This is a genomic window from Salmonella sp. NW884, assembly GCF_051700745.1.
In the GTDB taxonomy this organism is placed as follows: Bacteria; Pseudomonadota; Gammaproteobacteria; order Enterobacterales; family Enterobacteriaceae; genus Salmonella; species Salmonella enterica.
The window spans coordinates 171,660-228,223 of sequence record NZ_JAMMDE010000006.1; the positions used below are offsets into that span (position 1 = coordinate 171,660).

Below are 56,564 nucleotides of genomic sequence, written 5' to 3' on the forward strand. Positions count from 1 at the left end.
GCCGAGCGATTTCGACATCTTGGCGCTGCCGTCAATGCCGGGCAGACGACCCGTATCGCTCAGGAGCGCCTGACAGGGTCGCAATACCGGCGAGGAGAAAAGACTATTCATCTTATGAACGATCTCATTCGTTTGCTCAATCATGGGCAATTGGTCGTCGCCAACCGGTACCATTTCGGCCTTAAAGGCGGTGATATCTGCCGCCTGGCTAATGGGATACGCCATGAACCCGACCGGCAGGGAACGGGTAAAGCCTTTTTGGGCAATCTCATTTTTTACCGTAGGATTACGCTCCACCCGGGCGACGGTAACAATATTCATATACAGCACCGTTAATTCAGCGAGGGCGGGTAACGCGGATTGCAGGCAGATCGTCGTTAGCGCGGGATCGATGCCGACGGCCAGATAGTCAGCTAACACTTGCGGAATATTATCGCGGATTTTTTGCGGATTACTGCCGTTATCGGTGAGTCCCTGCAGGTCGGCAATCAGGACATACTGTTGGTGATCCTGCTGTAGCGCGACGCGCTGGCGCAGTGAACCGACATAATGGCCGAGGTGCAACGAGCCGGTGGGGCGATCGCCAGTCAGAATGATGGGAAGGGTGCTCATTAAGGACTCCTTTATGCTTACTGTAAAGCCGAAAGACGTCCCGAAACGCAGTAGCCGCCTTTCGGCGGCTACTTAAAAAGGGATAGTGATCCGTGCCGCCTTCAGGAAGGCAGCCACCAGCGGAGATGACGTTGCGTAGCGTTGGATCGTTTCGTGTTCATGTGATCTAACGTATCACGACTAAACGTAAGGGTAAAGCGGCTGGCGTGTCGTCCGGGCATAAAGTCATATCGCCTGAACAGAGAACATGTTACTGACTTTGAAACGCGATTTTATAATTTGCTGCCCAAAAATACGTGGCGCTGAAAGGCGCATTTTTGATGCAAATCATTTATTACTGTGATAACACTGTGCGCGATAAAAACATTAAATATATTCACATAGTAAATATGTTCTATTGGAATGGTTGTTTTCGATATGACAAAAGTCTAAAAAACCCATTGATGTGAAAAGGAATAAGAATTGTCTATATTCCGATTCTGTGGAATTAAGTAATTTCTCGGATAAAAATAAGAAATGATATTGATATTTCTTTTTTGATATGGTTCTTATAGCGGCTATGGTTATTCAGGAAACGATGCTTGAATGCCAGGCGTAATAGATTTCAGGTCAGTAGCGCTATTGTAAAATGGATTGTTGATGGCAGAAGGTATTTAGCAAGAATCCAGTTATAGCAGATTGTCGGTATTTAATCTGGTATACAGAGACACCAACGAAATGGCTGGAAAATGGAACGTTCTTTCATTGTTGGCGTTCCGTCCTTGTCAGCCTGCTTTGCCGCATGATAATCACGGAGGGGGGATGGACGCCATCTATTTAAAACTGGACGGTATTGAAGGCGAAAGCCGGATCAAAGGTTTTGAAAACCAAATAAAACTTATTGCTTACAACCACAACCCGACGAAACGGGAGTCCGGCGAAGCGAGAGGGACATATATTGGAGGATTGACGCTGACAAAGCCTGTCGATCTTGCTACGCCTGGCCTCTATGAGCACTATTGTAACGGGAAAACGGTGAAAGAAGGCGTGCTGACATTATGCCGTCGTGATAAGGGCGCAATGCTGCCATTTATTATTTATACGCTCACTAATGTGCGAATTTCACGCATGAGCAATCATGGCGACGCCGAAGGCAGCGCCACGGAGACCGTGGATTTGGTTTATAGCCATATTCGCTGGGATATTCCCGCATTAGCGTCGAAAAGCAAAACACGGCGGCCCCTTCACCGACAGGCGCTGTGGCGATGAGGACAAAACAAGTTTGCGGACTCGCAGTGGGCGATGCTGTATAGCGAAATGGCATTTAGCGGCTTGCGAAGGTCGATGAGCGCTCATGTAACCAATCGATTGCCTGAAAAGGCGATAACGCGTGGCCCTTACACCCGTTATGATTTTTACGCATAGCCGCTAATAAAACGGCATTTTTTATATACACATCAAGTTGATAGTGTGTTTCTGACCTTGACGTAAATAAGCGGGAAAAGCGATGAAACACACCATTGGGATACTGGGGGGGATGGGACCTGCGGCAACGGCGGATATGTTGGAAAAATTTGTTGAATTGCGACATGCCAGTTGTGATCAACAACACATCCCGCTCATTGTCAGCTCTATCCCTGATATTCCCGATCGTACAGCATGTCTGTTATCCGGCGGGCCTTCGCCATACCGTTATCTGGAGCGTTATCTGCATATGCTGGAAGACGCCGGGGCAGAGTGTATCGTTATCCCATGCAACACTGCGCATTATTGGTTTGATGATTTACAGAACGTCGCGAAAGCGCGAATGATCAGCATCCTGGACGCTACCCTGGGGGATATTCCGCCATCGGCGCGGCACGTTGGTCTGCTGGCGACCAATGCGACGCTGGCGACCGGGTTATATCAAAAGAAAGCGCTGGCGCGGGGGCTGACGTTAATTCAGCCAGAAGACGCGGGGCAGGCGTTGGTAATGCAGGCTATTTATACGCTTAAACGTGGTGATAAAACTGCGGCGCAAGCGCTGCTGCTGCCGCAAATCGATAGCCTTATTGCCCGTGGCGCTCAGGCAATTATTATGGGGTGTACCGAAATTCCGCTTATTGTGGCCGGACATGAACGCGCGATAGCGTGCCCGATGATTGATTCCACAGCGTCGCTGGTGCGCGCGGCGATTCGTTGGTATGAGTCCTGGCCAGACACCCGCGCCTCTTTGACCGGGGAACAACGCCTTACCGCCTGATGTGTTTACAGCGCGGCCTGAAGCCCACGCAGGTTGCGCCAAAATGTTTCGGCTACCTGACTCATGCGGGTATTCATGCGATAAGCATAAGCCTGGATCGGGATAACCAGTTCGTCGGCATCAAGCACTATCAGGCGCCCGTCGGTAATCTCCTGACGGATAGCATACTCGGGCAACCAGGCGATTCCGCAGCCGTCCATCGCAACCTGTTTTAACAATTCACTCATCGAAGAGACGAAAAATGTACTGAAACTCAGTTCAGCATGGCGAGTCAGGGTACGATTTATCAGCCGGCCCATATAGGAGTTCTGACTGTAATTAAGCAGGGGAAAGTGCGGCTGCTCAAGCGTATAGCGCGGCTCGCCCCGGCCATTGTTGGCGCAAACCGGAAACAGTTTCGACTCAAACAGGCGGATGTTATCAAACGGCGCTTGTTGCAGGTTTTCATCGTGATAAGAAAAGATAAAATCGCTTTGCCCCTCACGTAACATATCCACCGCCTGGTCGACATCTATCGCCTCAACGGCGTAGGTAAACTGCGTCGGCATCTGCTTAACGATGGTCGGCAACAGGCCGAGGGAGAGCGAGTGGGCGGCGGCAATCTTGATTTTACGCAGCGTATAATCGCTGCCGCCGCGCAGTTCGGTCAGATTACTTTCCAGCTGCTGTAACAGGTGGCGAACCTGGGAGTGAAAGATTTTACCCTGTTCGGAAAGCTGTAGCGGCGAGACCTGTCGGTTAAACAGTTCAACGCCCACGGCATGTTCCAGGGCGCGAATCCGCCGGCTAAAAGCGGGTTGCGATACGTTGCGGATAATGGCGGCCTGAGAGAAATTGCGGCACTTTTCCAGCGTCAGAAAATCATACAGCCATTTTGTCTCAATATTGTGCAAACCTGCTCCAGTTACATCCATTTACCGTTATCCTGTCAGCCGCCCGAAGGGGCATTCTACGTCCATTCGGGCGGCTGACAACCGCTTATCCCGTCCTCTTTCAGAATGCCGTGATGGGGCAGCCTGAAACTAGCGGGAATTACGCCGGTTCAAAGGTACCTTTTACGCAGGCTTTCCCCTCATTGACCATGCGTTTGCCGCGCGCATACACCTGCTCAATGCGTAAATCTGCGCTAAAGACGAGCAGATCCGCATCGTTACCGGGACGGATTTCGCCTTTGCCGTCCAGACTGAGGAAGGCGGCTACGCTGGTCGTCAGCGGACGCAGAGCATCGGTCAGGCTGAATCCGTAGTGATTAACCAGCGTCTGCAACGTCTCCAGCAAACTTTCGAAGCCCGCGACGCCGATGCCCGTCAGATTTCCGGCAGCGTCAAATAGCGGCTGGCTGCCGTTACCGTCTGAACTGAGCGTCACCCGGGAAAGCGGGACGCCGGCTTTTACCGCTCTGGCAATGCCCTCCGCCGGCGCGACGGGATCCGGGATACTGGTGGTAATGTCGATCACGCCGCCTTTAAGCGCAAACGCCAGCGCCTGCTCGAAAAGCGATTCGCTACGGTTGACGTGGGTAGGCAGCAGTTTACCGATCGGCACGTCGCTGTTTTCCAGGATGTCATACAGCGGCTGTAACCCTTTTTTGCTGCTGCCCATATGAAAAACGCTGACACCGGGTTTACCGCCCAGCAGGCCGCCAACGCGTGATTCAGCGGCCATGCTGGCGAGTTGATTCCCGCCGGGCGCGGCGGAACGGTGGTCGGAGACTGCGCATTTCACGCCAATGACGCGGTCGATCAGCGCGACGTCTTTTTCTACCGAGCCAGTAATGGTCGGCGACGGAACGTGATAAGCGCCCGTGAGCATCCAGGCGGTGATCCCCTCCTCATTTAGCGCTCGCGTTTTGGCTAACAGCGACGCGGGATGACGGCTGACGGAGTCGGTGCCAAGCAGGCCGACGACCGTTGTTATCCCGGCTTCCGTCAGGCGGCTCAGGGAGACTTCCGGCGTCCGCGTCGTCGGCCCCGCTTCGCCGCCGCCGCCGATCAGATGAACGTGTTGGTCGATAAAGCCCGGGCACAGCATACGACCGCTAAGATTAATCACCGTACAGTCCGGTACGATATCGCCGGGGATGTCAGCGCCGACGGCAATAATTTTGCCATTCGCGAGCAGAACATCGCAGATGCCCCGGTCTTCTGGCGCAAACAGGTGCGCACCCTGTAATAAGGTAAACTCCGCGGCGGATAAATCAGGCATGATAACTCCTTATTAAACAATAAGCTGCATGACCCAGATCGACAGCAGCGCATTGATGGCGCAGACTGCGATAATATGCGGGTAATATTTGGCGTTGACTTCGGCAGTACCGAGACAGCGGCCGACATTCTGTACCGGGTTTCCCATCAGGTAAATGGCTGGCAGTAGTACGGTAACATCGTGGCCGCTTAGCGCGCCGGCGGTAGCCAGACTGGCCGCCACGCCAACGGCGCCGCCCATACTCATCAGCGAAGCCAGAAGCACCGTAGCCGCTTCGCCGGGAAGCCCCCACAACGCCATCACGGGCTGGCAGATATGGCCTACCCAGTCGAGCAGACCGGTAATTTTCAGCGCCTGAATAATGACAAATGCCATGACCACATTGGGTAACAGGTTGGTCGTGGCGATGGTAAAACCGCGGCGTGCGCCATCGATAAACATATCCATGACATTCTTACGTACCTGAGTCGTCATGATTGGGCTCCTTGCGCAGGGTGACGGCGTTCTTCGATGTTAATCCAGACGCGCAAAAGGTTTGCGCCGATAAATTTGAATAGCAGAATGACCACCAGCGGAATGATGACTGACGTTCCCAGAAAGGCGAATACCGCAACGCCGGAGGAGAAATAGTTGGTGATAATAGCGCTGCCGCTGGTCTGCCAGGCGGCAAAAATCACTTTATCGCGTTCAGTGATTTCGCCTTCCTGCGCCAGTTCTTTGGTCATACCCGCCGCGGCGTCGGTATTTTGCAGGTTGGCGATCAGCGCCAGTGAGCAAATGCCGGGAATGCCAAGCAATGGTTTCAGGATGGGCGTCATCAATTGCTGTGCCGCCCGCAGACCGCCAAGCCCATCCGTAATCGCGATGATACCCAGAGAAAGGATAACCGACGGCGCCAGCTCCAGCGCAAAAAGGAAGCCATCTTTCGCGCCCGTTCCGCCTGCGCCGCGAAAGGTCTGCGTACCGGTCACATGACCGAATGACCCGTTGAGTACGGTAAAATCAAAAACGCGCCACCAGCCTTCGCTTCCGGAAAATACGCCGGAAAAGAAAATAATGGTGAGAAAAAACGCCAGGTATCCCTTTATCCCGACCTTTTCTGTATCAAGCGGCATGGCCGCCCCGTCCACTTGTTGCGCCATAGCGATCCCCGAATTTTTTTGATGATGTGTTGGTTGTAGCCACAGGCCAAAAAGCCCGAAACAGAAAGACCTTATCAGCCATAAGGGTAAGGACAAAATGCAAGTATGTATCGTGCTATGCGTTTCTTGCATAACAGCGCGAAAAATCACCATCCTCGCTACTGCCGGAGGCGCGGGGAACCGTGGACGGTATAACGCGCGGTAAAAAAGCAAAGAAACAGGTGTTGACGCAGGCCGGAGCCGGGAGCAGGAAAAAGGGGAAATAAATTTGACGTTAGTCAATTTCACGCCACTTAATTATCGTTGTTAAAAAATAGAATTTTTTAACCTAAATTTTACTTTTTTACTGTAATTTTTCGCGCCTTAAGAGGAATTGTCACGGTCAGGTCAGTAGCCGCTGATGGGTCAGCTTGCGCCCTAAGAATCCTACGGGCAGGTAATAAAAAACGAATAATCGAATTAATTTCTTGATGTGATTTATTTGTAATTGTGATGATTTGAGAGGAAGCGATAATCATCATAATGGAATATATAGCCAAAATAATTCGAGTTGCTTAAAGGCGGCAAGGGAGTGAGTCCCCAGGAGCATAGATAACGATGTGACTGGGGTGAGCAACGGCCCGTCAGGGCGAGGCCCATGGATGGGCCGAGTAATCCCGTAGCCAACACATAAGCAACTTGAAGTAGGAAGGGTATATAAAATAATAGGCAGATTGATAACACTAAAAACCATAGAATAAGTATGGTTTTTAGTGGCATCTTTACCGTGAAATAACGTGTTGAGGATGTGCTATTAAAAACAGATCCGCATTGCGCCGCGAATAGCGTTAAAGATACAACCCGGTGCAGATAGCGCGGGTTTACTCTACCGCTTATTCACGTATCACAAACCGTTTTTGTTTTATCTGCTGCGCGGCGCTGATCAGCGCGGCAAAAAAGAGCGCCGCGGCGCCGCAAAGCGTGGCGTTGATAATTGCCGACGCGCCATTGCCTGACAGACTGGCGGCGAGCGGACCGAGAATTTGCCCAATACCATACGTTAGCGTCACCAGGCCTAACAAATTAATATTGCCTGGCGCGCTGAGCTGTCGGGCAAGCGGCATCACCAGCGAGGTTGTGCCCATAAACGTGGCGCCAAAACCAATACTGCTCAGTATTAACAGCAACAACGAGTCGCTGGCGAGAGACAGCAGCACGCAGGCGCTCTGGATCAACAGGTTCGCGGTCAGGCATGGCAGGACGCCCCAATGTTTTGCTGCCCACAGCCAGCCGAAGCAGCCGGGAATGATCGCCAGGCCGACCAACGACCAAAGGTGCGCCGTGAGTAGCGGAGAGCCCGCGCTTTTCGCCATCAGCGGCAAATAGGTAGCGACAATGATGTAGCCGAATCCGGCGAAACCGTACAACAGCGCCAGTTGCCACCAGGGCATAGGCTGATTTTCGATTCTTGCTAAGGGCGCAGGCGGCAGCGCATGAGCGCGGGGGGGAATCAATATTGCCACGATTAATAGCAATATACCGGCGAGCGCCCCGGCCCCCAGCCATAGCGAATGGGCCGAAAGCGCATAATGTAAACCGCCAATGACATATTCGTTACCCAGTGCAATCCCGGCCCCGACGCCGGAAAAGAGCGCGGCGATCACAAACGGATGGCGGGTATGATGCAACACAATCATTGATCCAAAAATCATCATTCCCGCGCTCGCGACACCTGCCAGAAAGCGCACCAACATGACGACCGCGGGCTGAGTAAATATCGCCATAGACAGAATAAGAATACCGGTGGCGACCGCCGAAGCCAGCAGCATGGGGCGTAGACGAGAGGGGAGATGAAAAAGGCCAAAGGAAAACAGTAAGCTTCCCGCCAGGTACCCTGCATAATTGGCGCTGGCAATCCAGGAGAGTTGGTTAAACGTTAGCTGCTTTTCCGCCAGCATTACCGGCAGCATGGGTGTATACAGAAAGCGGCCAACTCCCATCCCCAGCGTCAATACCATCATACCGAAAAGCGCCGTAAAAATGGGATGGCGAGGTGAAGCGCTCTGAGCATGAACCATGGTTTTTCTCTTTGCTAAAGTAAGGCAGGAATGCCGGATTGTTGTTGTAAATGATAATAAAAAGTAAAATTAATGTTTCAAGTTTGCAAGAAAAGAAAGTGAGGCGCAGGCGAATAACGGATTGAGAAGAGGGGCATTGGTGGGAAATGACATTAAATTAATGCCTCCCACGTGCGGGGTTTGGCAGTTAATCTGAACGAGAATTGCGCCTTCCCCTTCTTAGATACTGAGCAGTGCCGGTATTTGCGACAGTAAATATAACACCAGACCGATAGCGCCGCCGACCAGCGTGCCGTTCACGCGGATAAACTGCAAATCTTTACCGATATTAAGCTCAATCTGCTGCGACATATCGCGCGCATCCCAGCCTTTTACGGTATCGCTGATGTGGCGCGTCAGGAAGGCGGCGAATTCCGGCGCGACGCGGTGCGCGGCCTGTTCCAGATGACCGTTAAGCGAAGCGCGTAATGCGTCGTCGGCGATAAGCGTCTCGCCAAACCATTGTCCGGCATGAGCGATGCGCTGCTTCACCTTCGAGTCTTCGGCGTTGATATCTGTTTTTAACCACTGACGTAGATCCGCCCAGATCTCGCCGAGATAACGGTTAAACGCCTCATCTTCCTTCAGGTAACTTTTAATGTTTTCTGCCCGGGCAGCCATTTCCGGATCATGTTTAAGTTTATCGATCAGCCTATACGTCGCGCGATCGAAGGCATGACGAATCTGATGCGCGCGGTCGTGACTGATATCATCCAGCAGAGAATTTACCGCGTCGGAGACCAGTTCAGCGCTGTGTTCTCCCAGCCATTCGGTCGGCAGAATCTTCGCTTTTAACGGATGTTCGGTCTCCAGCCAGCGTATGATCTGTCTGGCGATAAATGTTCGGGAGCTGTCACGCTGTAACAGGGCGATAAGCTGGGCGATCAGCGTATCGAGTAACACCTGGTGACGATCGTTTTTGGTCATGCTTTCCAGCATCAGGGCGCTGGTGCCGGAAAGATCCACTTTATCAATCGCCTTATGTACCGCTCGCTTGAGCAGCCGCTGAATACGGGCGTCATCGGTCAGTTCCAGAAAGCCGCTCATAATTTGCAGCAGATGCTGCCCGACCCGGCTGGCGTTGTCCGGCTGGCTGAACCAGTTTCCGATAAGCAGCGCGGGTTCATGGCGGCGGATTAGCGCGATCAGCGACTGCGTATCAAGGAACTTCTCCTGCACAAATTGCCCAAGATTTTCGCCGATTCGGTCTTTATTACGGGGAATAATCGCCGTATGTCGTGAAATAAACGGAATGGGAATGCGGCGAAACAGCGCCACCACGGCAAACCAGTCCGCCAGCGCGCCAACCATCGCCGCTTCGGCAATAGCTTTTACGCCCAGCACCCAAAAACTGGGCGGCAGGAAAAGCGTGGTCACAAACGTCGCGGCGGCTATCAGCAACAGTGAGAGCGCCAGGCGTTTGGCGCGTTTGAGTTCGGCGATTTTATTCATAGGGTTAAGGATAGAGCCAGACGGCAGGAACGTGCAAAAAACATCAGGTTATCCTGTGCCGGATAAGCCTCTATCCGGCAGAGTGTTTACTTCTCAGCGGCCAGTTCTGCCGCCTCATGCTGGCGCACGCGCTGTAATAGTGTCGCCAGAGTGAAGACCACAATCACCCCGGCCACCGCTGCCAGCAGGTGAAACGGCAGTCTCCCGCCGTGAAACCACAGCCAGCGGCCAACTTCGACCGACACCGCCATCACCGTCAGAATCACCATGTTCAGCGAGGCTGAAACCGTCCCTTTTGGCAAGTTGTTGGAGAAAAGCGTGAAGCGAAACAGCGTCGGGAAAATCATGCCAATGCCGAACGCGTACAGGCTGGTGCCCAGCACAGACCAAAGCCAGACGTGCGGCAGAAGAAGATTACCGAGGAGTAATGTCGCCAGCCCGCTTAACTGGATTGGTACGGCGCGCCAGATAAAACGCGGTCGGGTCGGATCTTTCACCAGGCGCACAACGATCATATTGGCCACGATCACCGCGCCGAATACGGGCACCTGCGCCCAGGCGAATTGCGAAGTACTCATCCCGCCATCATCGATCAGGATCACCGGCGACACCGCCACCCAGCTCATCATCGGGATGTAGCTCAACGACAGCGTCGCCGCCCCGGTGAGAAAAATCGGGTTGCGAAACACATTACGAAAATCGCGCAGTACGCTCACCGCGCTGAACGGCACCGCGCCGCGTTGCACCGTTTCCGGCATCGCCAGCAGCAGGCCGCACAACGCCAACAGTCCCATCACCGCAATAATACCGAACAGCACCTTCCAGTGAACGAAGTGCATCAGCGCGGCGCCGGAGAGCGGGCCGATAACCGGAGCGACCAGCACAATGGAGGTAATAATCGCCATCAGCTTAATGGCTTTGGTTTGACCGAAGGTCTCCTGTACCGTGACGTAGCCGACCGTTGCGATAAAGCAAATGCTGGTGCCCTGCACAAAACGGGCAACCAGAAACTGCGTCATTGAGGTCGTCAACAGCGTTGCCGCGCAGGCGAGAGTAAAAATTAATGCCCCTGCAATCAGCACTGGCCGGCGGCCAATCCTGTCGGATAGCGGCCCCAGAAGCCATTGCAACGCCATTCCGCCCGCCAGATAGAGACTGACCGAGGCCGGCGCAAGACTGACGTCAGCATTAAAATCGCGCACGACGTTAATGATGCCTGGCTGAATCAGATCCGTCGTCAGATAGGCGGCAAAATCGTACAAAATCAGCGCCATCGGGAAAAATAACGTTGTGGCGCGTTGGGAGAAAAACTGAATAATCCGTTGCATAAAAAATGCGCTCCATGTCGGAGAACCCCATGATGGGATAGCGAAACTCAATACCGTCATCGTGACGTCAGGCAGGCGATGGAAACAGCGGCTGCGGATGTACTGAATTTCATGTAATCAAAAACGCTGCCGGTGAAAACACAGACAGGAAGAGACGCGTTCTGAATCTCGTCAGAACGTGTGGCGATTACAGATAACAATCAGCACATCACACCTCGGGAAATTTACGTTGCACGGAAAATATACACATTAAGTGTAATTAAATTTTGATGTTAATCAAAAGAGTTTGTCTGGTTAATAAAGATAAAGGCAGGGCGCGCAGGCTGGTATTTTGCGTGTTCAGTTCCGAAAATGCATGTGCATTACAGATAACAGGATTTATCTTCCGTCGCGCCTCGCAATGCTGAAAAGGTACGGATGAGAAAGGAATTTTCAGGAGGTAGAGTCGCAGCATCCTGGTTTGGGATGACGGAGCGCCATGAAAAAATCGACGACCTCAACACCGCATGATGCGGTGTTTAAAACCTTTTTGCGCCACCCGGAAACCGCCCGCGATTTTATGGAGATTCATCTGCCGGTGTCGTTACGCCAGCGCGACCTGCGGACGCTAAAGCTGGAGCCCGGCAGTTTTATTGAAAAAAATCTGCGAGCCTATTATTCCGATGTGCTTTGGTCGCTGAAAACGCGCGAGGGCGACGGTTATATCTATGTCGTGATTGAACATCAGAGTACGCCGGATGCGCATATGGCGTTTCGGCTGATGCGGTATGCGATGGCGGCAATGCAACAGCATCTGGATGCGGGGCATAAGCATCTTCCGCTGGTGGTGCCGATGCTGTTTTATCACGGTGTTGATAGCCCGTATCCTTTTTCGCTGTGCTGGCTGGATGAGTTTGCGAACCCGGAAGTGGCAAGAAGACTCTATGCCGCTGCCTTTCCGCTGGTCGATATTACGGTGGTATCGGATGATGACATTATGCAGCACCGCCGCATTGCGCTGCTGGAGCTCATCCAAAAACATATCCGCCAGCGGGACCTGCTGGGACTGGTTGAACGGATTGCTTCGCTGTTAGTTACTGGTTGCGCTAATGACAGGCAGCTTAAAGCGCTGTTTAATTATCTTATGATTCAGCACGGACATACGCCTCGTTTCACCACGTTTATTCGTGATGTGGTAGGGCATGTCCCGCACACTAAGGAGAGACTGATGACGCTGATAGAGAGGATCCGCGCAGCGGATCGCAGAAAAGGGGAACGGCAAGGGAGACAGGTCGGTCTGGAGGAAGGATTAGAAAAAGGGCTGGAAAAAGGTCAGCATGTTGCCGCATTGCGTATCGCCAGACAGATGCTGGCGGACGGACTTGACCGCGAGACTATCCAGCGGTTCACCGGCCTTACGGCTGAAGAGCTTTAGGATGTTAGCCACTAACGCGGTTCCAGTCTGAATGTTGCAGGCCCGGTGCCCGCCGGGCGACGCTCTCTATAATTATCGCTGATAACCGCACGAATATACCGAACTTTACCGATAGCGCCAGCCATCTCTACTACCCTTATTGTTCTGAGCGGCATTTACGGCTGCCTTAATGGCGATAACAAGGAGACATGTGATATGGCTTACCAGACAGTGAATCCTGCCAATAATCAGCTCATTAAAGAGTATCCCCCGCACACGGACGCGGATATTGAAGCCGCGCTGCAAAAAGCTGACGCGCTCTATCACTCCGACTGGTCTAAGGGAGAGATTGACCAACGTCTGCCGGTACTGCATAAGCTGGCTGACTTGATCGACAGCCGTGTTGAAGAACTGGCAAAAATCGCCAGCCAGGAGATGGGCAAGCTCATCGAGCAGAGCCGTGGCGAAGTCAAACTGTGCGCGCAGATCGCTCGCTATTATGCGGATAACGCGAAGCAGTTTCTTGCCCCGGTGCCTTATAAAACCGAGTTTGGCGACGCGTGGGTAGAACATCATCCGATTGGCGTCATCATGGCCGTTGAGCCGTGGAACTTCCCGTACTATCAGTTGATGCGTGTGCTGGCGCCGAACCTGGCCGCTGGTAACCCGGTGCTGGCGAAACATGCCAGCATCGTACCGCACTGCGCCGAGACGTTTGCCCATCTGGTGCGTGAAGCCGGCGCGCCGGAAGGCGCATGGACCAACCTGTTTATTTCCTCCGATCAGGTGGCGAACATCATCGCCGACCCGCGCGTGCAGGGCGCGGCGCTAACCGGATCTGAAAAAGCGGGGAGCGCCGTGGCGGCACAGGCGGCGAAGCACATTAAAAAATCGACGCTGGAATTGGGCGGAAACGATGTGTTCGTCGTGCTGGACGATGCCGATCTTGAGAAAGCGGTGAAAATTGGCGTGCAGGCACGGCTCACTAATGCGGGGCAGGTATGTACGGCGGCGAAGCGCTTTATCCTGCATGAGAAAATCGCCGATCAATTCCTCAGCCAGTTCACCGAGGCGTTCAGGAAGGTGAAGGTGGGGGATCAGATGGACGCTTCTACCGAACTGGGGCCGCTGTCGTCGAAAGATGCGCTGGAAACATTGACCAGACAGGTCGAGGAAGCGGTAAAAAATGGCGCGACGCTGCACATTGGCGGCAAGCCGCTGGAAAGCAAAGGCAACTTCTTTGAGCCGACCATTCTGACCAATATTACGCGTGACAACCCGGCGTACTTTGAAGAGTTCTTCGGCCCGGTGGCGCAGATGTATGTGGTGAAAGACGATGATGAGGCGGTAAAACTCGCCAACGATTCCCACTACGGCCTGGGCGGCGCGGTGTTTAGTCAGGATATTGAGCGTGCTAAACGCATGGCCTCCCGGATTGAAACCGGGATGGTTTATATCAACTGGCTGACCGACACCGCAGCGGAGCTGCCGTTCGGCGGCGTTAAGCGTTCGGGCTTCGGACGCGAGCTATCGGATCTGGGGATTAAGGAGTTTGTGAACCAGAAGCTGGTAGTGGTGCGCTGCTAATCCCTGTTGCCCCTCTGAAAACGGGAGGGGCCTGGCTTTTTTGCAGCGAAGGACGCGGATCTTAAATCAGAACGAAATAAGCGAACAAAACACCTTCAATCGCCCTCCTTATTTATCCACGTTGCACTAACCGTGCTTTTTATCCCGATATTGTTTGTACAGACATTCATGATGCCCGCATTTTCTGTTCTATGCGGAGGCCGGTATGGAATTTTACGAGAACCGCCCCAGGCAACCATTTATTGGCTTTGTGCAGCTCAGACGGGCGCTAAAAAGATGGTGGCTGCGTAAGCGGGCCTGTCAGGCGCTGCGACGAATGAGTGACGAGCAGTTAAGGGATATTGGGTTGGAAAGGAAGGATGTGGAATAGTGAATCTATTCAAGGGCAATAGTAATTAAAGGTATATTACTATGCCCTTATGTTATGCGTGCTCACTATTTTATATCATTTATATTAATGTCATTAATCTTTTTCTCAATGTATTTTTCTGGTTTTATTTTGGTTTTTTGCTCAATCGCATGATATTTTTCCTTATCAATGGTTATAGTCATTTTTTCTTTTTTGTTAAATATGCCAGGGATGATAATCGCGGCTGCAATTATCAATAATATTATTATTGCTGCATGAATTTTGTGTTTGGGAAATGCTTTTAATAGAGTACACAGGATTGTTATACCCTTATGTATAAGATAAGGAAAAGATAGAAATAAAACAAATAGGCAAGCAAAATTTATGACATGTTTCCCATAGTAATTATTATTTATTGTTAGCGAACCAATACAGAATGCCATCACACAAAATAGAAATATTCCGAAGCATAAGAAGGATATAATGAAAGAACCTTGCATAATTCTTTTATGCAACTCTTGCAAAATACTATTTGTGATCTTTTCCAGTTTAGTGTTATGACAAATAACTACCAACATCGCAAAAAAAATCTCAGATAAAGCAAGCGAAAATAACGTATTGAAGGCCATGTAGCTCATCAGCGTTTCGAAAAATATACTTTGCTGAAGATAGTATGGCAATAGAGCGTTGACCTCCATAAAAAAAGTACATAGAAATCCAAGGGCGACATAAGCAATTAAACCTTCATTTCTCCAAAGCGTAATGTTTTCTTTTACTTTTAGCCGCATGATTTTCCTTCACTCATTGATATGAATTATAATTAAAGCTGGCAAGGGTTCTTTGCCAGCTTATTTTATGCGTTTACTTAGAACCTGCCATCACGTCGATAAACGCCTGCACCTGCTTTTGCTTACGCGCCGATAGCTTGCTCACCTGGCGCAGCGACTGCATCAACTCGCTTTCTTCTGGTTGCGGCTGCTGTGCCGTGAGCACAATACAGCCGTTCATCACCCTCACATCCACCTCGGTACCGGTGGCGAAACCGGCGGCTTCCAGCCACTGGCCTTTCAGGGTAATGGCGGGAATACGAGTGTATTCTGGATAGCGGCTCGCATAACTCACGGTCAAGCGACGCTTATTTGTCGGGGACACTTCTGGATCGGTGAATTCTGCAATAGAATGCGGGGTAGTCATGGTCTCTATTCCTGATTAATAGTGATTGTGATTAGCGGTGCGGGCGTGTTGGCGCACGCTCGCACCGCGCTAAATACCTGGATATATCATCAGTAAATAAAAGAAAAGTCCAGCTGAAAATAGACTGTAATAGGAGTATTCAGGAAGGAACTGGATATATTTTTGACGGTTATGATTGCGAAAAATAATATACACAAAATCATTCGAGTTGCACCAAGGCGGCAAGAGAGCGAGTCCCCAGGAGCGTATATAAATACGTGACTGGGGTGAGCGAACGCAGCCAACGCCGAGGCAGCTTGAAGGATGAAGTGTAAAAAAGCGCACGGTTCAGGTGCGCTTGAAATAAGCGTCAGGCTTTTTTACGCGAGGTTTTTTTACCGCCGCTGGCGGCGCGTTCGGCCTTAATTTTTTCCAGCAGGGCGGCGGCGCTGTTTTCACCGCTGATAAGACTTGGGTTTTCCGCACGCCACTGGGCGGTCAGCTCGCCGCGGAAGGCCTTCGCCAGGATTGACTGGGTGAGGCTGTTGACGCGGGTCAGAGCGTTGTTGACCTGTTTTTCAATGGTGTCGGCCCAGGCAAAGAGTTGTTCGACGCGGCGGACGATTTCGAGTTGATCATCATGAGGTGGTATAGAACATTTAAAATTTAAAATTTGCTTCCCGCTGATATGCGGAATATCGCTTCCCGTTTGATTAGGTTGGATATAATTTTCAAAATCTAAACCACTCAATGCTATATATAAATACTCTGGTAAAAGATCTCGGTAATCTTTAAATCGAGCGACACGCTGCACGAGAACACATGGTAAATCCGATTTTTTTGCTTTTGCGAGCTTTAATCCACTAGAAATTATAGGACGATCCATTGCTAGGATAATGTCATTCTCATTTATAAATAAATGGCTAAATAGCTCTAGTTTTTCTGCAGGAAATTTTTTTGTATCATCCCATCGCAATGCGCCTGGTTCAATATTCTGTCCTCTCAATAAAGGGATCCCATCTTCACTGAACTCAGCACTCTTGAAAGCATTTCCAATATCAATGGATACATGAGAGCCAATATTTGTAACTAAATTTGTAAAATCTTTATCTATTAGTCTTCCCGTAACTGCTGCACGTAATACAGCCTGACGAAAACGTTTCAGAATTTGTGGGATTAGCTCAAGACGTGCTTTGGTGCTGTCTACCTGCGCCAGCAGCGTATCGAGTTTTTCGGCGATTATTTTTTGCTCCTGAAAAGGAGCTATAGGAACATGGTATGTAGCGACTCTTTTGGGCTGCGCTCTTGTAAGGGAACCACCAACTCCAGAAACATCGGAGCAAAGCAGATCTCTAAAAGATTGTGTTTGTAAAAAATAGGTCAAAAAACCCTCATGAATTAACGGTTGCCTAATTACAATCCATTCTGATGAACCTATTTGAGGGAACTCTGTGTTTTCTTTTACGCACCACACACGATTAATACGAGGATTAATCTTGCATAATAAAATATCTTTAAACTTAATATATTGTTTATTGGAAGCTATATCCTTTCCCAAGAGCACTTCTGGGGAACCAGATGCAAAACTGGGGACACTATACAACTCGAATGTGTCCTCTTGGAACGATTTTGGGTTAAAAGTTAATGAGTTATAATTATTAATATCACCAATTGTACTTACACACCAATTCGTTGGAATATTTTTTAAACTCATGCCTTCACCTCGCCAAACGCCTCATTCAACAACTGACGCTGCGCATCCGCCTCATCGCCCGCGCCCAGCTCGCGCATCAATGCATCCAGCTCGCCTAGCGCCTGTACCAGCTCGCCCATCGCCTCTGCCGCCAGCACGTCCGGTTCCGGCAGGCTGTCGGCGTCGATGCTGTCCTTATCCTTCAGCCAGGAGATATCCAGCGAATCGGATTTTGCCGTTCGGATCCATTCGCGGCTGAACTTGCGCCAACGGCTGGTGGCCTGGTGCTGGTCGGTGTTCTTGTTCTCTTCGCTGTCGGCGACTTCGCTCTCTTCGGCGTTAAAGCTCCACTCGCCTTCGGTACGCGGGCTTAAGCCGTGCGGATCTTCGCCGTAGACGGTTTCAAACGGCTGCAGGTGCTGTTCGGTAAACGGCGTGCGCTTGCCAAAGCTCGGCATATTGGTACGCAGGTCATACACCCACACATCGTTGGTACAGTTTTTATCCTGATGCGGATTGGCGACCGTGCCTTTGGTAAAGAACAGCACGTTGGTTTTGACGCCCTGGGCGTAAAAGATGCCGGTCGGCAGGCGCAGGATGGTGTGCAGATGGCATTTGTCCATCAGGTCGCGACGAATATCGGTGCCCTTGCCGCCTTCAAACAGCACGTTATCCGGCACCACCACCGCCGCGCGGCCGCCGGGGCGCAGGGTTTCAATAATATGCTGCATAAAGCACAGCTGTTTGTTGCTGGTCGGGTGCACGAAGGTGCGGGTAATGTTGGTGCCCGCGGCGCTGCCAAACGGCGGGTTGGTGGCGACGATATCGGCCTGCGGTAAATTCTCGCCGTCGCTGCCCAGCGTGTTGCCCAGACGGATGGCGCCGCCGTGGTCGAGGTTGCCTTCAATATCGTGCAGCAGACAGTTCATCAGCGCCAGACGGCGGGTGCCGGGCACCAGTTCAAGGCCGATAAACGCGCGGTGGATCTGGAAATCCTGAGCGTCGCCATCAAGGTCATCCAGATCGTTAGTCTGCGACTTCACGTAGCGGTCGGCTTCAATCAAAAAGCCTGCGGTCCCGGCGGCCGGGTCTTGTACCACTTCACGCGGCTGCGGCTTCAGCAGATGAATAATGGTTTTGATCAGCGGACGCGGGGTGAAGTACTGGCCCGCGCCGGATTTGGTTTCGTTAGCGTTCTTCTGCAGCAGCCCTTCGTACATATCGCCGAAGTCATCGCGGGACTTGCCGTGAGCGCCGTTGTACCAGTCCAGTGAGTCCATACTGCTCACCAGTTCGGTCAGCTGCTTTGGTTGGGTGATGGTGGTGTTGACGTTCTGGAACACCGCCTGCACCAGCTTTTTCTCGTCCGCGCCCAGATGTACCAGCAGGTTGCGGTAAAACTGCAACTGCTCCTGGCCAATGCGCGATTTCAGGTCATCCCAGCGGTAGCCTTCCGGCAGGTAGTCCGCTTCCTGGCCGGTTTCTTTGCACATTTTCAAAAACAGCAGCGAGGCGAGTTCATTGACGTAGTTTTGATAGGAGACGCCGCCGTCGCGCAGGTTGTCGCACAGTTTCCACAGTTTGGCGACCAGATCGTTATTGTTCATTGAAGATCCCATTTGACATGGCGACCACCATTGTGGGTCGCAAAAGTGATTGAGCATTTCAGATGCCTGATGGCGCTTCGCTTATCAGGCCTACAGGGTTACGTGTAGGCCGGATAAGGCATCGCCGCCATCCGGCGAAAACGGGGATGATACCCTCTTAAGCCAGCTCGTCCCAGATATAATCGCTGAACTTATCCAGCACGCTGTCGAGGTTGTCGTCAAAGGTGCGCTGTAACATGGGTTTACCGCCGCGGCGGTGGAAATTGCCGGTTTTGAAGACATCGTCGTCGAGCACCACTTTCTCTTTCAGCGCCTGCGCTAAACGGTCGAGCCAGCTTAGCTGCTCAGGGCTCCAGTCGTTCTCGCCTTTGATACGCGCCAGCGCGTGATCGACACGCTCGTCGAACGGTTTGAGCGCATCGCCCACCGCCGCACGGCGGATATGGCCGATCAGGCGGGCGGCAATATCTTCATTGCGTGTTTCTTTCCACGCGCTGCGCAGAGAGGACTCTTCAAAATGCTGGCGGTCAAACCACTCCTGCAATTCCACCAGCCCTTTACGGGTGAGGTCACGCGGACGATTGATCACCGCCTGCAGCGCCGGCTGGGCGTTAGGGGCGTGCTGCACCAGCGCATCGAACGCTTCGAGAAAATCCTGCGGCGTATCGTAGTCGCCGTACAGCGATTTGACGCTCACCACCTCATCGTCAATATCGAGGAAGATCGGCGCATCGCGCAGGGCGTTGATATCGGTTTTCAGCCTTTCGAGGCGGGCGATAAAACCAGGAAGCTTATTGAAAATCTCGGCGCTCCAGTGCGGCCCTTTTTCCCGCAGGCGCGAAGCCAGACCACCAAAGTTAACGCCCGCGGCATCCAGGCACAGTTCGTCCAGACGACGTACTTGCTTATCCACCGTTTCGCTGCGGTCACGGTTATAGGTGGCAAGACCGATAATCCGCTGTAGTTTAGCAACCAGCTGTTCATGGCTGTGTTCAGCAAAACTGCGGCCATCCGCTTCGATAGTTTTGTAGGTTTCTGAGTCGGTAATTTCGTTGACCAGCGTTTGCAGCTCCACCTGCGGACGCACGACCACCGGGCGCATGGTATCGACGCTTTCCAGCGAGCTGTAGATATCGACGCAGTCGAAAATCTTAAAGCTGGTTTTCCCTACTGACGGGCACAGACGCGTGGCGCGTCCTTTCATCTGCTCGTAGAGAATGCGGCTTTTGACTTTGCGCAGAAACACGATATTGCAGATAGACGGGATATCCACGCCGGTAGTCAGCAGATCGACGGTGACCACGATATTGGGCAGCCGCTCTTTGTTAAAGCGGACGATCATGCTTTGCACTTTCTTCGCGTCTTTATCGGCATCACCGGTGATCTTGATGATCGCGTCGTGCTCAAGCTGCGGATACTTTTTCTTAAACGCGGTACGCAGTTCGTCGACCACCATATCGGCATGGGCGTTGGTGACGCAGAACACCAGCGTTTTTTGCTGCCCGGTGGGATCCAGATATTTGGTGAGCTCGCCGCATACCGCGCGGTTAAACGCCGGGATCACCAGGCCACGGTTAAAATCGGCGACCTCAAAATCCTGATCGTCGGCCAGCGTGTCGTTGATCAGCTCGCCCTGTGGGTTCAGGCGTTCCACCTGTTCACCCTCGGAAAGATAGACCCCATCCTGTGCGTTGCGGGTGACGATCTGAATAGGGGGATCCTGATCGATCAGGTAACCGTCGATCACCGCCGTACGGTAGGTGTAGCGGTAAACCGGCTCGCCGAAAATATCCACCGTGTGCAGCGCTGGCGTGGCGGTCAGGGCGATTTTTACCGCGTCGAAATGGTCGAGAATGCGACGGTAGGCGGAAACGTAATCCAGCTGGCTGCGGAACTGCAGCTCGCCCTCGGTTTGCTCTTTATCGAGAATGTAGCCGCGGTGTGCTTCATCGACGACGATACAGTCGTAGCGGCCAACCGGCATTGGCTCATCGGATTGCAGCGTACGCTTGACCAGTGACTGCACCGTGGCGACGTGAATTTTGGTGCTGTCTTCCGGGAATTTGTCGGTCAACCCTTTGATATCAAAAATGCTGTTAAAGGTGTCGCCGTTAATGCGCGTGTCTTCAAACGACCCCAGCGCCTGTTCGCCAAGCGAGCGACGGTCGACCAGAAACAGCACGCGCTTGAAACGCTGCGACTGGATCAAGCGGAACATCAGAGCGATGGCGGTACGGGTTTTACCGGTACCGGTCGCCATTGCCAGCAGGATGTGTTGCTGACCGTTAACGATAGCCTGTTCCACCGCGCGGACGGCATCTTCCTGGTAATAGCGCAGGCCGAGTTCGCTCATTCCGGGGTTTTCGGCAAACCACTGATTTTGTTTCTGCGGATCGCTGCCCAGCATGGCGACCAGTTCTTCCGGGCGATGCCATTCCGGCAGCGCTTTCGACATATTGGTGGTGTGGCGGACGTCGCGATACCAGATACCGCTTTTGGTCTTCATCGCCGCGCGGTATTCGCGCCCGTTGGTGGAGTAGCAGAAGGGGATTTTAAAGCGCTGTTTGCCGCTGGTGTCCTGCCAACTGATTTCATACTCCGGCACGGCTTCGTGTACGTCGTCGGGAGCGTAGTGCTCCAGCAGCGTGTCGCGTAAAAACCCGTTATCGAAGTATTTGCTGTAACGGTAAGACTCGTTGAGCTTGCTGGAGACATCGGTATTTTTGCGTTTCGCTTCAACGACGGCGATGGGCTTCAGGCCAACGAACAATACGTAATCGGCAAAGCCTGTTTTTCCCGTTTCATCTGTACCCGTTGGCCATTCGGCAATCGCTTTATTGACGCCGGGTTCCGGGCGAGCGCCTTTGGCAAAGCGCAGCGTTTTACTGTCGGCCTGCCAGCCCGCTTTACGCAACTGGGCGTCGATCAGGAAGCGGCTCTCTTCTTCGCTGAGATTCAGCGTGCGCTTGATAGCCTGATCGGTGATCTCTTTGTGATAGGCCTTACGTTCCTGTTCGGTTTGCTTCGCCAGTTCGGCATCTTTTGCCGCAAGCTGTGCCTCCAGCGCGGCCAGACGTGCTTTGGTCTGGGCTTCGGTTTCCTGCTGTTTGCCCTCAAGGATGGCAATGTAGCCGTTGAGCGCAACCAGTCTTTGCTGCTGAGCTTCCAGCTCGGCCTGACTTTGTACTTTCTCTTGCGCCTGACGTTCCAACTGTTGTTTCAGCGTCAGCACTTCCTGGTGATAAAGATTCTCGCCGTGTTCTGGCAGAACAAACATCGGCACCGGGAAATCGTAATCTTTGGTCACCAGTCGGTAGTACCAGACGCTGAGGCGGAACCCGAGCCGCAGGCACATCTGGGCATCGTCCAGATCGTTATGAAATTCGTGGACGGCCAGGTTACCGATACGGCGCAGCTTATGGAAAACAGAAAGGATGCTGTCATCAATAAACGCAATCTTGCCCAGTTCGCGCAGCAGGTCATGCTGGTTTTCGCAGACGGGTATATCCAGCAACTGGCCGAGATGTTTCGCGGTGGCTTCGCCAAACATGCGCATTTTTATCAGAGTGGTATTAGGATCGTCCGGATAGTTGTTTTCCGCCGCGCAGGCGATGGCGTAAATGAAGTCGTTGACGCCTTTGAGAAAGTCGAAGTTAGATTTGTTCATTTTTATCTATCCGGTTCCTGAGCGGGAAGACGTTATTACCTTGTGCCGTAAAGGGAAAATAACAGACCCATGGTAGACTTCATATTGTGTGTGATCAACGAACAATCAGAGAGTAACTGCTTCTTTCCTAATGTTTTCCTGAAGAGTATCGTTCTCCGGCGGGGTATCTAATCTATATCAATAGCAGGGATGGATTTATGGCTGTTCCAACATATGACAAATTTATTGAACCAGTGTTGCGTTTTCTGGCCACTCGACCCGAGGGCGCTTTGGTCAGAGAAGTGCGTGAAGCTGCAGCCGAAATGCTTGGGTTAAATGAGCAGCAGCGTGCAGAGGTGATTACCAGTGGACAACTGACGTACCAGAACCGCACCGGTTGGGCGCACGATCGTCTCAAACGCGCCGGGTTATCGCAGAGCCTATCTCGGGGAAAATGGTGTTTAACACCAGCGGGAATGAGCTGGGTTGCCTCGCATCCGCAGCCGATGACCGAGCAGGAAGTGAGTCATTTTGCTTGTGATTTTAACGGCGTAAAGCTCAGTAAGCCGGCAGACGCGGTGGCGTTAGATCCACAGCCAGAATCGATTGAGGATGATGAGCTTGCCAGAAGCAGCCCGGACGATCGCCTGGAGCAAGCGCTCAATGAGATTCGTGAATCTGTTGCCGAAGAATTGCTGGAGAACCTGCTTCAGGTTTCGCCGGCGCGTTTTGAAGTGATTGTGTTAGATGTGTTGCACCGCCTGGGATATGGCGGTCATCGCGGTGATTTGCAGCGCGTCGGGGGAACCGGCGATGGCGGCATTGACGGTATTATCTCTCTCGATAAGCTCGGGCTGGAAAAAGTCTACGTTCAGGCCAAACGCTGGAAAGGCACCGTCGGGAGCGCTGAAGTCAGGGGCTTTTATGGTGCATTGCCTGAGCAAAAAGTGAAACGTGGCGTCTTTATTACCACCTCAGGCTTTACGGCGCATGCCAGAGACTATGCTAACAAAGTTGAAGGTCTGGTGCTGGTGGATGGCGACAGGCTGGTGCATCTGATGATTGATAATGATATTGGCGTATCCTCACGTTTACTCAAGTTGCCAAAGCTCGATATGGATTACTTTGAGTAGTGGTAACGCTGGAACCTGATTGCGGGTAATTGAGATGGATCACGTTGTGGGCACCAGTGTTTCCTCTCGCCCAGAAATCACGTGACTTTCTATGGCTGCGTATCAGCCTAAACCCATGCCGGATAGCGGCTGCGCCTTCTGCGGCCTACTCTTCTGGTCAATTTTCTTTTATCTCGAATACGCCAATTGTGAAGCTATTTCCAACAATCCAGGTATAATCGTAAGATAATTGTATATACATTATTGTATATACAATTAGGGAAAACACATGCCGATGGAGTTTGAATGGGATGCGAACAAGGCTAAAAGCAACCTGAGGAAGCACGGTGTCCGCTTTGAGGATGCGGTACTGGTGTTTGACGATCCCCGACACCTGTCACGTCAGGAGCGTTATGAAAATGGAGAATATCGTTGGCAGACCCTCGGCCTTGTTCATGGCATTGTGGTCATTCTGGTTGCTCATAGCGTTCGGTTCGAAAGTGGTTTTGAAGTTATCCGTATCATCAGCGCTCGCAAGGCAGACAGAAAAGAGAGGAATCGTTATGAGCATGGTTAAACATAAACGCGGCAACGCATCCGCGCTGAGTGCTCAGCATGAGGCTGAACTGAAGGCGCTGGTGAAAAAATCAGATGATGAGATTGATTACAGCGACATTCCCGCTTCGGAGGATGGGCAGTGGTCTGAAGCAGTGCGTGGTAAGTTTTTTCGCCCGTTAAAAACTCAGGCCTCGGTGCGTATTGACGCCGATGTGATGGAGTGGCTGAAACGGCCAGGAAAAGGCTACCAGACGCGGCTCAATGCCATTCTGCGCGAGGCGATGCTGCGCGAGCAAAATAAGAAATAGCCCGAAGATGCCGGATGGCGGCTGCGCCTTATCCGGCCTACAAATTCCCGCCAGGCCAGATAAGCGCTTAATGGTTACTTCCTTAACCCCGCAAACGCCGCTCTGATCTCGTCTTCCGGCAACTGGATCCCGATAAACACTAGCGTGCTGTGCGGCGTTTCGTCGCCCCACGGTCTGTCCCAGTCGGCGCTGTAGAGACGCTGCACGCCCTGGAACAGCAGGCGGTTGGGTTCGCCGTCGATCCACAGCATCCCTTTGTAACGCAGCAGTTTATCCGCTGATTCCAGCAGCAGGTTTTCCATCACCCGCGACACCTCGCTGATATCCACCGGGTAATCCAGCTCCACCACAATTGACGATACATCGTTCTGTTTATCGGCAATAAAGTGGAAACGCGGTTGGCTTGCCAGCACGTTCTCTTCCAGCATAAAGCCGCTGGTATTAAACAACTGACTCAGGTCAATATCGCCGTGTACCACGGTGTAAACCGGGGCGCGGGCGTTGATACGCGCCAGCCTCTCGCGCAGTTTCTCGCTGTCGCCTGCCACGTCGGTTTTGGTCAACAGGATACGGTCGGCGTAGCCTATCTGCGACTGGGCGATGGTGAACTGGTTCATCTGCTCGTTAGCGTGCACCGCGTCGACCAGCGCAATCACGCCGTCTAACAGGTAGCGTTCGCATAATACGTCATGCGAGAAAAAGGTCTGAATAATCGGGCCGGGGTCAGCCATGCCGGTGCATTCAATCACCAGGCGGTCGAAAGCAATATCGCCGCGGTCGCGGCTGTCGAGCAGGTCTAATAGCGCATCTTCCAGCTCGTTGGAGCGGGTACAGCAGATGCAGCCGTTAGTCAGGGTTTTGATCTGTGTGGCGCGATCGCCAATCAGTTGATCGTCAACGGAGACTTCGCCAAATTCGTTTTCGATAACGGCGATTTTAAAACCATGTTGTTCGTTGAGGATATGGCGTAGTAGGGTGGTTTTGCCGGCACCAAGAAAACCGGTAAGTAGGGTAACTGCAATCGGGGTCATAGTCTCTCCATTAACAACAGCGCATACCGCCTTTGCCATCGCCGCCGTAACGTGCTTGTTGACGTTCGCGGAAGAACTCTTCATAGGTCATGTACGGCTTGTCGGGATGGTTGGTTTTCATGTGCTCGACATAGTTGTCGTAGTCCGGAATACCAATCAACATTTTTGCTGCCTGGCCGAGATATTTTTTTGCCTGACCTAAAGTATCAAACATTCAGCCGTCCTGTTAATGAATAAAGCCGGATGGCGGCTTGCGCCTTATCCGGCCTACATTAGCCGGGAGCGCTGTGCGCTACCCGGCATCAGTTTTAGTGGTGTGAAGAGATTTTCACGCCGCCTTCCGGCACGGGCACATACGGGGTTTCTTTGTCGGTACGTTTATCGCTGTTGCGTACCTTCATCCAGGTGGTGAAACCGTAGAAGATAATACTGTACACCACCACCAGGAACAGAATACTCAAACCAGCGTTAGTGTAGTTGTTCACCACGATATGGTTCATGTTGGCAATCTGCTGCGCGGTCAGGTTGGCGTCGTTGGCAATCTTCTCTTTATACAGGTTTGCCATGTAGAAGAAACCTTCCATCTGTGGGTTGGCGCTGAACAGTTTCAGGCCCAGCGCCCAGGTGGTGCAGATCAGCAGCCATACCGCCGGAATTACCGTCACCCAGATGTATTTGGTGCGCTGCATTTTGATCAGTACCACGGTGCTCAACACCAGCGCCACGGCGGCCAGCATCTGGTTAGAGATACCGAACAGCGGCCACAGGCTCTTCACGCCGCCCAGCGGGTCGACCACGCCCTGATACAGCAGATAGCCCCACAAACCGACGCAGCCTGCGGTACCGATGATACCCGCGACCAGAGAATCGGTTTTTTTCAGGAACGGGACGAAGTTACCCAGCAAATCCTGCAACATAAAGCGGCCGGAACGGGTACCCGCATCCAGTGCGGTCAGGATAAACAGTGCTTCGAACAGAATACCGAAGTGATACCAGAAGCCCATATCCGCCATCGGCAGGACTTTGTGGAACACGTGCGCGATACCTACTGCCAGCGTTGGCGCGCCGCCTGCGCGGTTCAATACTGACGGTTCACCGATATCTTTCGCAGTTTGCAGGATTTGTTCCGGGGAAATCACAAAGCCCCAGGAGCTGACGGTCGCCGCTGCATGTGCGGTAACGTCTTTCAACTGCGCCATAATCAGCGGCGCGTTCTCGCCGCCCATCTCGTGCAGGTTTGGCATGGTAATGCCCAGACCTGCCGGCGGGGTATTCATCGCGAAGTAGAGACCCGGTTCAATGATCGAGGCCGCCACCAGCGCCATCACCGCAACAAAGGACTCCATCAGCATCGCGCCGTAGCCGATAAAACGCGCATCGGTCTCACAGGCCAGCAGTTTCGGCGTGGTGCCGGAAGAGATGAGCGCGTGGAAGCCAGAGACGGCGCCACAGGCGATGGTGATGAACAGGAACGGGAACAGAGCGCCTTTCCACAGCGGGCCGGTACCGTCGACATACTGCGTCAACGCTGGCATTTTCAGTTCCGGGTTGAGGATCACAATCCCCAGCGCCAGACCGACGATCACGCCGATTTTCAGGAAGGTAGCGAGATAGTCGCGCGGGGCGAGGATCAGCCATACCGGCAGCAGCGCGGAAACAAATGCGTAGCCGATCAGCGCGAAGGTAATGGTAGTGTCTTTAAAGGTCAGCGCCGGGCCCCAGTAAGGGTCGTGGGCAATCACGCCGCCGAAGTAAATAGACGCCACCAGCAGCACGATACCAATAACGGAGACTTCGCCTACGCGTCCCGGACGCAGGAAGCGCATGTAGATGCCCATAAACAGCGCAATCGGCACCGTTGAGCAGACGGTGAAGACGCCCCACGGGCTTTCGGCCAGCGCTTTAACCACAATTAATGCCAGCACCGCGAGGATGATGATCATGATTAAGAAGCAGCCGAACAGTGCGATGGTGCCTGGAACGGTACCCATCTCTTCTTTGATCATCTCGCCAAGAGAGGCGCCGTTACGGCGGGAAGAGATGAACAGCACCATAAAGTCCTGCACTGCGCCCGCAAGCACCACGCCCGCCAGCAGCCACAGAGTCCCCGGCAGATAGCCCATCTGCGCGGCCAATACCGGCCCAACCAGCGGACCTGCGCCGGCGATGGCGGCGAAGTGGTGACCAAACAGCACGTAGCGGTTAGTCGGCACGTAGTTCAGGCCGTCGTTATTGATAACCGCCGGTGTCGCGCGCGTCGGGTCGAGTTTCATGACCTTCTGGGCGATGTACAGGCTGTAGTAGCGGTAAGCCACCAGATAGACGGAAACGGAAGCGACTACGATCCACAGGGCGCTCACGTGTTCACCCCGACGTAGGGCAACGACCGAGAGGCAGAAAGCACCGATGATTCCGAGAATCACCCAGGGTATGTGCTTGAATATCTTTTTCGTATCCATAGTAAAACCTGGTTGTAAGTTTAATTATCAGCCGAAGCTGGGTGGACATTGAGTTCGTGTTTGAGGAGGTAGATTGACTGCTATGCTGAGAGGATCTTGCCAGATCATCGCGCGCGTAAAGTTAGGTAAATCAGTGAGTGGTTGTATGGCGGTTTAAGCGGTCGGACGTACCGGTAAGCGGTTTCGCAGAGGAGGGCGTGGGCTATTTTATGTGATTGAGATCACGATATAAAATGGGACGATCCTTGTTGCGCGGGGCGTCATAACGACTTAACTGAGCTAATCGTGATATTAATGGCGCGCATCCCATAAAGTTTTCCCTTTCCAGGCCGAAAATTCTGTATCTGTCTAGCGGAAAGAGAAAACATGTTAAAGCGAATTAAAATTGTTACCAGCTTACTGCTGGTATTGGCGCTATTTGGCCTTTTACAACTGACATCCGGCGGGCTGTTCTTCAACTCGCTGAAGAATGACAAAGAAAACTTCACCGTATTGCAAACTATTCGTCAGCAGCAGTCTGCCCTGAATGCAACCTGGGTGGAGCTGTTGCAAACGCGTAATACCCTGAATCGCGCGGGTATCCGCTGGATGATGGACCAGAGCAATATTGGCAGCGGCGCAACTGTCGCTGAACTGATGCAGGGGGCGACCAATACGCTGAAGCTGACCGAAAAAAACTGGGCGCAGTATGAGGCGTTACCGCGCGATCCACGTCAGAGTGAAGCGGCTTTCCTTGAGATCAAACGAACCTATGATATCTACCACGGCGCGTTGGCGGAGCTTATTCAGCTTCTTGGCGCGGGTAAGATTAACGAGTTTTTTGATCAACCGACTCAAAGCTATCAGGACGCTTTTGAGAAGCAGTACATGGCCTATATGCAGCAAAACGATCGTCTGTACGATATTGCTGTTGAGGATAACAACAGTTCCTACAACCAGGCGATGTGGGTACTGGTCAGTGTGCTGATTGCCGTTCTGGTGGTCATTATCGCCGTCTGGTTCGGCATCAAACTGTCGCTTATCGCCCCGATGAATCGTCTGATTGAAAGCATTCGTCATATCGCCAGCGGCGATCTGGTGAAGCGTATCGACGTGGAAGGCTCCAACGAAATGGGGCAGTTGGCTGAAAACCTGCGTCATATGCAAAGTGAACTGATGCGTACCGTGGGCGATGTACGTAACGGCGCGAATGCAATCTATAGCGGCGCCAGCGAGATTGCGATGGGTAACAACGATCTCTCTTCCCGTACTGAGCAGCAGGCAGCGTCTCTGGAAGAGACCGCCGCCAGTATGGAACAACTGACCGCCACCGTGAAACAGAACGCCGAAAACGCCCGTCAGGCCAGCCATCTGGCGCTGAGTGCGTCAGAGACAGCGCAAAAAGGCGGCAAAGTAGTGGATAACGTCGTACAAACAATGCGCGATATCGCCTCCAGTTCGCAGAAAATCGCCGATATTATCAGCGTAATCGACGGTATTGCTTTCCAGACCAATATTCTGGCGCTGAATGCGGCGGTAGAAGCGGCGCGCGCAGGCGAGCAGGGACGCGGGTTCGCGGTGGTGGCCGGTGAAGTCCGTAATCTGGCCCAGCGTAGCGCGCAGGCGGCACGGGAGATCAAGAGTCTGATTGAGGATTCCGTGAGCCGTGTTGATGTAGGTTCGACGCTGGTCGAAAGCGCCGGTGAAACCATGGATGAGATCGTCAATGCAGTGACCCGCGTGACCGACATTATGGGCGAGATTGCCTCGGCGTCTGACGAGCAAAGCCGTGGTATCGACCAGGTGGGCCTGGCGGTAGCGGAGATGGATCGCGTAACGCAGCAGAACGCCTCGCTGGTGGAAGAGTCCGCCGCCGCGGCTGCGGCGCTGGAAGAGCAAGCCAGCCGTCTGACCCAGGCCGTCGCGGTGTTCCGTATTCACCAGCAACAGCAGCGTGCGCGTGAAGTGGCTGCGGTAAAAACCCCGGCAGCCGTGTCGTCACCAAAGGCCGCAGTGGCCGACGGCAGCGATAATTGGGAAACGTTTTAAGGGCGTATGGTGAACAGTCGGCCTACAGACGACCGTAGGCCGGATGAGATGTTCACACTTTTGCCTGATGGCGCTTTGCTTATCAGGCCTGTGCGCCAGTTTATTGATAAAGATGATGTGTAGGCCGGGTAAGGCGTAGCCGCACCCGGCATATATGACCTTCTCTTTTAACCCTCAACATTCACCACTTTGATCTCCACCATGCCAATCCCCAATTTGCGCGGCGAATGGCCCAAAATATTACCTTCGTTGGTGGAGACGGGAGCGGGCGGCGCAATGACTAGGGTATTCGCGTCCGTCGGGTTGTTGAAATGCAGCGTGATAGTGGACACATCGTGACCCAGCACCAGCGTCTGTTCTTCGTTGCCTACGCGTACCGGAATCGGCCGATTCGCGTTGTCGCCGAAGGCTTTGGCGGTGATCACCAGATCAAACTTTTTCGGCAGCGGCGCTTTATATTCGATTTTAACCTCATCGCCCAACTGCGCATTTGACCAGCGCCCCCAGGACTCCGGCCGGGAAATGCCGCTAAACTGCTTCACCTCCTCCGGCGCGCCCGCCACATTAAAGATAAAGCTATCGGCTTTATAACGAATATCGTTATCGACAATCTTTAAGGTATCGACGTTGCCTTTGTAGCGCTCCATATCGATCATCGTGTCTTTAAACGCCGTCTTACCCTGCCACTGCGCTTTATCGACATGCTGTACGGTTTGCTGCCCGCCAAGCTGCCCCTGCGAGACGCACCAGTCGGTAGAGAGCGCCAGCGCCGGCGCCCATAGCTGCGCCATTTTGTAGCAGCGATCGATCCAAACGAAATTATCGCGCGGGGCGAAGTCGGCCAACTGGAACCGTAGCGGAGCGGAGTATTCACTTTCCGGTAACGGCTCGACGCGCTTATCCGATACGCGCAGTAGTAACGGCAGGCGGAAGTGGCTCCCGGAAAACGCGATCATGTTTTTGTCCCGATCGACGGTAAAATCTTTTATCTCTTTCGGGAAATTCCACAGGCGAATGATATCCGGCTTCATCGCCAGCACTTTCTCTTTTACATTCAGGAACACTTCCGACAGCGACTGCCCGGAAAGGCTGCTACGTCCCAGACCGATAAAATTATCGCCGCCGAGAATATCCAGCACCGTTGCGCCGTTGTCCATCGTGTTGCGTTTGACCGCCAGCGTCTCCTGCTGTGGTTTATCGCCGCGCAGAATGAAAAACAGATTGTTGCGATCTTGCTTATTCAGGTATTTCCAGGCCGTATTGTTCATCGCCAGATGGTCGGAAGAGACGACGATAACGGTATCTTTAAACCACGGTGACGCTTTGATTTTGTTGATAAACTCGGCGATGTTTTCCTGGCTGCAACTTACGGCGCTAAAGGACTGGTTGGGCTTACCGTCGTAATCGTAGCGTTTGCGGTTGCAGGTCCGCGAGATAAAACCGTCCGGGTGATGGGTATCTACGGTCAGAGTAAACAGCGAAAAACGCTGGCCTGAGCGGGAAAGCGCTTCAAATTTCTTCCATGCCTCATCAAGTACCGTATCGTCGTAGAAGCCCCAGTCGTTACGATAAGACGGGTCCGCCACCACCGTTTTTAGTTCTTCAGCGCCGTACAGATGATCAAATCCGTGTGATTTCAGGAACACGTCTTTCCCGGCAAAACGCAGGTTAGCGCCCTGCACGAAATAGTTCTGGTAGCCGGAGTTTTTCAGAATATCGCCGAGGCAGATATTCTGCGGGAAGAAGCTGGAAACCGACGCTGAGGCATTGCCCTCAAACGGCGCAAACAGCGGAATACCGCACTGGGAAGCCACCATCCCGGCGATGGTGTAATCCGTTCCCGGCAGTTGCATGGTATGGCTGAAATCCAGCCCCTCATTTTTCAGCGCGCCCAACTCTGGCGTGAGATTGGGGAAAGCGTCATTATCAAAATAGGTCCGTTCCAGGCTCTCGCCGTAGATATAGACCAGATTGAGCTTCGGATTAGGAATGGTTTTTGCTGGTTCTTTATAATAAACGGCAAAATCCGGATCGCCATCGCGCATTTGTGATTTTACCAGTTCGGTAATCTGGCGAAACGCCGGGCTGGCGTCGACCGAACCCAACGCCAGCAGTAACGCCAGCAGGCTGTAACCGACATGATGAGGATGGTGACGGCGGCGGCGTAGTACCCATCCCAGCGCGCCGAATACCGCCACTAACGCCAGGGCAATGCCGATTCCCGGCAGAATATATTTGCCGACTCCCGCTCCCGTCAGACTATTCGTGAGCGTATAAAGCACTGCGTCGTTGATCCCGTCGCCGGTAAAATAGTCGCTGGCATACAGGGTAATATTCAGAATGACAAAAAGTCCCAGCACCGTGAGAGTGGCGGCAAACCACCAGGTGTTACGGCCCGCCTTCCAGGCATATATCAGCACAGAGGCGAGAAACAGAGCGACAGAGAGCAACTCGGACAACTGACGATCCTCAATAAACCAGGCTTATCGCTGGCAGGAAAAAATTTCTAACAATGTAATAGCGATGTCACATTGCTGCAATTCTAATAACTTTACACGGCGCTGTTATTTAGAATGAGTTTAGAAAGTTGGTTTTTTGATCGGCATCACTTCCTGCCATAGCGGTTAATAACAGGAAAAGACGAAGAGAAAAATCGGGTTAATGCCGTGTTGGCGGGTAAAGGGCCAAAACACGGCTTTTATCAGGGCGTCCCGGCGTGGCGCACGGTCAGAAAAACGCAGTCAGGAGAGGAAATTCAGCCCTTGCTGCAACACCAGATCGCAAGCTTTGGTTTTCACCTTTTCCGCCAGCGGCGTACTGCCGATATTATTGAGGTTCAACTGCTGGCCGTCCTTCGTCTTGAGCAACCCTTGCAGGCCGTTCAGGTAGTTAGTGTCCTGCTCCTGCTGTGTGGTATCCAACCCCAACTTGTTCAGAATCTGATTTTTAACGTTTTCCACGTTGGTAGCGGACGCCAGTTTCTGTTTGGCGCAGTACTGCAAAATACCGGCGGCATTATTCATATTATCGGCGCTGAGCGACTGGGCACCTCTGCTGAGCAGACCGGTTAGCGCAGAAAGCGACATCCCGCCCTGCTGTGCGTTCGCGCCCTGAGCGCTTAGCTGACTGGCGGCAATACCGCTGGTGGAAATCAGTACGCTGGCGATCGCCGCGCAGCACAGAACATGTTTCGCTGTATTCATGGTAATCACCTGTGTTATGCCAGCCAGGCGTCGTATCGCCCTGGCGCACGTTGCAATTTAATACTCTTTACCCGTCACCCGGCTGCGGTAACTGTCCCAGGTAAAATTAACCCATAAACTGTTGCCGAGACGCATACGGTCCATGACGCGTTCGCCAAGCATTTTCGTCATCTCTTCCATATTGCTGTTCGTCAACATGCCGGTGGGACGTTTTGACGAGGAACGACGATCGACAATTTGATTGATGATCACTTTTTCATAGCGGGATTCGGTCTGCACGCCGATCTCGTCGATCACCAACAGATCAACGTTACTCAGATCGTTAAGCAACTGCTCTTCGCTGGTTTCCCGATTGCTGAACGTGTCTTTCATCGCTGACATAATATCCGCTACGGTGATAATCAGTACCGACTTTCCGCGCAGCAGCAGCTCGTTACAAATAGCCGCGGCGAGATGGTTTTTACCGGTTCCCGGCTTGCCGGAAAAGACAAAGCTGGCGATATTGCCGTCAAACTCATCAACGTACTGTCGGGCTTTGCTTAACGCGTTCATTTGTCCGTCGCACTCAACCCGATAGTTATCAAACGAGCAGTTCTGATGCAGCGGTCGAATGCCGGAACGGTTAAAGGTGCGCTGCATTTTCATCGCCCGATTTTCCCGCGCCAGCGCTGCCGCCCGGATCTCGCCTTGCTCTTTCTGCCACGCCAGCAATTCTTCGCCCGTTTTAAACGCCGGCGTAATATGCGCAGGCATCATTTTTTGTAGACGCTGCATCAGGTCGCCAACATTTTTCATCGTTACCCCCTAAAACCTGGTGGAATATGATTGTCAGGTTCGCTGACGCTATTGATGTCGCGCTGCGGCATTCCGCCATTGCTGGAACGGCTGATTTGCACGCTGCGCGCCAGCTTTTGCTGCCACTGGATATGGTGAAAAACCTTACCTTCCGCCTGCCAGTAGGCGATAAACGCCGCCAGCTCTTCTGCGGTGACCGGCTCCCGAAGCGCCACGCCCCAAAGGGCAGCCTGACGCTGAAAATCCGCATCCGGTTGCCAGGCGGGATACATGGCGAATTTTCCGCAGGGAATCGCAACGGGTGCGGCTTCGGGTTCTTCGTAAAATTGCGCGTCTAACGCCACATCGCTTCCCGGACGTGATAACTTTTCTTCAAGCGCCAGCAGTTCAGCCATGCGTGCAGGCGTCACGGCATAAAAGGCAGGCGCATTATTAGCGAATACCGCCACTGCGCCGCCCGTTGACTTCGCCAGCACAGCATGATGATCGTGTAAAAGGACGTCAATACCGATGACGTCCGACGTTAAAATTCTGGAAGACATAATGTTTCTCAATATGGAACAACAACCGAGAAGGGCGACTGTTTTTATAGTACCACACAGACCTGTAAGAACAGCAGGAGGCGTTCCACCATTCACACGCGGGGGCGTTTGCGGTACAGCCATAATCCCGGTACAGAGAGGCCAATTGAGAGTGCGCCAACAATGGAAGAGGCTTTCAGAAAATTGGTCAGCAGCGTGATCATCATCGGTTCGCTATAGCCCAGATGGCTAATTTTTACTGCGGAAATCATCGCGGTATAGGCGGAAATCCCCGGAAACATCGGGATCACGGCCGCGACGGTAAACACTTTAGGGTGAGCGAGATACCAGCGTGACCACTGAATACCAATACTGCCGACCAGCAGCGAAGCCATAAACGTCGACCATTCGATATTAAAACCAGCGCTCATCATCAGCATACGCGAGCCATGACCCAGCGCCCCCAGTAGCGCGCACCACGGAAGCGCCCGGTGGGGAACGTTAAAGACCATCGCAAACCCGACGGCGGGGATCGCAGACAAGATCATGTCCTGCATTAGCGCCAGTAAAAAGTCGATTATACCCATCCTCGTAGCCCCCATACTGTCATTGACATCACTACGCCCACACAGGTGGCCAGTGTCAACAGGCTGGCGATAGCCCAGCGCGCCAGCCCGGTATTAATATGTCCTTTAAACATATCTGCGACGGAATTAATCAGCGGAAAGCCCGGCACCAGTAGCAGTACGCTCGCCGCCATGGCGATAGTGGGCGTCTGGCTAAAGGCGGGAAGGGTGAGCATCAGCCCGGAAATCGTGGTAGCGACAAAGGCGGTAATGCAAAAATTGATCTGCGGATGTAAATGCCGCTGCGCCAGCATCTGGCGGATATACATGGCTATCATGCTGGCGAAAAAGGTGATAACCGCGCCATCCCAGCCGCCATTATTCAGCTTACAAAAGCAGGAGCAGGAGAGACCGACCATAAACGCCACCAGCCAGCGTGGATAACGCAGCGGGCGGAGCTGGCTAAAGCGTTTTTCCACGCCTTTGTAATCCAGCAGACGATGTTCCGCGAGGATAACGATATGCTGAACCTCCGTGACGACGTGCATATTAATGCCGCGATCCTGGTTTTTACGTGTCGATGTCAGACATTGTCCGTCTTTAATGGTCGTCAGGACAATGGCGTTAGAGGAGATCGCGCTTTCGACGCTATCCATACCGAGCGCCAAACCGAGTCGGGTGGAAAGCTCATCAACCAGTGCGCTTTCCGCCCCGTGCTGCAATAAAAACAGCCCGCATTGAATACATAACCGTGTTACTGCTCGTTGAATTGATTGCTCTTCTTGCATGACTCGTCCTGTCCGAAAAGACATTCTATGCGCCGCCACTATGACAGAGGCTTCCTTTTTAACACGAAGCGCAGGCATGATGGCGTTGGTTAAGATCAATTTCTTGTTGATAAAAACGTCAGCCGCCAGACGCAACGCATAAGCTTCTTGAGACGTGCGCTTCGTCACAGGCAGGATATCCTTATGGGCGACGGTTCTCGTATGTCCGTTTCCAGAATAGAGGCATTATGCCAGCCTGGCCGCTCATTTTTGAATCAATGATGTGGTGAATTTTATCAACGATATGCATTAATGGTTTAACAACAATGGCGTGAGCAGCGGGCGTAAAATTAGGCATGACTTAGTGTAATTCGCAGATATTACATGGGTTTTATGGATGGTGGACAGTATTGTTGGGCTTTTGTTTTAGGACTTAGCAATATGAATAAAGAGCGAACTCATATTTTAAATTTATTAATATGATGCGTTTTCGTTAGAATTGCTAATGTGCAAATTTAGTTAATTTAATTGTCTTGCTTCTGGTTTTATGAGTAACTATGCGATAGTGATTTCATGTTTTTGTGCTATGTGGATTGTAGCGCAATCAATGTTAGATATTTAAAAATAAAACAAGGATAATTAATCCACTCGGCCTATATTTCTTTGCGATCATTGTTAATAGTGTTTTTATTAATGGAGCAATGAAAGGGGGCGGCGTGGGTGCGGAGGAATTATGCTGCCAGGATGCTGCAAAAATGGACTTATTATCAGTAAAACCCCCCTTATACAGGAAGGCCTTAAAGGGGCTATAACAGGTAATTTCCCCGATTATAAACTGGCGTATTGCCGTACGATAGAAGAGCTAACGCTGCTACAGCTACGCCGAAGTAATTTAGTTATTGCTGATTTAGCAGTTAACAATGCCTCTCCCCGTGCTGTCTGCGAATATTTTTATAGCTTAATCTCGCAATATCGCGACATACATTGGGTATTTCTGGTTTCTAAATCCTGCTATCCACATGCGGTTGATCTCCTGATGGGCCCCGTCAGCACCTTGCTTTCAGACGAAGAGCCAATCGAGAATCTTATTAGCGTTATCCATGCGGGAAACGCTCGCTCAGAAAGAATAAGCAAAACGTTATTATCGCCTCAGGTACCGTCTGAAATTCAGCAGTCCCACGACAGGCCGATTGTCCTTACGCTGTCTGAACGAAAAGTATTACGCCTTTTAGGAAAAGGGTGGGGCATTAACCAAATTGCGGCGTTACTTAAAAAAAGTAATAAAACAATTAGCGCCCAAAAAAATAGCGCCATGCGACGCTTATCAATACACAGTAATGCAGAGATGTATGCATGGATAAACAGTTCTCAGGGAGCCAGAGAATTGAACCTACCTTCGGTATATGGAGAAACCATGGAATGGAAAACAGAATCAGCAAGAGAAATGTTGCGCTCGTAGAAAAATGCGTGATGAGCACCATTGGTATTAAAGGGCTATTTGATGCAATGCCGGATTGCCGACATACGCTTCATATTTTTTCAAAACCATCCGCGTTTTATAAGTCTGCGCTAAAGACGCCGTTTTCTGCCGTTATTTTTTCTCTTTCTGCGTTAAGAACTGAACGCCGGACAGGATTATCCAGCCTGACGGAACTGGCGATAAATTATCCCCATATGCGGCGTCTGGTGATTGCCGATGATGATGCTGAAGCTCGCTTAATCAGCGCGCTATCCCCGCTGCCGCTGGATGGGGTCATCAGCAAAGCGTCGCCGTTGGATGTTTTACAGGATGCCTTATTTACATCGCTTAATAGCGCCCGGCGGACAACGGAGCGTACAGACAATCTTTGGGAACTTCACCAGAATTGTATGCTTAGTCCAACCGAGCGGGAGATTCTGCGTTTTATGTCGAACGGCTACTCAATGCCGCAAATTGCCGTCCAGTTAGAACGTAACATTAAGACTATCCGGGCGCATAAGTTTAATGTGATGTCCAAGCTGGGCGTGAGTTCTGATGCCGGGTTACTCGATGCGGCGGATATTCTGTTATATCTGCGCGCCGGCGATGCTACCGCGCTCCAGCATCGGGTATAGCCCGCGCCGGATGCGCCGTGCTTGTTCGGGGAATCCGGGTGTCAGGCACGTTATTGGCACACGTCTACCCAGGTCGCCGATGTCAGTTCAGCCATTCTTTCCGGCGTGATACGTACCGCGCTGTGCGTGGCGCCTGCGGCAGGCAATACTTCGTCATACCCCTTCAGAGAGATGTCGCAATAAACGGGCAGCGGGTGCTCCAGCCCAAAGGGACATACGCCGCCGACAGGATGTCCGGTTGCATTGACCACTTCATCGCTGCTCAACATACGGGCTTTTGCGCCGAAAGTGGTTTTAAGCTTCTTATTATCCAGGCGGGCATCGCCTTTCGCGACCACCAGGATAATGGTGTCTTTTACTTTAAGCGAGAGCGTTTTAGCTATCTGCCCTGGCTCTACGTTGTGCGCTTTGGCTGCCAGTTCGACAGTCGCTGTACTTTGATTTAATTCGATAATTTCAATATCGGGAGCATGATCGGCCAGAAATTGCCGTACAGATTGCAGACTCATTCTTCTCTCCTGAGACCTTACCAATAGCCACGGTAGACCCAAAAATGGCAAAACGTAATTTGGCATACGGAGAGCGCCGCTGTAAATATAATAATGTGACAGGCCAGCAGCAGTAAGCCGTGACGATAACTGAAGGCAACGTAAAGCGGTTTACTTTAGCGTGCAGTCGCCGCACTGCTGTACGTCAGGTAAGCGGTAACGTTGGCAGCAGGTTCTGCGTACCAGAAGACCGTCGCGCATTACGACGGTCCGCCACAGCGGGTTATCCTGACCGTCGGATAGCTGCTTTTCAAAAAAACAGCGCTGGCGTAGCGTTGCCAGCAGGGCTTCGCCAAGCAGCGGTTTCATCTCAGTCAGATACCAGTTGATTAAATAACCGGTATTGCTCCAGATAAGTTTCGCGTTGATGTCGCCAGTCGCCTCCAGCGCCTGAATGACCGGCTGTAGTGCGGAGACTATTAGCGTTTCCATTCGTTCTTCCGGGGAACGCTCCGTTGCCAGGTTATCCTGATGCACGTCAAGCCAGAAACACGCGGCGCGCCCGGTTTCATGAAATTCAACGTGAATATGTTCTGCCGAGACATCGATAGCGCGCGCTTGCGTCAGTAATGCCAGCATCAGCGGCGGTGCCATCAGCCCGATATACCATTGCGCCCACAGGGAGAGTAACGGCTTATTTTCACGTGCCAGGCCTGGCGTGTGCCGATAGATGTGATCGGAATAGGCGGCCAGCAATGAACGAAACGTCGCGGGGCGCGTCCACTGGGCAAGAGTCATCGCCGTTGGCGGCGGCGCTTCATCCAGCCGGATGAAGTCCAACAGGTGCTTACGGGTAGAGGCGATCGTCTCGCGTACTGCGTCCGCCAGCGAGGCGTCTTCCGGCTGGGGAGCGGCTCGCCAGATAATATCGTCAGCAATCGGTGCGGAACGGTAGGCCATAGCGCAGTTTAATGATGTTAATCTAAATGATAATGATTGCTAATCCTATCGATAGCGATAAACGATGGCAAGCGGTTTATGGTTAACGCTGTTGGCGTAGCACGATTACGTCAGCAGGATTCATAGGGCGCGCATGTCGTCGCTGACCAGAATGTGGTTACGTCCAAGATGCTTGGCTTCGTAGAGCGCTTTATCCGCTTTTTCGATAGCGTCTCCGATATTGCGATCCGTCAGGGGCGCAATGCCGATACTGACAGTGACATTGGTGGCGACGCTTTCGTTAAACATATGCGGGATTTTAAGATCGTATACTTCCTGTCGGATACGTTCTGCGGTAGCGCGGGCTTGCTGTGGTTCGGCGGTGGTCAGCAACACCAGAAATTCTTCCCCGCCAAAACGGCAGACGACATCGCGCGATCGCACGGCGTCCCGAATTGCCGCTGAGACGCGGATTAACGCCTGATCGCCCATCATATGACCGTAGTGATCGTTGTACGCTTTGAAATGATCGATATCCAATAGCAGGACGTAGTGTTCATGGCTGCCCGGCGCCTGTAACGTATCCAGCCGATTTTGCAGGCCACGGCGGTTATATAAGCCGGTTAATGGATCAAGCATACTCAGGCCATTGAGAGTTTCCCGCTCGGCCAGCAGCTTAAACATGAGCTGTTGGGCAAAATTATCGTAGCGTTTCTGGATAACATGTTGAATAGCGATTCCCACCATTGGCAGGGCCAGCAAATAGAGAATTCGCAAACCTTGTTCATTACCGTTCAGCCACAGGCAGACTACGACTGGCGGTAGCGAATAGAGCGTAAACGCGACGATATTCGCGGCAAAGGCTATCGAGCCGATAAACAGAACGCTAAGCAGGGAGATCAGTAAAAAAGAGAAATCATAATGGCCTAACGCCGGATACTTTAGCGCAATATGCGCCGCCCATATTCCCCCAAAGAGTAGGGAGATAAAGGGGAGATTAATTCTTTTTTGTCCATATTTCCCATGCCATATCAACAGTAATACGCTCAGGACCACTATCCCGATCATTGGCGTGCAAAATACATTGATCTGATAAAGGGGGAAAACGAGAGTAAATAGCGCCGACACGGCGTTGAGAAACAAGAAAAGACGTAAAGAAAACTGATACTTCTTAATACGAAGCGACCGCCAGGATGGTGTTGTCATGGGTAATTGTCGTTATTTATCGGTGATATACACGGAATCGGGCGCCAACATGAAAATAACGTATGAGAAAAGGTCGCCTAAAGCGAGGTGTTGTTGTTTTTACGTTAACAGTCGGACAATTTATCACCTTACTGAATACGTGTCATCAACCGTTAAGTAAAACTCATCTCTTTAGCTTTCTCCCTGGCTGACAAATGAGAAAATATATCATATGATATTGGTTATCATTATCAATTCCAGAGGTGAAACCATGTTGCAGCGGACGTTAGGCAGCGGATGGGGCGTGTTATTGCCTGGAGTGATTATCGTTGGACTGGCGTTTATCGGCCTGTCAGCTGATGCGCTGAAGCTGTTGATTGTATCAGGATTGCTACTGTCTGCGCTGATGTTGTATCACAAACAATTACGGCATTTTGTACTGCTGCCATCGTGTATGGCGCTTATTGGCGGCATGATGTTGGCAATGATGAACTGGAATCAGGGATGAAAATGAAGAGACAAAGGAAGGATAAGATAATTGGTGCGAGGGGGGGGACTTGAACCCCCACGTCCGTAAGGACACTAACACCTGAAGCTAGCGCGTCTACCAATTCCGCCACCTTCGCACAGTTATCTTACTTTTTGATATCGCCTCGTTGGTGCGAGGGGGGGGACTTGAACCCCCACGTCCGTAAGAACACTAACACCTGAAGCTAGCGCGTCTACCAATTCCGCCACCTTCGCCCAGTGCGAGCAATATCAACGTGGTTTTGGTGCGAGGGGGGGGACTTGAACCCCCACGTCCGTAAGGACACTAACACCTGAAGCTAGCGCGTCTACCAATTCCGCCACCTTCGCATACCATCGATTCTTGAAAAGAATCACTACCACGGAGGCGCATTCTAGTGGTTTTCAGCTATTCGTCAATAGTTAATTGCATGGGATAGCTTGATTGCTGCAAAAATGGGCGCGAGCCGTAGGTTGGATAAGACGCTTTGCGTCGCCATCCGGCACATGCAACCAGATGGCGCTGCGCTTATCAGGCCAACTATTTCTTCGCCTGACGGGTCATCACGGTACGATAAACCTTAAAGCGCCCGGTTTGCGCGATGACTTCATGGAAGCCAAAAGTCTCATCCAGAATCTTAGGATAGGGCAGAAAGGCGTTCGCCACGATGCGTAACTCTCCGCCGCTGTTCAGATGGCGCACTGCGCCGCGAATGAGCGTTTGCGCCGCATCAAGGCTGGTTTGCATTCCGTCGTGGAACGGCGGGTTGGAGATGATCATGTCAAAACGTCCTTTGACTTCCGAAAAGACGTTGCTGGCGAATACCTCGCCTTCAAGACCATTAGCGGCAAGCGTGGCGCGGCTGGCTTCCACCGCCGGAGCGCTGACGTCACACAGCGTCAGGCGCACTTTCGGCGAATGGCTGGCCAGCGCGGCGGAAAGCACGCCAGCGCCGCAGCCGACATCCAGCACTTTACCTTTGGTGTGCGGCGTCAGCGTAGACAGCAGCAGTTGGCTACCAACATCCAGTCCGTCGCGGCTGAATACGCCCGGCAACGTTTTGATGGTCAGCCCGTCGATATTGTACTCGGCCCACCAGGATTCAAGACTAAACTGCGGCTGCTTTTCCAGACGACCATGGTAAAGGCCGCAACGTCGCGCGCTATCTACTTTGTTCAGCGGCGCATAGTCCGCCAGCATCGGTTCGGCGCTACGCACGCCGCTGCGGTTTTCCCCCACGACGAAAACATCGCTGCCCGACGGCATCAGCGACAAAATATTCATCAACTGGAACTGCGCTTCGGGTTTATTTTTCGGCCAGTAGTAGATCAGCGTATCGCAGTCGGCGACATCGCTGGCTTGCGCGACCAGGCTAAAACGGACGTTATCGCCCATCTGGCGGCTTAATACCTGCCAGTGGTGAAACTGTTGCGTATGCGCGCGGCTGGCGGCGCATTCAAAGCGCGCGGGCAGGTCATCCTGCAAATCTCCGGCAAAAAGAATACGGCTTTGTTCGAAATCATCACTGTGGCGCAGCAAGACTTCACTTGCCGGGGTAAAAGCAGACATGGAATGCTCCTTAATTCAGACTGGCGGCGATTATAGTAGTTTGATGGCGCAGATTCGACAGATTTGCTATATTTGCGCCCCTGATTACAGGAGCGTTTCGCTATGACATCCCGACGAGACTGGCAGTTACAGCAACTGGGTATTACGCAGTGGGCGCTGCGACGTCCTGGCGCGCTACAGGGCGAGATTGCGATTTCCCTTCCCGCGCACGTTCGTCTGATCGTGGTTGCAGAGGAATTACCCGCGCTGAATGAGCCGCTAATGCGCGATATTTTACGCGCGTTGACCGTGAGTCCCGATCAGGTTTTACCGCTGGCGCCTGAGCGCGTCGCCATGCTGCCGCAGGGCAGCCGTTGTAATAGCTGGCGGTTAGGAACTGACGCGCCGCTCCAACTCGAAGGCGCTCAGGTCACGACGCCGGCGTTTAATGAACTCCGGGCAAACCCGGCGGCACGCGCCGCACTATGGCAACAAATCTGCGAACATGAACACGATTTCTATCCTCAGCACGACCGATCTCCCCGCAGCCTGGCAGATTGAGCAACGCGCTCATGCGTTTCCGTGGAGCGAAAAAACGTTTTTCGGCAACCAGGGCGAACGGTATCTCAACCTTAAGCTGACTGCTGCTGACAGAATGGCCGCGTTTGCCATTACACAGGTGGTGCTGGACGAAGCGACGCTGTTCAATATCGCCGTCGATCCGGATTTTCAGCGTCGGGGGTTGGGGCGTATGCTGCTTGAGCATCTGATTGATGAACTGGAAAAACGTGGGGTTGTAACGCTATGGCTGGAGGTACGCGCCTCTAACGCTGCCGCCATCGCGCTGTATGAAAGTCTGGGGTTTAACGAGGCGACGATTCGCCGCAATTACTATCCCACGGCACAAGGGCATGAGGACGCCATCATCATGGCGTTACCGATAAGCATGTAATAAAAGAGGCAAGGTGTAATGATGAAGTGGGACTGGATTTTCTTTGATGCCGATGAAACGCTGTTTACGTTTGATTCTTTCACCGGCTTACAGCGGATGTTCCTTGACTATAGCGTCACCTTTACCGCTGAGGATTTCCAGGATTACCAGGCCGTGAATAAGCCGCTATGGGTGGATTATCAGAACGGCGCGATTACCTCATTACAATTGCAGCACGCGCGCTTTCAAAGTTGGGCTGAACGGCTAAACGTTGCGCCGGGGCTGCTAAATGACGCTTTTATTAGTGCGATGGCGGAGATCTGTTCTCCTTTGCCGGGCGCCGTTTCGCTACTTAATGCGATTCGCGGGCAGGCTAAAATCGGTATTATTACTAATGGTTTTACCGCGCTACAACAAACTCGTCTGGAGCGCACCGGGCTGCGCGAGTATTTCGATCTGCTGGTGATTTCCGAGCAGGTTGGCGTCGCGAAGCCCGATCCGAAAATCTTTAACTACGCCCTGGAGCAGGCGGGGAATCCTGACCGCTCGCGCGTATTAATGGTTGGCGATACCGCGGAGTCCGATATTCTTGGCGGCATTAACGCCGGACTGTCGACCTGCTGGCTTAACGCGCATCATCGCGAGCAGCCCGCGGGTATCCATCCAACCTGGACTGTGGCGTCATTAAGCGAACTGGAGCAGCTCCTGTGTAAACACTGATTGCCTCCCCCAGGTTGATGGGTAAAATAGCCGCATTTTTCGTATTCAACATGCGTGGTCAAACGCCGCGCTTACTCAAGAAGATTTGACTATGACGTTGTCTCCTTATTTGCAAGAGGTGGCCAAACGCCGCACTTTTGCCATCATTTCTCACCCGGACGCCGGTAAAACCACCATTACCGAAAAAGTGTTGCTGTTCGGACAGGCGATTCAGACCGCCGGTACGGTAAAAGGCCGTGGCTCCAGCCAACATGCAAAATCTGACTGGATGGAGATGGAAAAACAGCGTGGTATCTCTATCACCACCTCGGTGATGCAGTTCCCGTATCATGACTGTCTGGTGAACCTGCTGGACACCCCGGGGCACGAAGACTTCTCCGAAGATACCTACCGTACCCTGACGGCGGTGGACTGTTGTCTGATGGTGATCGACGCCGCAAAAGGCGTTGAAGACAGGACCCGTAAGCTGATGGAAGTTACCCGTCTGCGCGATACGCCGATCCTGACCTTTATGAACAAACTCGACCGTGACATCCGCGACCCGATGGAGCTGCTGGATGAAGTCGAGAACGAGCTGAAAATCGGCTGCGCGCCGATCACCTGGCCGATTGGCTGCGGCAAGCTGTTTAAGGGCGTTTATCACCTTTATAAAGATGAAACTTATCTGTATCAGACCGGTAAGGGCCACACCATTCAGGAAGTGCGCATCGTTAAAGGGCTGAATAACCCGGATCTGGACGCTGCCGTCGGTGAAGATCTGGCGCAGCAGCTGCGCGACGAGCTGGAACTGGTGCAGGGCGCGTCTAACGAGTTTGATGAAGAGCTGTTCCTGGCAGGGGAAATTACCCCGGTATTTTTCGGTACCGCGCTGGGTAACTTTGGCGTTGACCATATGCTGGATGGTTTAGTGGCGTGGGCGCCCGCGCCGATGCCGCGTCAAACCGATACCCGCACAGTGGAAGCCTCGGAAGAGAAGTTCACCGGTTTTGTCTTTAAAATTCAGGCGAATATGGATCCGAAACACCGCGACCGCGTGGCGTTTATGCGCGTGGTTTCCGGTAAGTATGAGAAGGGCATGAAGTTACGCCAGGTCCGTACCGGCAAAGATGTGGTGATTTCCGACGCGTTAACTTTTATGGCGGGCGACCGTTCGCACGTTGAAGAAGCGTACCCGGGCGATATTTTGGGTCTGCATAACCACGGCACCATTCAGATCGGCGATACCTTCACTCAGGGCGAGATGATGAAGTTTACCGGTATCCCGAACTTTGCGCCGGAACTGTTCCGTCGTATTCGCCTGAAAGATCCGCTCAAGCAGAAGCAGCTACTGAAAGGGCTGGTGCAGCTTTCTGAAGAGGGGGCGGTGCAGGTATTCCGTCCCATCTCCAACAACGATCTGATTGTCGGCGCCGTGGGCGTTTTGCAGTTTGACGTTGTTGTCGCGCGCCTGAAAAGCGAATACAACGTTGAGGCGATTTATGAATCCGTCAACGTGGCGACGGCGCGCTGGGTGGAAAGCGCCGATGCGAAGAAATTCGAAGAGTTCAAGCGTAAGAATGAAACGCAACTGGCGCTGGATGGCGGCGACAACCTCACCTACATCGCCCCAACAATGGTTAACCTGAACCTGACCCAGGAACGTTACCCTGACGTTCAGTTCCGTAAAACGCGCGAACACTGATCCCTTTCCGGGCGCGGCATCCGCCGCGCCTTCGTACTTTCCCTGCCTTTTTAACCGCTTACGGAATGTTCTTAAATCCCGCGTTTTTTCTCCGATCTGCCTGTTTTTTATACGCACCGACAAGCGATTTTAAAATTGTGATCTATATTTAACAAAGTGATGACATAAATGTCGGCTTTAATGCCTGTTCAATGCGTGAATATGAGAGCTTAAAGCTGAGATTTGTTTCAGTCACGATATTAATAACTGAAACGGAAGGGTGGCAGGCGACGCGTCGTTACAAATTCACGAATGTGATGCCAGTCATTGACTTCAGAAACCGGTGAATTTCACCGCATTCAGCAATGCAACCTCGTGTTGCCTGAGCTCAAATTACGAGCAAACTATACAGGACAAAATCGATGACTATGACAAGACTGAAGATTTCTAAAACTCTGCTGGCCGTAATGTTGACCTCTGCTGTTGCGACAGGTTCTGCCTTTGCAGAAAACGCAACAACGGACAAGGCGCAAAGCGGAACCGAAACCGCAGGGCAAAAAGTCGATAGCTCTATGAATAAAGTCGGTAACTTCATGGATGACAGCGCCATCACTGCGAAAGTAAAAGCTGCGCTGGTAGACCATGACAATATTAAAAGCACCGATATTTCTGTCGAAACCAATCAGAAAGTTGTCACCCTGAGCGGCTTTGTAGAAAGCCAGGCGCAGGCTGAAGCCGCCGTGAAAGTGGCGAAAGGCGTAGAAGGCGTGACCTCCGTTAGCGACAAACTACACGTTCGCGACAATAAAGAAGGTTCCGTGAAAGGTTATGCCGGTGATACGGCCACGACCAGTGAAGTCAAAGCCAAGTTGCTGGCGGACGATCTCGTCCCTTCCCGTAAAGTAAAAGTGGAAACGACCGATGGCGTCGTACAGCTCTCCGGTACTGTTGAAACTCAGGAACAAAGCGACCGCGCTGAAAGCATCGCGAAAGCCGTTGATGGCGTAAAAAGTGTTAAAAACGATCTGAAAGTTCAGTAATTCGTCGTAATTCGTCCTCCCGACGTTTGTCGGGAGGCGTAATGTGCACCACACTAAAAATATCGCGAATGAGTAGCCTGAGCGCTCATATTTAGCGGTCGACATTAACTATGGTAAAGGAGAGGCTTATGTTTCGTTGGGGCATTATATTTCTGGTTATCGCGTTAATTGCCGCCGCATTGGGTTTTGGTGGACTGGCTGGTACGGCTGCCGGCGCGGCGAAAATCGTCTTCGTCGTCGGGATCGTGCTCTTCCTGGTCAGCCTGTTCATGGGCCGTAAACGACCCTAGCAGGCATCTGTAAAGATATATTGCTATCAAGCCAGTCCAGCGGACTGGCTTTTACGGTTTTAGCCGTTAACGTTTTGCGTTACCTTGTCAGCCTGGAAAAAAATGAAAAACAGGAAGGCAGAGGTGGGCCAGCGAATACCGGTTACGCTCGGCAATATTGCGCCGTTATCATTAACACCGTTCCGGCCAGGCCGTATGGCGCTGGTCTGTGAGGGCGGGGGGCAGCGGGGTATCTTTACCGCAGGCGTGCTGGATGAGTTTATGCGTGCGCAGTTTAATCCTTTCCATCTCTACTTCGGCACATCAGCCGGTGCGCAAAATCTCTCGGCGTATCTCTGCAACCAGCCCGGCTACGGGCGCAAAGTCATTATGCGCTATACCACCAGGCGCGAATTTTTTGATCCGCTGCGATTTGTACGCGGAGGAAACCTTATCGACCTCGACTGGCTGGTGGAATCCACCGCCGCCCGGATGCCGCTGCAGATGGATACCGCAGCGCGCCTGTTCGACAGCGGAAAATCCTTTTATATGTGCGCTTGCCGGGGGGATGATTACACGCCGGGCTATTTCTCGCCGACAAAACAAAACTGGCTTGATATCATTCGCGCCTCCAGCGCCATACCGGGTTTCTACCGTACCGGCGTTACGTTAGAGGGCATCAACTATCTGGACGGTGGCATTAGCGACGCCATTCCGGTTCAGGAGGCGGCAAAGCGGGGGGCGAAAACCATTGTGGTGATCCGCACCGTACCCTCGCAAATGTATTACACGCCGCAGTGGTTTAAGCGTATGGAGCGCTGGCTGGGGGAGAGCAGTCTACAGCCGTTGGTCAACCTGGTGCAGCATCATGAAACGTCCTACAGCGCGATCCAACAATTTATTGAAAAGCCGCCGGGTAAGCTGCGGATCATTGAAATTTATCCACCGAAACCGCTGCACAGCATGGCGCTGGGCAGCCGTATCCCGGCGCTGCGTGAGGATTACAAAACCGGGCAATTATGCGGGCGTTATTTCCTTGCCACCGTTGGTAAATTGCTCGCCGCAACGCCGCCTCTCTTGCGCCATACGTCGCGGATTGCCGTGCCGGAAACGGTGGTCGTGCCTCCGGCGCCGGTGGCCAATGATACGCATGTGGCGGAGGTCATTAGCGCGCCGCAGGCAAACGACACCACCTTTACCGACGAGGATCTGGCGTGAGCTGGCGCTTTATTGATACGCATTGCCATTTTGATTTCCCGCCCTTTACGGGCGATGAGCGCGCCAGTATTCAGCGTGCCTGTGAGGCGGGCGTTGAAAAAATCATCGTGCCGGCGACCGAGGCGGCTCACTTTCCCCGCGTGCTGGCGCTGGCGGCGCGTTTCCCGTCGCTTTATGCTGCGCTGGGATTGCACCCCATTGTGATTGAGCGTCATGCCGATGACGATCCTGATAAGCTGCAACAGGCGCTGGCGCAGCAACAGAACGTCGTGGCGGTAGGCGAGATCGGGCTCGATCTTTATCGCGACGACCCGCAGTTCGCCAGGCAAGAGCGATTTTTAGACGCGCAACTGCAACTGGCAAAACGCTACGATCTGCCGGTGATCCTGCACTCGCGGCGCACGCATGACAAACTGGCGATGCGCTTAAAGCGCCAGAGTTTGCCGCGAACCGGCGTGGTGCATGGTTTTGCCGGCAGTCTGCAACAGGCCGAACGTTTTGTGCAACTGGGCTATAAAATCGGCGTCGGTGGCACCATCACCTACCCGCGCGCCAGTAAAACCCGTGATGTTATGGCGCGGTTGCCGCTGGACGCGCTGTTGCTGGAGACCGATGCGCCGGATATGCCGCTAAAAGGATTTCAGGGGCAGCCGAATCGCCCGGAGCAGGCGGCGCGCGTATTTGATGCGCTCTGCGAATTACGTCCGGAGCCCGCAGAGGTGATAGCCGATACGCTGTATCGCAATACCATTACCTTGTTTCGGCTCTGATGGCATCGCAGCCGCCATCTGGCAGGCGACGCTTACAAATATAGCGCCGGCAAAATCAGCTTCGCCACCCCACGCGCGCGCAATCCGTCAGCCAGCCGTTCCACCTCTTGCGGCGTCGCGCCTGGCCAGGCCTTCGCTTCGCCATAGACGCCATGCGCATGAAAGGCATTCAAACGCACCGGAACCTCGCCCAGCGAAGTAATAAACGCCGCCAGTGAATCAATATGCGCCGCATAGTCCACCTGATTCGGGATAACCAGCAACCGCAGCTCCGCCAGTTTTCCCCGCGCAGCAAGAAAGCGGATACTGTGCTTAATATGCGTGTTATCACGTCCGGTCAGACGGTGATGACACTCGCTCTTCCAGGCTTTCAGATCGAGCATTACGCCGTCGCAAACCGGCAGTAGTTTTTGCCAGCCGGTCTCGCTTAACTGACCATTACTGTCCACCAGACAGGTCAGCCGTTGTAACTGCGGATCGGCTTTGATCGCCGTAAATAGCGCCACAATAAATGGTAATTGCGTGGTCGCCTCTCCGCCGCTGACGGTAATACCTTCAATAAACAGCGATGCTTTACGAATATGACGCAGCACATCGTCAACGCTCATGGTCTGCGCCATTGGCGTTGCCTGCTGTGGGCACATTTTCAGGCAGGTATCGCACTGCTCGCAGACGTCCGACCGCCATACCACTTTCCCGCCATCAACGCTGAGGGCGTGATGCGGACACTGCGATACGCATTCCCCGCAGTCGTTACAGCGTCCCATCGTCCACGGGTTATGGCAATTCTTGCAGCGCAAATTGCAGCCCTGTAAGAATAATGCCAGGCGGCTGCCTGGCCCATCGACGCAGGAAAACGCAATGATCTTACTGACTAAAGCGCATCTGTTGTTCATGGCTGACTACGCGTGGCTGTCGTTCCAGGATGCGGGTATTACGTGCGGCTTCTTCTCCCAGCCAGGTGGTATTCGTGCGCGAGCCTTCGGCGCGAAATTTCGCCAGATCCGACAGGCGCACCATATAACCGGTGACGCGCACCAGATCGTTGCCGCTGACATTGGCAGTAAATTCCCGCATCCCGGCTTTGAACGCGCCAAGACAAAGCTGAACCAGCGCCTGCGGATTACGCTTGATGGTTTCGTCCAGCGTCAGAATGTCGCTGATCCCGGCATGGTAAAAGGCATGGTGCGGCGCGACGGTTTGCAAATGGGTGATAGGGTCCGGTTCATCGCCATACGGCAGACGCGCGCCCGGCGTAGTGCCAATATCGGAACTGATGCCAGACTGGGCATGGAGCAGCGCCCGTTGCTTCCAGCCATACTTCACTGGCGTATTTTCGACGAAATCCGCCAGTTGGGCGCTAATACGGTAGCCCAGCTCGTTCGCCGTTTCATTCTTGCCGTAACGGGCGGTCAGGCCCGCGTTTTCGCACAGCAGGTTCACGGCTTCCGCCAGCCCGTACATACCGAACATCGGCGCAAAACGTTCGGGATCGATCAAACCTTCCTGTACAAGAAAGCTATTCTCAAAGAAATGTGACTTTTCATAGAGGAATTCACATCGTGAATTAATGATGGCGATCTGCTGTCGGCAGTAGTGCGGTAGCGTGCGTGAAAAGAAGTCATCGACAGACGTACTGCGTTCTGCCACGGCTTTCAGGTTGAGACGTACCAGCGTACTGCCGCCGCCGCCAAGCGGTAGCGAGTTATAACAACTGACGATGCCATAATGGCCTTTTGTGAAAATTTTATCATTTACAGGGCCGTTGGAAATGTGTGGCTTACTGCATTCGCAAATGTTTTTGGCGACCTCCAGCAGCAGATCGTCCGGCGTAATTTCCGCATCGTAGATAAACGTCAGGTTAGGCGCCACCTGCTTTAGCTCGGCATCAGCGCGCAAAATCGCTCGTGTGACAGGCGTATCGGCAGGGCCAATATTGGCATGCATAAAGGCGTCTGGCAGCGTTCTGTCGAGATAACGCCAGAAACGTTTTATTCGAATATCGATCGCATCTTGTGTTAGAATTCTAACATACGGTTGCAGCAACGCATCAAGCTGGCCGAGATAAACCGGCATGGACGTCACGGAAGGAACGTGATGATACAGAATGGTGAGTAGGGATAACGCATCATCCAGATCTTTCGCGCCTTCCAGTTCCAGCCACTGTGAACCGTTAGCCAGAAATCGGGCGTAATCGGGCAACACGTAGCGCGGTTTGAAGGGGGCGTGCCCCTCAAACATATCGCAAATGACGCCTTCATCCAGCGCCTGGCGGGCATCTTCCGGCAGGGGGGGATAAGGCAGGGCGTTTTCAGCTTCCAGCGCCAGAAAATGGCGTTTTTGTTCAGGCGTGAGCACCGGGCTGGTCACAATTTGCTGGCAACGCTGCTGGAGCGCAGTTTCGCATGAGGCAGGCATCTTCGTTTCCTCTTTATGCCGGGACGATGCGCTATTGTAGAAAATGGCGGCAAACCGACTTTGATCCTGATGCGCTTATCGCTCGAAGAACAGGCGGTGACGGCGGGATAATTTGATTCAGATCTCATTACAGTAATGCAAATTTGTACGTAGTTTTCATTAACTGTGATGTATATCGAAGTGTAATCGCGAGTGAATGTTAGAATATTAACAGACTCGCAAGGTGAAATTTTATACGGCAATGCCGTTGGAGAATGTCATGACTGATTTAAAAGCAAGCAGCCTGCGTGCGCTCAAACTGATGGATCTGACCACTCTGAACGATGACGACACCAATGAAAAAGTGATCGCGTTGTGTCATCAGGCAAAAACCCCGGTCGGGAATACGGCGGCGATTTGTATTTACCCGCGTTTTATCCCGATTGCGCGTAAAACCCTCAAAGAACAAGGTACGCCGGACATCCGCATTGCAACGGTGACTAACTTCCCGCATGGCAATGATGACATCGATATTGCGCTGGCGGAAACCCGTGCGGCGATCGCCTACGGCGCTGACGAAGTGGACGTGGTATTCCCGTACCGCGCGTTGATCGCTGGTAACGAGCAGGTGGGTTTTGACCTGGTAAAAGCCTGTAAAGACGCTTGTGCCGCAGCGAACGTATTGCTGAAAGTGATCATTGAAACCGGCGAGCTGAAAGAAGAGGCGCTGATTCGTAAAGCCTCTGAAATCTCCATCAAAGCCGGTGCGGATTTCATCAAAACCTCTACCGGTAAAGTGCCGGTAAACGCTACGCCGGAAAGCGCGCGCATCATGATGGAAGTGATCCGCGACATGGGCGTTTCCAAAACCGTTGGCTTCAAACCGGCGGGCGGCGTACGTACGGCGGAAGACGCGCAGAAATTCCTCGCGATTGCAGACGAACTGTTTGGCGCTGACTGGGCAGATTCTCGTCACTACCGCTTTGGCGCATCCAGCCTGCTGGCAAGCCTGCTGAAAGCGCTGGGTCACGGCGACGGTAAGAGCGCCAGCAGCTACTAAGCTCTGATTTGCCGGATGGCGCTGCGCTTATCCGGCCTACAAATCCAGGCCTGTAGGCCGGATAAGGCGTTAACCGCCATCCGGCGATGTAAGCCTTCTACTCTTTTCCCTCAGGAGGGTACCGTGTTTCTCGCACAAGAAATTATTCGTAAAAAGCGTGATGGTCATGCGTTGAGTGACGAAGAAATTCGTTTCTTTATCAATGGTATTCGTGACAATACTATCTCTGAAGGGCAGATTGCCGCCCTGGCGATGACCATCTTCTTCCACGATATGACCATGCCGGAGCGTGTTTCGCTGACCATGGCGATGCGGGATTCCGGTACTGTCCTTGACTGGAAAAGCCTGAATCTCAATGGCCCGATTGTCGATAAGCATTCGACCGGCGGCGTAGGGGACGTGACGTCTCTGATGTTGGGGCCAATGGTAGCGGCCTGCGGCGGTTATGTGCCGATGATCTCCGGTCGCGGCCTCGGACATACCGGCGGTACGCTCGACAAACTGGAAGCGATCCCGGGCTTCGATATCTTCCCGGACGACAACCGTTTCCGCGAAATTATTCAAGACGTGGGTGTGGCGATTATTGGGCAAACCAGCTCGCTTGCACCGGCGGACAAACGTTTTTACGCCACCCGCGATATTACCGCGACGGTGGACTCTATTCCGCTGATCACCGGTTCCATCCTCGCCAAGAAACTGGCCGAAGGACTGGATGCGCTGGTAATGGACGTCAAAGTCGGCAGCGGCGCGTTTATGCCGACCTATGAACTTTCTGAAGCCCTTGCTGAAGCGATTGTCGGCGTGGCAAACGGCGCGGGAGTTCGCACTACGGCGTTGTTAACCGATATGAACCAGGTGCTGGCTTCGAGCGCCGGTAACGCGGTGGAAGTGCGTGAAGCCGTGCAGTTCCTGACCGGTGAATACCGCAATCCGCGCTTGTTTGACGTTACCATGGCGCTATGCGTGGAGATGCTGATCTCCGGCCAGCTGGCGAAAGACGACGCCGAAGCGCGTGCGAAATTACAGGCGGTTCTGGATAACGGTAAAGCGGCAGAAGTCTTTGGTCGTATGGTGGCCGCGCAGAAAGGGCCGAGCGATTTCGTTGAGAACTACGATAAATACCTGCCGACCGCCATGTTGAGCAAAGCGGTATATGCTGATACCGAAGGGTTTATCAGCGCAATGGATACGCGTGCGCTGGGGATGGCGGTCGTCTCGATGGGCGGCGGCCGTCGTCAGGCGTCTGATACCATTGATTACAGCGTTGGCTTTACCGACATGGCCCGTCTGGGCGACAGCATCGACGGGCAGCGCCCGCTGGCGGTGATTCATGCCAAAGACGAAGCCAGTTGGCAGGAAGCGGCGAAGGCCGTCAAAGCGGCAATTATCCTTGACGATAAAGCGCCAGCAAGCACACCTTCGGTCTATCGTCGAATTACTGAATAGTTGTATACTGATCTGATCAATTATTTTTGAAGCACTAAGTACGGAGAAGATATGAAACGTGCATTTATTATGGTGCTGGACTCATTCGGCATCGGCGCTACTGAAGACGCGGATCGTTTTGGCGACGTAGGTTCCGACACTCTGGGCCACATCGCAGAAGCTTGCGCCAAAGGCGAAGCTGACAATGGCCGTAAGGGCCCGTTGAATCTGCCTAACCTGACTCGTCTGGGGCTGGTGAAAGCGCATGAAGGCTCTACCGGTAAAATTGCCGCCGGCATGGACGGCAACGCGGACGTTATTGGCGCATACGCATGGGCGCACGAACTGTCCTCCGGCAAAGATACGCCGTCCGGCCACTGGGAAATCGCCGGCGTGCCGGTGCTGTTCGACTGGGGCTATTTCAGCGACCACGAAAACAGCTTCCCGCAGGAACTGCTGGATAAGCTGGTAAAACGCGCCAACCTGCCGGGCTATCTCGGTAACTGCCACTCTTCCGGTACGGTCATTCTGGACCAGCTCGGCGAAGAGCACATGAAAACCGGCAAGCCGATTTTTTACACCTCCGCTGACTCCGTGTTCCAGATTGCCTGCCACGAAGAGACCTTTGGCCTGGATAAACTCTACGAGCTGTGCGAAATCGCCCGTGAAGAGCTGACCGAAGGCGGCTACAACATTGGCCGCGTGATCGCGCGTCCGTTTATCGGCGACAAGGCCGGTAACTTCCAGCGTACCGGCAACCGTCACGACCTGGCCGTAGAACCGCCAGCGCCGACCGTGCTGCAGAAACTGGTCGATGAAAAACAGGGCCACGTGGTGTCCGTCGGTAAGATTGCCGACATCTACGCCAACTGCGGCATCACTAAGAAAGTGAAAGCGACCGGTCTGGACGCGCTGTTCGACGCGACCCTCAAAGAGATGAAAGAAGCGGGCGATAAAACCATCGTCTTCACTAACTTCGTCGACTTCGACTCTTCCTGGGGCCACCGTCGCGACATCGCGGGCTACGCCGCAGGTCTGGAGCTGTTTGACCGCCGTCTGCCGGAGCTGATGGAGCTGGTGGGGGAAGATGACATTCTGATCCTGACCGCTGACCACGGCTGTGACCCGAGCTGGACTGGTACTGACCATACCCGTGAGCACATTCCGGTGCTGATCTACGGTCCGAAAGTCAAACCGGGCTCTTTAGGTCACCGTGAAACCTTCGCGGATATCGGCCAGACGCTGGCGACCTACTTTGGCACATCGCCGATGGACTACGGTAAAAACATGCTGTGATACCCGTTGTCTTTCGCGCTGTAGATGCGTTGACTTCATTCGCTCACCCCGGTCACATAGTTAATCTATGCTCCCGGGGATTCACGAATTCGTCGCCTTCCTGCAACGCGAAATCCTTAGGGTATTTCACTGTTTTTACACACGTTTTGTAGGCCTGATAAGGCGTAGCCGCCATCAGGCAATAACAACAAATTTAAAGGGAACTGAAGATGGCAACTCCACATATTAATGCAGAAATGGGTGATTTCGCTGACGTCGTATTGATGCCGGGCGACCCGCTGCGCGCGAAGCACATTGCTGAGACTTTCCTCGAAGATGTTCGCGAAGTGAACAACGTTCGCGGCATGTTAGGTTTCACCGGGACTTACAAAGGCCGTAAGATCTCCGTGATGGGCCACGGTATGGGTATCCCGTCCTGCTCCATCTACACCAAAGAGCTGATCACCGATTTCGGCGTGAAGAAAATCATTCGCGTCGGCTCCTGCGGCGCTGTGCGCATGGACGTCAAACTGCGCGACGTGGTGATCGGTATGGGCGCCTGCACTGACTCCAAAGTGAACCGTATCCGTTTTAAAGATCATGACTTCGCGGCTATCGCTGACTTCGACATGGTGCGTAACGCGGTTGACGCGGCAAAAGCGCTGGGCGTAGACGCGCGCGTGGGCAACCTGTTCTCCGCAGACCTGTTCTATTCTCCGGACGGCGAAATGTTCGACGTGATGGAAAAATACGGCGTACTGGGCGTGGAGATGGAAGCGGCGGGCATCTACGGCGTTGCGGCTGAGTTTGGCGCGAAAGCGCTGACTATCTGCACCGTGTCCGACCACATCCGTACCCACGAGCAGACCACTGCCGCTGAACGTCAGACGACCTTCAACGACATGATCAAAATCGCGCTGGAATCCGTACTGCTGGGCGACCAGGAGTAAGCAGCAAATCGACCCGGACGAGGTGCGTCAAGGCCTGGTCCGGGTAATGCCAGCGTTATATCCACTCTCTTCTGATAATCTATTCATCTTTCCTCTCGCTCTTTCTTTGTTTGTATTGACAATCAAAGGGCTGTGTCCTTAAATCAATTCAAGTATCTATTCATTAATCTATTCATCTATGAGCGCATTAACCGATTTGCTCTTACAGGGGCCGAGTTCCGCCGCTGAATTAAGA

The 56,564-nt window shown here is 52.8% G+C and carries 55 protein-coding genes and 3 tRNA genes (2 of these 58 cut by a window edge); 25 read left to right on the forward strand and 33 right to left on the reverse strand.

All coding sequences use genetic code 11. The annotated features are described in order from the left end of the window. Nucleotides 1-612, reverse strand: partial view of a tryptophan--tRNA ligase gene (gene trpS, locus NA197_RS15060; protein ID WP_023227010.1) — the 5' portion only. 402 nt of this gene lie to the left of the window's left edge; 612 of the gene's 1,014 nt are visible here — the first part of the coding sequence; it begins with the start codon at nucleotides 610-612; its stop codon lies off the left edge, out of view. A gap of 717 nt (nucleotides 613-1,329) precedes the next feature. On the opposite strand from trpS, the gene NA197_RS15065 reads away from it, so the two are divergent. Together NA197_RS15065 and NA197_RS15070 are read left to right on the forward strand one after the other, a co-directional pair. After that, nucleotides 1,330-1,860, forward strand: a complete 531-nt coding sequence (locus NA197_RS15065; RefSeq protein ID WP_000907671.1) for an Hcp family type VI secretion system effector — start codon at nucleotides 1,330-1,332, stop codon at nucleotides 1,858-1,860. 238 nt (nucleotides 1,861-2,098) lie between these two features. Continuing rightward, nucleotides 2,099-2,833: an aspartate/glutamate racemase family protein gene (locus tag NA197_RS15070; RefSeq protein ID WP_000683247.1), complete on the forward strand. Its 735-nt coding sequence runs from the start codon at nucleotides 2,099-2,101 to the stop codon at nucleotides 2,831-2,833. A 5-nt stretch (nucleotides 2,834-2,838) separates the two neighbouring features. Here the strand turns inward: NA197_RS15070 and hypT are convergent, their stop codons facing one another. The 7 genes from hypT to mdtM all read right to left on the reverse strand — a co-directional run bounded on the left by hypT (nucleotide 2,839) and on the right by mdtM (nucleotide 11,056). Continuing rightward, nucleotides 2,839-3,747 (reverse strand): hypochlorite stress DNA-binding transcriptional regulator HypT, encoded by a 909-nt coding sequence (hypT, locus tag NA197_RS15075; RefSeq protein WP_023234380.1) that lies wholly within the window; start codon nucleotides 3,745-3,747, stop codon nucleotides 2,839-2,841. Between the two features lie 118 nt (nucleotides 3,748-3,865). Next, nucleotides 3,866-5,038, reverse strand: coding sequence for a beta-aspartyl-peptidase (gene iadA, locus NA197_RS15080; protein ID WP_001113064.1), 1,173 nt, complete (start codon nucleotides 5,036-5,038; stop codon nucleotides 3,866-3,868). 12 nt (nucleotides 5,039-5,050) lie between these two features. Beyond that, nucleotides 5,051-5,512, reverse strand: a complete 462-nt coding sequence (locus tag NA197_RS15085; RefSeq protein ID WP_000211979.1) for a YjiG family protein — start codon at nucleotides 5,510-5,512, stop codon at nucleotides 5,051-5,053. After that, nucleotides 5,509-6,180, reverse strand: coding sequence for a nucleoside recognition domain-containing protein (locus NA197_RS15090; protein WP_000068752.1), 672 nt, complete (start codon nucleotides 6,178-6,180; stop codon nucleotides 5,509-5,511). The genes NA197_RS15085 and NA197_RS15090 overlap by 4 nt, the downstream gene beginning before the upstream one ends. A gap of 872 nt (nucleotides 6,181-7,052) precedes the next feature. Continuing rightward, nucleotides 7,053-8,237, reverse strand: a complete 1,185-nt coding sequence (locus NA197_RS15095; RefSeq protein WP_000233263.1) for an MFS transporter — start codon at nucleotides 8,235-8,237, stop codon at nucleotides 7,053-7,055. Between the two features lie 219 nt (nucleotides 8,238-8,456). After that, the gene (locus NA197_RS15100; protein WP_001033037.1) at nucleotides 8,457-9,728 is read right to left on the reverse strand and encodes a DUF445 domain-containing protein; all 1,272 of its coding nucleotides are present in this window, start codon (nucleotides 9,726-9,728) and stop codon (nucleotides 8,457-8,459) included. Between the two features lie 86 nt (nucleotides 9,729-9,814). Further along, nucleotides 9,815-11,056 (reverse strand): multidrug efflux MFS transporter MdtM, encoded by a 1,242-nt coding sequence (mdtM, locus tag NA197_RS15105; RefSeq protein ID WP_371062075.1) that lies wholly within the window; start codon nucleotides 11,054-11,056, stop codon nucleotides 9,815-9,817. Nucleotides 11,057-11,534: 478 nt separating this feature from the next. Between mdtM and NA197_RS15110 the strand changes: the two genes are divergently transcribed. After that, nucleotides 11,535-12,470 (forward strand): Rpn family recombination-promoting nuclease/putative transposase, encoded by a 936-nt coding sequence (locus tag NA197_RS15110; RefSeq protein ID WP_064043455.1) that lies wholly within the window; start codon nucleotides 11,535-11,537, stop codon nucleotides 12,468-12,470. Nucleotides 12,471-12,481: 11 nt separating this feature from the next. Here the strand turns inward: NA197_RS15110 and NA197_RS15115 are convergent, their stop codons facing one another. Then, entirely contained in the window at nucleotides 12,482-12,625 is a 144-nt protein-coding gene (locus NA197_RS15115) for a hypothetical protein (RefSeq protein ID WP_158003465.1), read from the reverse strand. 40 nt (nucleotides 12,626-12,665) lie between these two features. On the opposite strand from NA197_RS15115, the gene NA197_RS15120 reads away from it, so the two are divergent. Beyond that, nucleotides 12,666-14,036 carry an NAD-dependent succinate-semialdehyde dehydrogenase gene (locus tag NA197_RS15120; protein ID WP_064000778.1) on the forward strand — a complete coding sequence of 457 codons (1,371 nt, stop codon included), beginning with the start codon at nucleotides 12,666-12,668 and terminating at the stop codon, nucleotides 14,034-14,036. A gap of 95 nt (nucleotides 14,037-14,131) precedes the next feature. Here the strand turns inward: NA197_RS15120 and NA197_RS15125 are convergent, their stop codons facing one another. Next, nucleotides 14,132-14,275, reverse strand: coding sequence for a hypothetical protein (locus NA197_RS15125; protein WP_064000779.1), 144 nt, complete (start codon nucleotides 14,273-14,275; stop codon nucleotides 14,132-14,134). Here NA197_RS15125 and yjiS point away from each other — a divergent pair. Next, on the forward strand, nucleotides 14,242-14,406 hold the full coding sequence (gene yjiS, locus NA197_RS15130) for a DUF1127 domain-containing protein YjiS (RefSeq protein ID WP_000397917.1): 165 nt from the start codon (nucleotides 14,242-14,244) through the stop codon (nucleotides 14,404-14,406). The genes NA197_RS15125 and yjiS overlap by 34 nt on opposite strands. 65 nt (nucleotides 14,407-14,471) lie before the next feature. Here yjiS and NA197_RS15135 read toward each other — a convergent pair whose 3' ends face one another. From NA197_RS15135 to hsdR, 5 genes are all read right to left on the reverse strand, one after another. Then, entirely contained in the window at nucleotides 14,472-15,173 is a 702-nt protein-coding gene (locus NA197_RS15135) for a hypothetical protein (protein WP_064043456.1), read from the reverse strand. Between the two features lie 73 nt (nucleotides 15,174-15,246). Continuing rightward, complete coding sequence (symE, locus tag NA197_RS15140; protein WP_045900346.1) at nucleotides 15,247-15,579, reverse strand: endoribonuclease SymE; 333 nt, start codon at nucleotides 15,577-15,579, stop codon at nucleotides 15,247-15,249. 349 nt (nucleotides 15,580-15,928) lie between these two features. Beyond that, nucleotides 15,929-17,272, reverse strand: coding sequence for a restriction endonuclease subunit S (locus NA197_RS15145; RefSeq protein ID WP_064043457.1), 1,344 nt, complete (start codon nucleotides 17,270-17,272; stop codon nucleotides 15,929-15,931). After that, the gene (hsdM, locus tag NA197_RS15150; RefSeq protein ID WP_023209296.1) at nucleotides 17,269-18,858 is read right to left on the reverse strand and encodes a type I restriction-modification system methyltransferase; all 1,590 of its coding nucleotides are present in this window, start codon (nucleotides 18,856-18,858) and stop codon (nucleotides 17,269-17,271) included. Before hsdM ends, NA197_RS15145 begins: the two co-directional genes overlap by 4 nt. Nucleotides 18,859-19,015: 157 nt before the next feature. Then, nucleotides 19,016-22,525 carry a type I restriction-modification system endonuclease gene (hsdR, locus tag NA197_RS15155; RefSeq protein WP_064043459.1) on the reverse strand — a complete coding sequence of 1,170 codons (3,510 nt, stop codon included), beginning with the start codon at nucleotides 22,523-22,525 and terminating at the stop codon, nucleotides 19,016-19,018. A gap of 197 nt (nucleotides 22,526-22,722) precedes the next feature. On the opposite strand from hsdR, the gene NA197_RS15160 reads away from it, so the two are divergent. The 3 genes from NA197_RS15160 to NA197_RS15170 all read left to right on the forward strand — a co-directional run bounded on the left by NA197_RS15160 (nucleotide 22,723) and on the right by NA197_RS15170 (nucleotide 24,482). Further along, nucleotides 22,723-23,637, forward strand: coding sequence for a restriction endonuclease (locus tag NA197_RS15160; RefSeq protein ID WP_000290515.1), 915 nt, complete (start codon nucleotides 22,723-22,725; stop codon nucleotides 23,635-23,637). 268 nt (nucleotides 23,638-23,905) lie between these two features. After that, the gene (locus NA197_RS15165; protein ID WP_001131963.1) at nucleotides 23,906-24,193 is read left to right on the forward strand and encodes a BrnT family toxin; all 288 of its coding nucleotides are present in this window, start codon (nucleotides 23,906-23,908) and stop codon (nucleotides 24,191-24,193) included. Then, nucleotides 24,180-24,482, forward strand: coding sequence for a BrnA antitoxin family protein (locus tag NA197_RS15170; RefSeq protein WP_000063143.1), 303 nt, complete (start codon nucleotides 24,180-24,182; stop codon nucleotides 24,480-24,482). Before NA197_RS15165 ends, NA197_RS15170 begins: the two co-directional genes overlap by 14 nt. Nucleotides 24,483-24,556: 74 nt before the next feature. Here the strand turns inward: NA197_RS15170 and yjiA are convergent, their stop codons facing one another. The 3 genes from yjiA to btsT form a co-directional block, all read right to left on the reverse strand. Beyond that, on the reverse strand, nucleotides 24,557-25,513 hold the full coding sequence (gene yjiA / locus NA197_RS15175; protein ID WP_000187838.1) for a GTPase: 957 nt from the start codon (nucleotides 25,511-25,513) through the stop codon (nucleotides 24,557-24,559). Nucleotides 25,514-25,523: 10 nt separating this feature from the next. Next, nucleotides 25,524-25,727: a YbdD/YjiX family protein gene (locus tag NA197_RS15180; RefSeq protein WP_000460616.1), complete on the reverse strand. Its 204-nt coding sequence runs from the start codon at nucleotides 25,725-25,727 to the stop codon at nucleotides 25,524-25,526. A gap of 94 nt (nucleotides 25,728-25,821) precedes the next feature. Continuing rightward, entirely contained in the window at nucleotides 25,822-27,972 is a 2,151-nt protein-coding gene (gene btsT / locus NA197_RS15185; protein WP_023216448.1) for a pyruvate/proton symporter BtsT, read from the reverse strand. Nucleotides 27,973-28,338: 366 nt separating this feature from the next. On the opposite strand from btsT, the gene tsr reads away from it, so the two are divergent. Beyond that, nucleotides 28,339-30,000 carry a methyl-accepting chemotaxis protein gene (gene tsr / locus NA197_RS15190; RefSeq protein WP_000919511.1) on the forward strand — a complete coding sequence of 554 codons (1,662 nt, stop codon included), beginning with the start codon at nucleotides 28,339-28,341 and terminating at the stop codon, nucleotides 29,998-30,000. A 167-nt stretch (nucleotides 30,001-30,167) separates the two neighbouring features. Here tsr and opgB read toward each other — a convergent pair whose 3' ends face one another. From opgB to NA197_RS15220, 6 genes are all read right to left on the reverse strand, one after another. Then, a complete protein-coding gene (gene opgB / locus NA197_RS15195; RefSeq protein WP_001292725.1) occupies nucleotides 30,168-32,459 on the reverse strand; it encodes a phosphatidylglycerol--membrane-oligosaccharide glycerophosphotransferase in 2,292 nt (763 codons plus the stop codon). A 282-nt stretch (nucleotides 32,460-32,741) separates the two neighbouring features. Beyond that, entirely contained in the window at nucleotides 32,742-33,203 is a 462-nt protein-coding gene (locus tag NA197_RS15200) for a DUF2501 domain-containing protein (RefSeq protein ID WP_001090314.1), read from the reverse strand. A gap of 57 nt (nucleotides 33,204-33,260) precedes the next feature. After that, on the reverse strand, nucleotides 33,261-33,998 hold the full coding sequence (dnaC, locus tag NA197_RS15205; RefSeq protein ID WP_000799924.1) for a DNA replication protein DnaC: 738 nt from the start codon (nucleotides 33,996-33,998) through the stop codon (nucleotides 33,261-33,263). Between the two features lie 2 nt (nucleotides 33,999-34,000). Next, the gene (gene dnaT, locus NA197_RS15210; protein WP_000098578.1) at nucleotides 34,001-34,540 is read right to left on the reverse strand and encodes a primosomal protein DnaT; all 540 of its coding nucleotides are present in this window, start codon (nucleotides 34,538-34,540) and stop codon (nucleotides 34,001-34,003) included. 92 nt (nucleotides 34,541-34,632) lie between these two features. Continuing rightward, a complete protein-coding gene (locus NA197_RS15215) occupies nucleotides 34,633-35,106 on the reverse strand; it encodes a threonine/serine exporter (protein ID WP_000511329.1) in 474 nt (157 codons plus the stop codon). Then, nucleotides 35,097-35,873, reverse strand: a complete 777-nt coding sequence (locus tag NA197_RS15220) for a threonine/serine ThrE exporter family protein (RefSeq protein WP_001674846.1) — start codon at nucleotides 35,871-35,873, stop codon at nucleotides 35,097-35,099. Before NA197_RS15220 ends, NA197_RS15215 begins: the two co-directional genes overlap by 10 nt. Before the next feature lie 712 nt (nucleotides 35,874-36,585). Here NA197_RS15220 and NA197_RS15225 point away from each other — a divergent pair. Beyond that, nucleotides 36,586-37,311: a response regulator transcription factor gene (locus NA197_RS15225; RefSeq protein ID WP_064043460.1), complete on the forward strand. Its 726-nt coding sequence runs from the start codon at nucleotides 36,586-36,588 to the stop codon at nucleotides 37,309-37,311. After that, entirely contained in the window at nucleotides 37,272-37,946 is a 675-nt protein-coding gene (gene bglJ / locus NA197_RS15230) for a DNA-binding transcriptional activator BglJ (RefSeq protein ID WP_000431551.1), read from the forward strand. The genes NA197_RS15225 and bglJ overlap by 40 nt, the downstream gene beginning before the upstream one ends. Nucleotides 37,947-37,996: 50 nt before the next feature. Here the strand turns inward: bglJ and NA197_RS15235 are convergent, their stop codons facing one another. The 3 genes from NA197_RS15235 to NA197_RS15245 form a co-directional block, all read right to left on the reverse strand. Continuing rightward, the gene (locus NA197_RS15235; RefSeq protein ID WP_000058274.1) at nucleotides 37,997-38,455 is read right to left on the reverse strand and encodes a YbaK/EbsC family protein; all 459 of its coding nucleotides are present in this window, start codon (nucleotides 38,453-38,455) and stop codon (nucleotides 37,997-37,999) included. A 150-nt stretch (nucleotides 38,456-38,605) separates the two neighbouring features. Beyond that, the gene (gene fhuF / locus NA197_RS15240) at nucleotides 38,606-39,394 is read right to left on the reverse strand and encodes a siderophore-iron reductase FhuF (RefSeq protein WP_064043461.1); all 789 of its coding nucleotides are present in this window, start codon (nucleotides 39,392-39,394) and stop codon (nucleotides 38,606-38,608) included. A 120-nt stretch (nucleotides 39,395-39,514) separates the two neighbouring features. Next, the gene (locus NA197_RS15245; RefSeq protein ID WP_024156547.1) at nucleotides 39,515-40,579 is read right to left on the reverse strand and encodes a GGDEF domain-containing protein; all 1,065 of its coding nucleotides are present in this window, start codon (nucleotides 40,577-40,579) and stop codon (nucleotides 39,515-39,517) included. A 250-nt stretch (nucleotides 40,580-40,829) separates the two neighbouring features. Between NA197_RS15245 and NA197_RS15250 the strand changes: the two genes are divergently transcribed. Next, complete coding sequence (locus NA197_RS15250; protein WP_000941877.1) at nucleotides 40,830-41,066, forward strand: DUF1435 domain-containing protein; 237 nt, start codon at nucleotides 40,830-40,832, stop codon at nucleotides 41,064-41,066. A gap of 31 nt (nucleotides 41,067-41,097) precedes the next feature. Here the strand turns inward: NA197_RS15250 and NA197_RS15255 are convergent. From NA197_RS15255 to rsmC, 4 genes are all read right to left on the reverse strand, one after another. Continuing rightward, a tRNA-Leu gene (locus NA197_RS15255) sits at nucleotides 41,098-41,184 on the reverse strand. A gap of 31 nt (nucleotides 41,185-41,215) precedes the next feature. Beyond that, nucleotides 41,216-41,302, reverse strand: a tRNA-Leu gene (locus tag NA197_RS15260). Between the two features lie 27 nt (nucleotides 41,303-41,329). After that, a tRNA-Leu gene (locus NA197_RS15265) sits at nucleotides 41,330-41,416 on the reverse strand. Nucleotides 41,417-41,606: 190 nt separating this feature from the next. Next, nucleotides 41,607-42,635, reverse strand: coding sequence for a 16S rRNA (guanine(1207)-N(2))-methyltransferase RsmC (rsmC, locus tag NA197_RS15270; RefSeq protein ID WP_052932329.1), 1,029 nt, complete (start codon nucleotides 42,633-42,635; stop codon nucleotides 41,607-41,609). A gap of 102 nt (nucleotides 42,636-42,737) precedes the next feature. Here rsmC and NA197_RS15275 point away from each other — a divergent pair, with 102 nt between their 5' ends. The 8 genes from NA197_RS15275 to NA197_RS15310 all read left to right on the forward strand — a co-directional run bounded on the left by NA197_RS15275 (nucleotide 42,738) and on the right by NA197_RS15310 (nucleotide 49,222). After that, entirely contained in the window at nucleotides 42,738-43,175 is a 438-nt protein-coding gene (locus tag NA197_RS15275; protein WP_000203996.1) for a DNA polymerase III subunit psi, read from the forward strand. Beyond that, nucleotides 43,120-43,566, forward strand: coding sequence for a ribosomal protein S18-alanine N-acetyltransferase (gene rimI / locus NA197_RS15280; RefSeq protein WP_001092434.1), 447 nt, complete (start codon nucleotides 43,120-43,122; stop codon nucleotides 43,564-43,566). The genes NA197_RS15275 and rimI overlap by 56 nt, the downstream gene beginning before the upstream one ends. A gap of 21 nt (nucleotides 43,567-43,587) precedes the next feature. Continuing rightward, nucleotides 43,588-44,265: a pyrimidine 5'-nucleotidase gene (yjjG, locus tag NA197_RS15285; protein WP_000870686.1), complete on the forward strand. Its 678-nt coding sequence runs from the start codon at nucleotides 43,588-43,590 to the stop codon at nucleotides 44,263-44,265. A gap of 91 nt (nucleotides 44,266-44,356) precedes the next feature. Further along, a complete protein-coding gene (prfC, locus tag NA197_RS15290) occupies nucleotides 44,357-45,946 on the forward strand; it encodes a peptide chain release factor 3 (protein ID WP_000175965.1) in 1,590 nt (529 codons plus the stop codon). A gap of 401 nt (nucleotides 45,947-46,347) precedes the next feature. Beyond that, entirely contained in the window at nucleotides 46,348-46,965 is a 618-nt protein-coding gene (osmY, locus tag NA197_RS15295; protein ID WP_000178963.1) for a molecular chaperone OsmY, read from the forward strand. A 128-nt stretch (nucleotides 46,966-47,093) separates the two neighbouring features. Then, nucleotides 47,094-47,255 (forward strand): DUF1328 domain-containing protein, encoded by a 162-nt coding sequence (locus NA197_RS15300; protein ID WP_000490276.1) that lies wholly within the window; start codon nucleotides 47,094-47,096, stop codon nucleotides 47,253-47,255. Between the two features lie 123 nt (nucleotides 47,256-47,378). Continuing rightward, nucleotides 47,379-48,452: a patatin-like phospholipase family protein gene (locus NA197_RS15305; protein ID WP_000531540.1), complete on the forward strand. Its 1,074-nt coding sequence runs from the start codon at nucleotides 47,379-47,381 to the stop codon at nucleotides 48,450-48,452. Continuing rightward, nucleotides 48,449-49,222 (forward strand): metal-dependent hydrolase, encoded by a 774-nt coding sequence (locus NA197_RS15310; protein WP_058653125.1) that lies wholly within the window; start codon nucleotides 48,449-48,451, stop codon nucleotides 49,220-49,222. Before NA197_RS15305 ends, NA197_RS15310 begins: the two co-directional genes overlap by 4 nt. 32 nt (nucleotides 49,223-49,254) lie before the next feature. Here NA197_RS15310 and NA197_RS15315 read toward each other — a convergent pair whose 3' ends face one another. Both NA197_RS15315 and NA197_RS15320 read right to left on the reverse strand, forming a co-directional pair. Continuing rightward, nucleotides 49,255-50,118 carry a YjjW family glycine radical enzyme activase gene (locus tag NA197_RS15315; RefSeq protein WP_001064947.1) on the reverse strand — a complete coding sequence of 288 codons (864 nt, stop codon included), beginning with the start codon at nucleotides 50,116-50,118 and terminating at the stop codon, nucleotides 49,255-49,257. Then, nucleotides 50,090-51,640 (reverse strand): YjjI family glycine radical enzyme, encoded by a 1,551-nt coding sequence (locus NA197_RS15320; protein ID WP_023209305.1) that lies wholly within the window; start codon nucleotides 51,638-51,640, stop codon nucleotides 50,090-50,092. Before NA197_RS15320 ends, NA197_RS15315 begins: the two co-directional genes overlap by 29 nt. Before the next feature lie 259 nt (nucleotides 51,641-51,899). Between NA197_RS15320 and deoC the strand changes: the two genes are divergently transcribed. The 5 genes from deoC to yjjJ all read left to right on the forward strand — a co-directional run. Continuing rightward, nucleotides 51,900-52,679 (forward strand): deoxyribose-phosphate aldolase, encoded by a 780-nt coding sequence (deoC, locus tag NA197_RS15325; RefSeq protein WP_001519713.1) that lies wholly within the window; start codon nucleotides 51,900-51,902, stop codon nucleotides 52,677-52,679. A 123-nt stretch (nucleotides 52,680-52,802) separates the two neighbouring features. Beyond that, a complete protein-coding gene (deoA, locus tag NA197_RS15330; protein WP_000477838.1) occupies nucleotides 52,803-54,125 on the forward strand; it encodes a thymidine phosphorylase in 1,323 nt (440 codons plus the stop codon). Nucleotides 54,126-54,176: 51 nt separating this feature from the next. After that, nucleotides 54,177-55,400: a phosphopentomutase gene (gene deoB, locus NA197_RS15335; RefSeq protein WP_000816454.1), complete on the forward strand. Its 1,224-nt coding sequence runs from the start codon at nucleotides 54,177-54,179 to the stop codon at nucleotides 55,398-55,400. Nucleotides 55,401-55,609: 209 nt separating this feature from the next. Next, nucleotides 55,610-56,329 carry a purine-nucleoside phosphorylase gene (gene deoD / locus NA197_RS15340; protein WP_000224865.1) on the forward strand — a complete coding sequence of 240 codons (720 nt, stop codon included), beginning with the start codon at nucleotides 55,610-55,612 and terminating at the stop codon, nucleotides 56,327-56,329. Nucleotides 56,330-56,507: 178 nt separating this feature from the next. Next, nucleotides 56,508-56,564, forward strand: partial view of a type II toxin-antitoxin system HipA family toxin YjjJ gene (gene yjjJ, locus NA197_RS15345; RefSeq protein WP_023204489.1) — the 5' end (the start) only. Its footprint extends 1,272 nt past the window's final position; 57 of the gene's 1,329 nt are visible here — the first part of the coding sequence; the start codon lies at nucleotides 56,508-56,510; the stop codon falls past the right edge of the window.

Excerpts from the sequence above, each read along its gene's own strand:
- NA197_RS15065 (WP_000907671.1), top strand. The coding sequence starts at position 1,330 with ATGGCTGGAAAATGGAACGTTCTTTCATTGTTGGCGTTCCGTCCTTGT.
- NA197_RS15070 (WP_000683247.1), top strand. The coding sequence starts at position 2,099 with ATGAAACACACCATTGGGATACTGGGGGGGATGGGACCTGCGGCAACG.
- hypT (WP_023234380.1), bottom strand. The coding sequence starts at position 3,747 with ATGGATGTAACTGGAGCAGGTTTGCACAATATTGAGACAAAATGGCTG.
- iadA (WP_001113064.1), bottom strand. The coding sequence starts at position 5,038 with ATGCCTGATTTATCCGCCGCGGAGTTTACCTTATTACAGGGTGCGCAC.
- NA197_RS15085 (WP_000211979.1), bottom strand. The coding sequence starts at position 5,512 with ATGACGACTCAGGTACGTAAGAATGTCATGGATATGTTTATCGATGGC.
- NA197_RS15090 (WP_000068752.1), bottom strand. The coding sequence starts at position 6,180 with ATGGCGCAACAAGTGGACGGGGCGGCCATGCCGCTTGATACAGAAAAG.
- NA197_RS15095 (WP_000233263.1), bottom strand. The coding sequence starts at position 8,237 with ATGGTTCATGCTCAGAGCGCTTCACCTCGCCATCCCATTTTTACGGCG.
- NA197_RS15100 (WP_001033037.1), bottom strand. The coding sequence starts at position 9,728 with ATGAATAAAATCGCCGAACTCAAACGCGCCAAACGCCTGGCGCTCTCA.
- mdtM (WP_371062075.1), bottom strand. The coding sequence starts at position 11,056 with ATGCAACGGATTATTCAGTTTTTCTCCCAACGCGCCACAACGTTATTT.
- NA197_RS15110 (WP_064043455.1), top strand. The coding sequence starts at position 11,535 with ATGAAAAAATCGACGACCTCAACACCGCATGATGCGGTGTTTAAAACC.
- NA197_RS15115 (WP_158003465.1), bottom strand. The coding sequence starts at position 12,625 with ATGCCGCTCAGAACAATAAGGGTAGTAGAGATGGCTGGCGCTATCGGT.
- NA197_RS15120 (WP_064000778.1), top strand. The coding sequence starts at position 12,666 with ATGGCTTACCAGACAGTGAATCCTGCCAATAATCAGCTCATTAAAGAG.
- yjiS (WP_000397917.1), top strand. The coding sequence starts at position 14,242 with ATGGAATTTTACGAGAACCGCCCCAGGCAACCATTTATTGGCTTTGTG.
- NA197_RS15125 (WP_064000779.1), bottom strand. The coding sequence starts at position 14,275 with ATGGTTGCCTGGGGCGGTTCTCGTAAAATTCCATACCGGCCTCCGCAT.
- NA197_RS15135 (WP_064043456.1), bottom strand. The coding sequence starts at position 15,173 with ATGCGGCTAAAAGTAAAAGAAAACATTACGCTTTGGAGAAATGAAGGT.
- symE (WP_045900346.1), bottom strand. The coding sequence starts at position 15,579 with ATGACTACCCCGCATTCTATTGCAGAATTCACCGATCCAGAAGTGTCC.
- NA197_RS15145 (WP_064043457.1), bottom strand. The coding sequence starts at position 17,272 with ATGAGTTTAAAAAATATTCCAACGAATTGGTGTGTAAGTACAATTGGT.
- hsdM (WP_023209296.1), bottom strand. The coding sequence starts at position 18,858 with ATGAACAATAACGATCTGGTCGCCAAACTGTGGAAACTGTGCGACAAC.
- hsdR (WP_064043459.1), bottom strand. The coding sequence starts at position 22,525 with ATGAACAAATCTAACTTCGACTTTCTCAAAGGCGTCAACGACTTCATT.
- NA197_RS15160 (WP_000290515.1), top strand. The coding sequence starts at position 22,723 with ATGGCTGTTCCAACATATGACAAATTTATTGAACCAGTGTTGCGTTTT.
- NA197_RS15165 (WP_001131963.1), top strand. The coding sequence starts at position 23,906 with ATGCCGATGGAGTTTGAATGGGATGCGAACAAGGCTAAAAGCAACCTG.
- NA197_RS15170 (WP_000063143.1), top strand. The coding sequence starts at position 24,180 with ATGAGCATGGTTAAACATAAACGCGGCAACGCATCCGCGCTGAGTGCT.
- yjiA (WP_000187838.1), bottom strand. The coding sequence starts at position 25,513 with ATGACCCCGATTGCAGTTACCCTACTTACCGGTTTTCTTGGTGCCGGC.
- NA197_RS15180 (WP_000460616.1), bottom strand. The coding sequence starts at position 25,727 with ATGTTTGATACTTTAGGTCAGGCAAAAAAATATCTCGGCCAGGCAGCA.
- btsT (WP_023216448.1), bottom strand. The coding sequence starts at position 27,972 with ATGGATACGAAAAAGATATTCAAGCACATACCCTGGGTGATTCTCGGA.
- tsr (WP_000919511.1), top strand. The coding sequence starts at position 28,339 with ATGTTAAAGCGAATTAAAATTGTTACCAGCTTACTGCTGGTATTGGCG.
- NA197_RS15200 (WP_001090314.1), bottom strand. The coding sequence starts at position 33,203 with ATGAATACAGCGAAACATGTTCTGTGCTGCGCGGCGATCGCCAGCGTA.
- dnaC (WP_000799924.1), bottom strand. The coding sequence starts at position 33,998 with ATGAAAAATGTTGGCGACCTGATGCAGCGTCTACAAAAAATGATGCCT.
- dnaT (WP_000098578.1), bottom strand. The coding sequence starts at position 34,540 with ATGTCTTCCAGAATTTTAACGTCGGACGTCATCGGTATTGACGTCCTT.
- NA197_RS15215 (WP_000511329.1), bottom strand. The coding sequence starts at position 35,106 with ATGGGTATAATCGACTTTTTACTGGCGCTAATGCAGGACATGATCTTG.
- NA197_RS15220 (WP_001674846.1), bottom strand. The coding sequence starts at position 35,873 with ATGCAAGAAGAGCAATCAATTCAACGAGCAGTAACACGGTTATGTATT.
- NA197_RS15225 (WP_064043460.1), top strand. The coding sequence starts at position 36,586 with ATGCTGCCAGGATGCTGCAAAAATGGACTTATTATCAGTAAAACCCCC.
- bglJ (WP_000431551.1), top strand. The coding sequence starts at position 37,272 with ATGGAAAACAGAATCAGCAAGAGAAATGTTGCGCTCGTAGAAAAATGC.
- NA197_RS15235 (WP_000058274.1), bottom strand. The coding sequence starts at position 38,455 with ATGAGTCTGCAATCTGTACGGCAATTTCTGGCCGATCATGCTCCCGAT.
- fhuF (WP_064043461.1), bottom strand. The coding sequence starts at position 39,394 with ATGGCCTACCGTTCCGCACCGATTGCTGACGATATTATCTGGCGAGCC.
- NA197_RS15245 (WP_024156547.1), bottom strand. The coding sequence starts at position 40,579 with ATGACAACACCATCCTGGCGGTCGCTTCGTATTAAGAAGTATCAGTTT.
- NA197_RS15250 (WP_000941877.1), top strand. The coding sequence starts at position 40,830 with ATGTTGCAGCGGACGTTAGGCAGCGGATGGGGCGTGTTATTGCCTGGA.
- rsmC (WP_052932329.1), bottom strand. The coding sequence starts at position 42,635 with ATGTCTGCTTTTACCCCGGCAAGTGAAGTCTTGCTGCGCCACAGTGAT.
- NA197_RS15275 (WP_000203996.1), top strand. The coding sequence starts at position 42,738 with ATGACATCCCGACGAGACTGGCAGTTACAGCAACTGGGTATTACGCAG.
- rimI (WP_001092434.1), top strand. The coding sequence starts at position 43,120 with ATGAACACGATTTCTATCCTCAGCACGACCGATCTCCCCGCAGCCTGG.
- yjjG (WP_000870686.1), top strand. The coding sequence starts at position 43,588 with ATGAAGTGGGACTGGATTTTCTTTGATGCCGATGAAACGCTGTTTACG.
- prfC (WP_000175965.1), top strand. The coding sequence starts at position 44,357 with ATGACGTTGTCTCCTTATTTGCAAGAGGTGGCCAAACGCCGCACTTTT.
- osmY (WP_000178963.1), top strand. The coding sequence starts at position 46,348 with ATGACTATGACAAGACTGAAGATTTCTAAAACTCTGCTGGCCGTAATG.
- NA197_RS15300 (WP_000490276.1), top strand. The coding sequence starts at position 47,094 with ATGTTTCGTTGGGGCATTATATTTCTGGTTATCGCGTTAATTGCCGCC.
- NA197_RS15315 (WP_001064947.1), bottom strand. The coding sequence starts at position 50,118 with ATGAACAACAGATGCGCTTTAGTCAGTAAGATCATTGCGTTTTCCTGC.
- NA197_RS15320 (WP_023209305.1), bottom strand. The coding sequence starts at position 51,640 with ATGCCTGCCTCATGCGAAACTGCGCTCCAGCAGCGTTGCCAGCAAATT.
- deoC (WP_001519713.1), top strand. The coding sequence starts at position 51,900 with ATGACTGATTTAAAAGCAAGCAGCCTGCGTGCGCTCAAACTGATGGAT.
- deoB (WP_000816454.1), top strand. The coding sequence starts at position 54,177 with ATGAAACGTGCATTTATTATGGTGCTGGACTCATTCGGCATCGGCGCT.
- deoD (WP_000224865.1), top strand. The coding sequence starts at position 55,610 with ATGGCAACTCCACATATTAATGCAGAAATGGGTGATTTCGCTGACGTC.